This is a genomic window from Priestia sp. 53B2 (assembly GCF_056099005.1).
The window spans coordinates 1-57671 of record NZ_JBLZXA010000032.1; the positions used below are offsets into that span (position 1 = coordinate 1).

General features: G+C 34.1%; 60 protein-coding genes and 2 pseudogenes (1 of these 62 running past the window's edge). 35 read left to right on the plus strand and 27 right to left on the minus strand.

Going from position 1 to position 57671, the window contains the following annotated elements; translation table 11 throughout:
* The 4 genes from ACN6NE_RS27880 to ACN6NE_RS27895 all read left to right on the plus strand — a co-directional run.
* Positions 1-155 (plus strand): DUF2382 domain-containing protein (locus ACN6NE_RS27880; protein WP_474328616.1); only part of this gene is annotated, 155 nt, incomplete at its 5' end.
* A 287-nt stretch (positions 156-442) separates the two neighbouring features.
* Positions 443-1279 carry an STAS domain-containing protein gene (locus tag ACN6NE_RS27885; protein WP_129707973.1) on the plus strand — a complete coding sequence of 279 codons (837 nt, stop codon included), beginning with the start codon at positions 443-445 and terminating at the stop codon, positions 1277-1279.
* Positions 1280-1534: 255 nt separating this feature from the next.
* Complete coding sequence (locus ACN6NE_RS27890; RefSeq protein ID WP_474328527.1) at positions 1535-2209, plus strand: SOS response-associated peptidase; 675 nt, start codon at positions 1535-1537, stop codon at positions 2207-2209.
* A 229-nt stretch (positions 2210-2438) separates the two neighbouring features.
* Positions 2439-2681: a hypothetical protein gene (locus ACN6NE_RS27895; protein ID WP_129707979.1), complete on the plus strand. Its 243-nt coding sequence runs from the start codon at positions 2439-2441 to the stop codon at positions 2679-2681.
* Positions 2682-2936: 255 nt separating this feature from the next.
* On the opposite strand, the gene ACN6NE_RS27900 is transcribed toward ACN6NE_RS27895, so the two are convergent.
* On the minus strand, positions 2937-3248 hold the full coding sequence (locus ACN6NE_RS27900) for a hypothetical protein (RefSeq protein ID WP_129707982.1): 312 nt from the start codon (positions 3246-3248) through the stop codon (positions 2937-2939).
* A gap of 326 nt (positions 3249-3574) precedes the next feature.
* Between ACN6NE_RS27900 and ACN6NE_RS27905 the strand changes: the two genes are divergently transcribed.
* The 5 genes from ACN6NE_RS27905 (at position 3575) to ACN6NE_RS27925 (ending at position 10345) form a co-directional block, all read left to right on the plus strand.
* Positions 3575-4666, plus strand: coding sequence for a YsnF/AvaK domain-containing protein (locus ACN6NE_RS27905; protein WP_474328529.1), 1092 nt, complete (start codon positions 3575-3577; stop codon positions 4664-4666).
* Positions 4667-4981: 315 nt separating this feature from the next.
* A complete protein-coding gene (locus ACN6NE_RS27910) occupies positions 4982-5152 on the plus strand; it encodes a hypothetical protein (RefSeq protein WP_474328531.1) in 171 nt (56 codons plus the stop codon).
* Positions 5153-6221: 1069 nt separating this feature from the next.
* Positions 6222-7787: an L-glutamate gamma-semialdehyde dehydrogenase gene (gene pruA, locus ACN6NE_RS27915; RefSeq protein ID WP_474328533.1), complete on the plus strand. Its 1566-nt coding sequence runs from the start codon at positions 6222-6224 to the stop codon at positions 7785-7787.
* 73 nt (positions 7788-7860) lie between these two features.
* Positions 7861-8781 carry a proline dehydrogenase family protein gene (locus ACN6NE_RS27920; RefSeq protein ID WP_129707990.1) on the plus strand — a complete coding sequence of 307 codons (921 nt, stop codon included), beginning with the start codon at positions 7861-7863 and terminating at the stop codon, positions 8779-8781.
* 175 nt (positions 8782-8956) lie between these two features.
* On the plus strand, positions 8957-10345 hold the full coding sequence (locus ACN6NE_RS27925; protein ID WP_474328535.1) for an amino acid permease: 1389 nt from the start codon (positions 8957-8959) through the stop codon (positions 10343-10345).
* 284 nt (positions 10346-10629) lie between these two features.
* On the opposite strand, the pseudogene ACN6NE_RS27930 reads toward ACN6NE_RS27925, so the two are convergent.
* A pseudogene (locus ACN6NE_RS27930) lies at positions 10630-11256 on the minus strand (recombinase family protein).
* 260 nt (positions 11257-11516) lie between these two features.
* Between ACN6NE_RS27930 and ACN6NE_RS27935 the strand changes: the two are divergent.
* The gene (locus ACN6NE_RS27935) at positions 11517-11873 is read left to right on the plus strand and encodes an aspartate/glutamate racemase family protein (RefSeq protein WP_474328537.1); all 357 of its coding nucleotides are present in this window, start codon (positions 11517-11519) and stop codon (positions 11871-11873) included.
* Positions 11874-12011: 138 nt separating this feature from the next.
* Here ACN6NE_RS27935 and ACN6NE_RS27940 read toward each other — a convergent pair whose 3' ends face one another.
* Complete coding sequence (locus ACN6NE_RS27940; RefSeq protein WP_474328539.1) at positions 12012-12593, minus strand: LOG family protein; 582 nt, start codon at positions 12591-12593, stop codon at positions 12012-12014.
* Positions 12594-12692: 99 nt separating this feature from the next.
* Here ACN6NE_RS27940 and ACN6NE_RS27945 point away from each other — a divergent pair, with 99 nt between their 5' ends.
* Both ACN6NE_RS27945 and ACN6NE_RS27950 read left to right on the plus strand, forming a co-directional pair.
* Entirely contained in the window at positions 12693-13013 is a 321-nt protein-coding gene (locus tag ACN6NE_RS27945; protein WP_047751205.1) for a MazG nucleotide pyrophosphohydrolase domain-containing protein, read from the plus strand.
* A 39-nt stretch (positions 13014-13052) separates the two neighbouring features.
* Positions 13053-14024 carry an HD domain-containing protein gene (locus ACN6NE_RS27950; protein WP_474328541.1) on the plus strand — a complete coding sequence of 324 codons (972 nt, stop codon included), beginning with the start codon at positions 13053-13055 and terminating at the stop codon, positions 14022-14024.
* 81 nt (positions 14025-14105) lie between these two features.
* Here the strand turns inward: ACN6NE_RS27950 and ACN6NE_RS27955 are convergent, their stop codons facing one another.
* Genes ACN6NE_RS27955 through ACN6NE_RS27965 form a run of 3 tightly spaced genes read right to left on the minus strand, consistent with a single transcriptional unit; the run spans position 14106 to position 18007 of the window.
* Entirely contained in the window at positions 14106-15317 is a 1212-nt protein-coding gene (locus ACN6NE_RS27955) for a Ger(x)C family spore germination protein (RefSeq protein ID WP_474328543.1), read from the minus strand.
* Positions 15314-16405: a spore germination protein gene (locus ACN6NE_RS27960; RefSeq protein ID WP_474328618.1), complete on the minus strand. Its 1092-nt coding sequence runs from the start codon at positions 16403-16405 to the stop codon at positions 15314-15316. The genes ACN6NE_RS27955 and ACN6NE_RS27960 overlap by 4 nt, the downstream gene beginning before the upstream one ends.
* Positions 16406-16429: 24 nt before the next feature.
* Positions 16430-18007, minus strand: a complete 1578-nt coding sequence (locus ACN6NE_RS27965; protein ID WP_474328545.1) for a spore germination protein — start codon at positions 18005-18007, stop codon at positions 16430-16432.
* 296 nt (positions 18008-18303) lie between these two features.
* Here ACN6NE_RS27965 and ACN6NE_RS27970 point away from each other — a divergent pair, with 296 nt between their 5' ends.
* Positions 18304-18519 (plus strand): DUF4046 domain-containing protein, encoded by a 216-nt coding sequence (locus tag ACN6NE_RS27970; RefSeq protein ID WP_474328547.1) that lies wholly within the window; start codon positions 18304-18306, stop codon positions 18517-18519.
* Positions 18520-19034: 515 nt separating this feature from the next.
* Here the strand turns inward: ACN6NE_RS27970 and nhaC are convergent.
* Positions 19035-20441 (minus strand): Na+/H+ antiporter NhaC, encoded by a 1407-nt coding sequence (gene nhaC / locus ACN6NE_RS27975; protein WP_474328549.1) that lies wholly within the window; start codon positions 20439-20441, stop codon positions 19035-19037.
* 610 nt (positions 20442-21051) lie between these two features.
* On the opposite strand from nhaC, the gene ACN6NE_RS27980 reads away from it, so the two are divergent.
* The 4 genes from ACN6NE_RS27980 to ACN6NE_RS27995 all read left to right on the plus strand — a co-directional run bounded on the left by ACN6NE_RS27980 (position 21052) and on the right by ACN6NE_RS27995 (position 24662).
* Positions 21052-21540 carry a class I SAM-dependent methyltransferase gene (locus ACN6NE_RS27980; protein WP_474328551.1) on the plus strand — a complete coding sequence of 163 codons (489 nt, stop codon included), beginning with the start codon at positions 21052-21054 and terminating at the stop codon, positions 21538-21540.
* 120 nt (positions 21541-21660) lie between these two features.
* Positions 21661-21873 carry a hypothetical protein gene (locus tag ACN6NE_RS27985; RefSeq protein WP_474328553.1) on the plus strand — a complete coding sequence of 71 codons (213 nt, stop codon included), beginning with the start codon at positions 21661-21663 and terminating at the stop codon, positions 21871-21873.
* Complete coding sequence (locus ACN6NE_RS27990) at positions 21873-22292, plus strand: NUDIX hydrolase (RefSeq protein ID WP_474328555.1); 420 nt, start codon at positions 21873-21875, stop codon at positions 22290-22292. The genes ACN6NE_RS27985 and ACN6NE_RS27990 overlap by 1 nt, the downstream gene beginning before the upstream one ends.
* Positions 22293-24254: 1962 nt before the next feature.
* Positions 24255-24662, plus strand: coding sequence for a hypothetical protein (locus ACN6NE_RS27995; protein WP_474328557.1), 408 nt, complete (start codon positions 24255-24257; stop codon positions 24660-24662).
* Positions 24663-24769: 107 nt separating this feature from the next.
* Here the strand turns inward: ACN6NE_RS27995 and ACN6NE_RS28000 are convergent, their stop codons facing one another.
* Positions 24770-25159, minus strand: coding sequence for a carboxymuconolactone decarboxylase family protein (locus tag ACN6NE_RS28000; RefSeq protein WP_474328620.1), 390 nt, complete (start codon positions 25157-25159; stop codon positions 24770-24772).
* Positions 25160-25267: 108 nt separating this feature from the next.
* Here ACN6NE_RS28000 and ACN6NE_RS28005 point away from each other — a divergent pair, with 108 nt between their 5' ends.
* The 3 genes and pseudogenes from ACN6NE_RS28005 (at position 25268) to ACN6NE_RS28015 (ending at position 27068) form a co-directional block, all read left to right on the plus strand.
* Complete coding sequence (locus tag ACN6NE_RS28005) at positions 25268-25651, plus strand: MerR family transcriptional regulator (protein WP_474328559.1); 384 nt, start codon at positions 25268-25270, stop codon at positions 25649-25651.
* 117 nt (positions 25652-25768) lie between these two features.
* Positions 25769-26167, plus strand: coding sequence for a MerR family transcriptional regulator (locus tag ACN6NE_RS28010; RefSeq protein ID WP_192998906.1), 399 nt, complete (start codon positions 25769-25771; stop codon positions 26165-26167).
* Positions 26157-27068, plus strand: a pseudogene (locus ACN6NE_RS28015) (DMT family transporter). Before ACN6NE_RS28010 ends, ACN6NE_RS28015 begins: the two are co-directional and overlap by 11 nt.
* A gap of 72 nt (positions 27069-27140) precedes the next feature.
* Here ACN6NE_RS28015 and ACN6NE_RS28020 read toward each other — a convergent pair.
* Positions 27141-27611 (minus strand): DinB family protein, encoded by a 471-nt coding sequence (locus tag ACN6NE_RS28020; protein WP_474328622.1) that lies wholly within the window; start codon positions 27609-27611, stop codon positions 27141-27143.
* A gap of 298 nt (positions 27612-27909) precedes the next feature.
* Here ACN6NE_RS28020 and ACN6NE_RS28025 point away from each other — a divergent pair, with 298 nt between their 5' ends.
* Together ACN6NE_RS28025 and ACN6NE_RS28030 are read left to right on the plus strand one after the other, a co-directional pair.
* Positions 27910-28836 (plus strand): bifunctional helix-turn-helix transcriptional regulator/GNAT family N-acetyltransferase, encoded by a 927-nt coding sequence (locus ACN6NE_RS28025; protein WP_474328561.1) that lies wholly within the window; start codon positions 27910-27912, stop codon positions 28834-28836.
* 23 nt (positions 28837-28859) lie between these two features.
* Entirely contained in the window at positions 28860-30131 is a 1272-nt protein-coding gene (locus ACN6NE_RS28030) for an MFS transporter (protein WP_474328563.1), read from the plus strand.
* 251 nt (positions 30132-30382) lie between these two features.
* Here the strand turns inward: ACN6NE_RS28030 and ACN6NE_RS28035 are convergent, their stop codons facing one another.
* The 3 genes from ACN6NE_RS28035 to ACN6NE_RS28045 are packed head-to-tail and all read right to left on the minus strand — an operon-like array spanning position 30383 to position 31425.
* A complete protein-coding gene (locus tag ACN6NE_RS28035; RefSeq protein WP_474328565.1) occupies positions 30383-30817 on the minus strand; it encodes an ArsI/CadI family heavy metal resistance metalloenzyme in 435 nt (144 codons plus the stop codon).
* A gap of 50 nt (positions 30818-30867) precedes the next feature.
* Positions 30868-31197 carry an ArsR/SmtB family transcription factor gene (locus ACN6NE_RS28040; protein ID WP_129708070.1) on the minus strand — a complete coding sequence of 110 codons (330 nt, stop codon included), beginning with the start codon at positions 31195-31197 and terminating at the stop codon, positions 30868-30870.
* A gap of 30 nt (positions 31198-31227) precedes the next feature.
* A complete protein-coding gene (locus tag ACN6NE_RS28045; RefSeq protein WP_474328567.1) occupies positions 31228-31425 on the minus strand; it encodes a hypothetical protein in 198 nt (65 codons plus the stop codon).
* A gap of 180 nt (positions 31426-31605) precedes the next feature.
* On the opposite strand from ACN6NE_RS28045, the gene ACN6NE_RS28050 reads away from it, so the two are divergent.
* From ACN6NE_RS28050 to ACN6NE_RS28070, 5 genes are all read left to right on the plus strand, one after another.
* Positions 31606-31953, plus strand: coding sequence for an ArsR/SmtB family transcription factor (locus ACN6NE_RS28050; protein WP_474328569.1), 348 nt, complete (start codon positions 31606-31608; stop codon positions 31951-31953).
* A gap of 18 nt (positions 31954-31971) precedes the next feature.
* Positions 31972-33270, plus strand: a complete 1299-nt coding sequence (locus ACN6NE_RS28055) for an arsenic transporter (protein WP_474328571.1) — start codon at positions 31972-31974, stop codon at positions 33268-33270.
* Positions 33271-33294: 24 nt separating this feature from the next.
* On the plus strand, positions 33295-33717 hold the full coding sequence (gene arsC, locus ACN6NE_RS28060) for an arsenate reductase (thioredoxin) (protein ID WP_474328573.1): 423 nt from the start codon (positions 33295-33297) through the stop codon (positions 33715-33717).
* Between the two features lie 243 nt (positions 33718-33960).
* Positions 33961-34269 (plus strand): PadR family transcriptional regulator, encoded by a 309-nt coding sequence (locus tag ACN6NE_RS28065; RefSeq protein ID WP_474328575.1) that lies wholly within the window; start codon positions 33961-33963, stop codon positions 34267-34269.
* Between the two features lie 17 nt (positions 34270-34286).
* Positions 34287-35480 carry a chromate transporter gene (locus tag ACN6NE_RS28070; protein ID WP_129708084.1) on the plus strand — a complete coding sequence of 398 codons (1194 nt, stop codon included), beginning with the start codon at positions 34287-34289 and terminating at the stop codon, positions 35478-35480.
* Between the two features lie 348 nt (positions 35481-35828).
* Here ACN6NE_RS28070 and ACN6NE_RS28075 read toward each other — a convergent pair whose 3' ends face one another.
* Positions 35829-37028 carry a GTP-binding protein gene (locus ACN6NE_RS28075; RefSeq protein ID WP_129708087.1) on the minus strand — a complete coding sequence of 400 codons (1200 nt, stop codon included), beginning with the start codon at positions 37026-37028 and terminating at the stop codon, positions 35829-35831.
* Positions 37029-37423: 395 nt separating this feature from the next.
* Here ACN6NE_RS28075 and ACN6NE_RS28080 point away from each other — a divergent pair, with 395 nt between their 5' ends.
* The 3 genes from ACN6NE_RS28080 (at position 37424) to tatC (ending at position 40066) form a co-directional block, all read left to right on the plus strand.
* A complete protein-coding gene (locus ACN6NE_RS28080; protein ID WP_474328578.1) occupies positions 37424-39058 on the plus strand; it encodes a PhoX family protein in 1635 nt (544 codons plus the stop codon).
* A 12-nt stretch (positions 39059-39070) separates the two neighbouring features.
* The gene (tatA, locus tag ACN6NE_RS28085) at positions 39071-39253 is read left to right on the plus strand and encodes a twin-arginine translocase TatA/TatE family subunit (protein ID WP_412999988.1); all 183 of its coding nucleotides are present in this window, start codon (positions 39071-39073) and stop codon (positions 39251-39253) included.
* Between the two features lie 66 nt (positions 39254-39319).
* The gene (gene tatC / locus ACN6NE_RS28090; protein ID WP_474328580.1) at positions 39320-40066 is read left to right on the plus strand and encodes a twin-arginine translocase subunit TatC; all 747 of its coding nucleotides are present in this window, start codon (positions 39320-39322) and stop codon (positions 40064-40066) included.
* A 176-nt stretch (positions 40067-40242) separates the two neighbouring features.
* Here tatC and ACN6NE_RS28095 read toward each other — a convergent pair whose 3' ends face one another.
* Positions 40243-40440 carry an IDEAL domain-containing protein gene (locus ACN6NE_RS28095; RefSeq protein ID WP_474328582.1) on the minus strand — a complete coding sequence of 66 codons (198 nt, stop codon included), beginning with the start codon at positions 40438-40440 and terminating at the stop codon, positions 40243-40245.
* A 700-nt stretch (positions 40441-41140) separates the two neighbouring features.
* On the opposite strand from ACN6NE_RS28095, the gene ACN6NE_RS28100 reads away from it, so the two are divergent.
* Entirely contained in the window at positions 41141-41563 is a 423-nt protein-coding gene (locus ACN6NE_RS28100; RefSeq protein ID WP_205664415.1) for a hypothetical protein, read from the plus strand.
* Between the two features lie 106 nt (positions 41564-41669).
* Here the strand turns inward: ACN6NE_RS28100 and ACN6NE_RS28105 are convergent, their stop codons facing one another.
* A complete protein-coding gene (locus ACN6NE_RS28105) occupies positions 41670-42137 on the minus strand; it encodes a hypothetical protein (RefSeq protein ID WP_474328584.1) in 468 nt (155 codons plus the stop codon).
* A 655-nt stretch (positions 42138-42792) separates the two neighbouring features.
* On the opposite strand from ACN6NE_RS28105, the gene ACN6NE_RS28110 reads away from it, so the two are divergent.
* Together ACN6NE_RS28110 and ACN6NE_RS28115 are read left to right on the plus strand one after the other, a co-directional pair.
* Entirely contained in the window at positions 42793-43314 is a 522-nt protein-coding gene (locus ACN6NE_RS28110) for a PadR family transcriptional regulator (RefSeq protein ID WP_474328586.1), read from the plus strand.
* A gap of 3 nt (positions 43315-43317) precedes the next feature.
* A complete protein-coding gene (locus ACN6NE_RS28115) occupies positions 43318-45027 on the plus strand; it encodes an MFS transporter (RefSeq protein ID WP_474328624.1) in 1710 nt (569 codons plus the stop codon).
* A gap of 424 nt (positions 45028-45451) precedes the next feature.
* On the opposite strand, the gene ACN6NE_RS28120 is transcribed toward ACN6NE_RS28115, so the two are convergent.
* Complete coding sequence (locus ACN6NE_RS28120) at positions 45452-46438, minus strand: beta-ketoacyl-ACP synthase 3 (protein ID WP_474328588.1); 987 nt, start codon at positions 46436-46438, stop codon at positions 45452-45454.
* A gap of 199 nt (positions 46439-46637) precedes the next feature.
* Here ACN6NE_RS28120 and ACN6NE_RS28125 point away from each other — a divergent pair, with 199 nt between their 5' ends.
* Positions 46638-47339, plus strand: a complete 702-nt coding sequence (locus ACN6NE_RS28125; protein WP_474328590.1) for a phosphopantothenoylcysteine decarboxylase domain-containing protein — start codon at positions 46638-46640, stop codon at positions 47337-47339.
* Between the two features lie 99 nt (positions 47340-47438).
* Here the strand turns inward: ACN6NE_RS28125 and ACN6NE_RS28130 are convergent, their stop codons facing one another.
* The 10 genes from ACN6NE_RS28130 to ACN6NE_RS28175 form a co-directional block, all read right to left on the minus strand.
* Entirely contained in the window at positions 47439-47768 is a 330-nt protein-coding gene (locus ACN6NE_RS28130; RefSeq protein ID WP_129708005.1) for a nucleoside triphosphate pyrophosphohydrolase, read from the minus strand.
* 155 nt (positions 47769-47923) lie between these two features.
* Complete coding sequence (locus tag ACN6NE_RS28135) at positions 47924-48394, minus strand: DinB family protein (protein ID WP_474328592.1); 471 nt, start codon at positions 48392-48394, stop codon at positions 47924-47926.
* 44 nt (positions 48395-48438) lie between these two features.
* Positions 48439-49608, minus strand: a complete 1170-nt coding sequence (locus tag ACN6NE_RS28140) for a cysteine desulfurase family protein (RefSeq protein ID WP_474328594.1) — start codon at positions 49606-49608, stop codon at positions 48439-48441.
* A gap of 2 nt (positions 49609-49610) precedes the next feature.
* Positions 49611-50015, minus strand: a complete 405-nt coding sequence (locus tag ACN6NE_RS28145) for an iron-sulfur cluster assembly scaffold protein (RefSeq protein ID WP_097813557.1) — start codon at positions 50013-50015, stop codon at positions 49611-49613.
* Position 50016: 1 nt separating this feature from the next.
* A complete protein-coding gene (locus tag ACN6NE_RS28150) occupies positions 50017-51186 on the minus strand; it encodes a LuxE/PaaK family acyltransferase (RefSeq protein ID WP_474328596.1) in 1170 nt (389 codons plus the stop codon).
* Entirely contained in the window at positions 51183-51449 is a 267-nt protein-coding gene (locus ACN6NE_RS28155; protein WP_097813555.1) for an acyl carrier protein, read from the minus strand. The genes ACN6NE_RS28150 and ACN6NE_RS28155 overlap by 4 nt, the downstream gene beginning before the upstream one ends.
* A gap of 33 nt (positions 51450-51482) precedes the next feature.
* Entirely contained in the window at positions 51483-52520 is a 1038-nt protein-coding gene (locus ACN6NE_RS28160; protein ID WP_474328599.1) for a flavin-containing monooxygenase, read from the minus strand.
* A gap of 81 nt (positions 52521-52601) precedes the next feature.
* Positions 52602-54371: a fatty acyl-AMP ligase gene (locus ACN6NE_RS28165; protein ID WP_129708021.1), complete on the minus strand. Its 1770-nt coding sequence runs from the start codon at positions 54369-54371 to the stop codon at positions 52602-52604.
* Positions 54372-54420: 49 nt separating this feature from the next.
* Positions 54421-54753 (minus strand): carboxymuconolactone decarboxylase family protein, encoded by a 333-nt coding sequence (locus ACN6NE_RS28170; protein ID WP_043980830.1) that lies wholly within the window; start codon positions 54751-54753, stop codon positions 54421-54423.
* Positions 54754-55538: 785 nt separating this feature from the next.
* Complete coding sequence (locus ACN6NE_RS28175) at positions 55539-56147, minus strand: TetR/AcrR family transcriptional regulator (RefSeq protein WP_129708024.1); 609 nt, start codon at positions 56145-56147, stop codon at positions 55539-55541.
* A gap of 189 nt (positions 56148-56336) precedes the next feature.
* On the opposite strand from ACN6NE_RS28175, the gene ACN6NE_RS28180 reads away from it, so the two are divergent.
* Positions 56337-57518, plus strand: a complete 1182-nt coding sequence (locus tag ACN6NE_RS28180) for a YhgE/Pip domain-containing protein (protein WP_474328602.1) — start codon at positions 56337-56339, stop codon at positions 57516-57518.
* Between the two features lie 130 nt (positions 57519-57648).
* Here ACN6NE_RS28180 and ACN6NE_RS28185 read toward each other — a convergent pair whose 3' ends face one another.
* Positions 57649-57671 carry the end of a PCYCGC motif-containing (lipo)protein gene (locus ACN6NE_RS28185; protein ID WP_474328604.1) on the minus strand. The gene runs 502 nt beyond the window's last position, so only the last 23 of its 525 coding nucleotides appear in the window; its start codon lies off the right edge, out of view; its stop codon occupies positions 57649-57651.

Sequence of the window (57671 nt, forward strand, 5' to 3'; positions counted from 1 at the left end):
CAAAGGAACCAGTCGTAACAGAAGAAGTAGTTGTAGGTAAACGACGAAAAGAGAAAAATGAAAAAGTATCGGAGACTTTAAAGAAAGAAGAAGTAAATATTAAAAATCAAGAGAGGCCTCTGACATCACATCATAACGAAAAGTTTAATAAATAGAATAAGAAGAATAAAACTCAAGTTTTTGAGCATACTAAGATAATAGGAACCCCAATTCCTTATATTCCCTTAAGTATGTATTTTTAGAAAAGCTACTCATTTGAGTAGCTCTTTTTTTTACAAAGCAAAAATGAAGATCAAGTAGCTTACTTAAACCCATTTTATTCTTTAACTCAAATACTTCACCATACATTAAAGAGAACATCAGTGTGTTGACTAGTAGTTAGGTTTTTTGTGCTCATTAAAAGGGAAAGTTAAAGTTATCTATCATTAAAGGGGAACACACTATGGATAAAATGACTCAAGAATTACATGATTTTTTATTACAACATGTGAATGAAATGGCTCAAGAGTGGCTAGATTCTCGAGAGATAGAAGAGAATTCTGTTTACACAGCTGATGCTTCTTCAGAGGTAACTGAATACCTTCGAGAACAAAATCACTATTTTACTCGTACGATAGTTCATGTCCTAAAGGATGGATCATTTAAAAATCTTAGTGGTTGGGCTCAAGAAATTGCGACCAAACGAGCTCGCTTAGGGAATCCTCTGTATCAGAGTATCCGCCATTTTAAAACGTTTCGTTTTATTTTTCTTAAAAGGGTGGAAGCATTTATAGATCTCCATCAGTCTACTATTACACAAAGGGATATTCTTTTATGGACCAAAACTTTAAACGAAGCGTTTGATAGGATGATTGAACTCTTTACCATGTATTATGGGCAAGTGGCAGAGGCGCAATTATATGCTCAAAAGATGCTAATTTCAGAACTTAGTACCCCAGTTATCAGTATTTCAGATACAGTTGGCGTCCTTCCTTTAATTGGTCAGATTGATGATTATAAGAGCAACGACTTTGTAGAGAGAATTATGGTGCAGGCAAAAGACCTCGAATTGTCTTGCCTAGTCATTGATTTATCAGGCGTACCTTCCATTGATACAATGATGACCAATGAATTGTTTCAAGTGGTAAACATGTTAGACTTGCTAGGAATCGATACAACAATCACAGGTATCCGCCCAGAGATCGCTTTAACAGCCGTTCAATTGGGTATAGATTTCAGTAAAATAAAAACATATGGAAAACTAAAAGACGCAGTAAGTGACCTTTTGTATGAAAGGTAAAAAAATGATAAAAGCAGGAAGACTACCAATGGAAGGTAGTCTTCTTGTCGTAGGTAAGCTTGCGATTGAATGCGATGGAAAACAGTATCATTCCTTAAAAGAAAAAAAAGCAACTAATTGAAAGAAAAGTGTTTTTTTGAGGAAACAATAATACCAATTAATACGAATCAGTGGCAGCAGCATTGTAAATCTTACACCTTAAGTTCTAAAAAGAGTTAGAAAAACATTAAATAAAAAAAGAGAAGGTGAGAATATGTGTGGAAGATTTTCTTTAGCAACAGATATATATATATGTTTCAAGAGCAGTTTAACTTTGAATTTAACGATGAAGTAACAATTAATCCAAGGTTTAATGTGGCTCCTTCCCAACAAATTCTAACAATAGGATCTAACGGTGGAAAAAGAATTGGAATAACGATGAAATGGGGACTAGTACCTTTTTGGTCTAAGGATAGTAAAATTGGATATAAAATGATAAATGCACGCGCTGAAGGTATTGATCAAAAGCCAAGTTTTAAGACACCTTTTAAACGCAAGAGATGTTTAATTGTATGCGATGGATTTTATGAATGGAAAAAAGAAGGAACAAACAAGCAGCCTTTTCGATTTGTTATGGAAGATGGTCGGCCATTCGCATTTGCTGGACTCTGGGATGAATGGGATAAAAATGGTGAGCCTCTTTATTCGTGTACAATTATAACCACAACCCCAAATGAAATTACAAAAGAAGTTCATAATAGAATGCCTGTAATTCTTGAAGAAGACGCATATGATTTATGGATGGACTCTAAAATGAATGATACAGAGTATCTTAAATCACTGCTCATTCCTTTTCCATCGAAAAAGATGAAATCATATCCTGTATCTACAATTGTTAATTCACCGAAAAATGATGTTGCGGATTGTCTATCTCCGGTTAATAGTCTATAAAGTAACATATTCCAATTCTCAATGTTGGTGATGTATAATTTCTGTACTTCTAAGGGTTGAATTATTATATAAAGCCATGCGAATCATTGAGTATAAATTGTATACCTTAAGTTTTAAGAATACACCTTTGCAATAAATATAATCTCTCAGCCTGTGCTAGTTGCAAACCTGGTGCCAATTCATTTATAGATTCACTAACATAAAACATGAATTTTTAAGGAGAGAGAAAATGGAAATATTATTTAATCAAACAACCCGAAAAGATTATTTTGATAATGATGCTGTTAAATTTCTTGATACAGTAAAAACTCTTGCAAGAGATCATGGCCTTACAGTTGAGGAAACCTGTCGTATTTTAGAACTATCTATGAAAATTGATGATTATGCTCGCAAAGATGAACAATTAGCAGGATTGGGACGATTAATAAAGGATCTAATTAATGAAATTTCTATGTTAAGAGAAAAGTTATAACATGATAAAATAGAAAAAACACCTAGAGAGTAAGGTGTTTTTTTGTAATTAAGATGCTTAAAACACAGTTAAACTAAAAAAGATAAGGTTTTGAATTAAAGACCTTCTCTTCTATATAGTAAGAAAGCAGTCCTTGAATAGTTAAAGGACTGCTTTTTTACTTTATTCTATAACGAAGCTAACTCTTTCTTCTTCGTTCTCATACGAAAAATAATTTCAAATCTCTATAGCAGAAAGGAATTTATAGAAAAGCTGTTAGGATTTATTTCCTTTAAATATGATTTTTCTTTTCTCCTGTTTAATCCGTTTTAACCGTAGTTCTATCTTTTTATCTAACGCTCTATACAGTATTTCGCTAGTTGCGCATATTAAAAATAAGATTAGAGTAATAATTGCGGCTTTTGGTACATGAAAATAGAAACAAAGTACGACTACAAGTAGGGACATAGCGTAAATGGAGTTGGTTACCCATCTTCTACTTCTATGAGCTTCTAGGTTTCTCTCAAGTAATTCTTTTTGCCCTTCTTCTTTTTTTGTATCTTTTAAATGATGGTATGTAGGATTCATCGCTTTTTCTCCCCCATGAAAGCTAATTGTAAATTATCTCTGTATTAAATATCCTATATGTTTCAATTAAGGAAAAATATGCGGTTTTTCCTTCCTCATATTATATACGAACAAATGTTCTTTTTCAATAAAAATTCTAAAGTTTTCCCGATTATTGCTATTGCCTATACTTTATCTTGCTACATTTTATAATTTAGTTGCTATTTACATAGTCCTACGTTTCACGTTTTAAATACAAATACACTGGGTACATGATATACACAATGAGGATGGAATTAAATGTGAAAATAAGATTTCGTTTAATTAAAATTTAAGGAGATGGGAAAATGGGAACGAGAAAACGAGTTGCAGGAACTTTTTATTCGGAACAAGAAGCGATACATGCAATTAAGGGGTTAAAACGTCAAGGATATCGTGAAACAGATATATTGGTAGTAGCAAAGGATAGAAGTAACACTTTACAGTTAGGGGCCGAAACGAATGTAATGATAGAAGCTGGAACGCCAGCTGTAAGTTCATTGGCAGGTGTGATGATGGATAGCTTTCTTACCATGATGACAGGTGGAATGGCTACTACTACACAAGCTAGTGGTCTAACTTCAAAACTTGTTAGAATGGGCATTCAAAGTTTTACTGCAAAACAGTGTGAAATGGATGTAAAGGAAGGGAAAATTCTTGTCTTAATTGATGTGGATGAAACTCAAACAATTCCTTCGTATACTACGGTTGGGGGAGTTTCAAACGAGACAGAGGAGCATAGGTCAGTGCAACTTCGCGAAGAGAAACTCGATGTAAGGAAAGAACGTGTTCAGACTGGGGAAGTACAACTTCGTAAGGAAATTGTAGAAGAATTACGAACTATCCAGGTTCCGGTTATGCGTGAGGAAGTCTACGTAGAACGTCGCTCGGTTATAGACGGCCAGTATGATGGTAGCCCATTGACAGAGAACGAGATCATTCGTATTCCTATTATGGAGGAGCGAATTGAGGTAACCAAAAGACCTGTGGTTGTGGAAGAAGTAATCATTGGTAAGCGTAAACTTCAAGAGATTAAAGAGATGACGGATACTGTCCGAAAAGAAGAAGCACAAATTGAACAGTCAGAGCTTCCCGCAGTTCCTGAACTTGCTGACTCTGAAATCTATCAAAACATGGATAATCACGTAGATCAAAGTTATCAAGAAGTTGCTGCCGCAATTGCCTCTGATGCTCCAAAAGAGGTAAAAGTTAAACTTTCACCCAACAAGAAACAAGAAGCTCAACTTAAAGTGATAACTTCTCCTGTTATTAAAGAGATTGAAGAGGTTACAGCCTCAGTAAACAATCAGAAACCAGAAAGTCAAATTAAAGACACGGATATTACGACTTCTGAAAAAGGGAAAAACAATGAGAAATCAACAAACAAGCAAAAGAAATAAGTATCTCTCCTCTATAGTTTATAATAGAGGGAATAATTGAGAAGATTTAAGGAAGGGCTGCCTAGCTGTATTGGCAGCTTTTTTTATTTCCCTTTAAATGTTCCTAAAATCAAAAAAGAACCAAAATAACTCATTAAAATGAGCGTAAACAGGCAATAAAATAAATGACTTTCATTACTAGGGGTCATTTCTTTTATTCCTAAAAGTCCTGGAGATTATATCAAATTCCAACAGGTATTCTCACTAAATTCTAGAAATATTACTTATCAAAATAACGTATAAATATTTCCAATTATGATAAAAGAAGGTGATTAAATGGAACGAAAGAAGTTTATTGAACACATTGATAAGTTAATAGAACAATCTGATGCGTGGGGAAAGGATGCGGAGAAAAGAGAAGACTGGAACAGTGCATGTTTTTACCAAGGCGAGGTCAAAGCTTATGAGAGAGTAAAGAGATTGGTTAATCAGCAGTTACATGCATAAATAAAAATTACAACCCTAACTCAGAAATGAGTAGGGTTGTAATTTTTATTTTTCTAGTTTCCATAAGTTTGATTTCAGGAACCAATTAAAATCTTTTCTATAAAAAATAAATGTATTTATTCTAAGATTAATTCTCTTTAAAAAACTATGGTCTTTAAGGTATAGTTATCATTCCTTATTTTTCATAACAATCATTTTATTAGAATAATATTGAGGGTGACTGAATCTTTCTATAACTCTTATTCCAAATTACTTGATTAGAAAAGGACTTTATAGGCGCGGGCATTTTTAGGGGAATTTAGAAACTGTAAATCACTGTATACTTAAATAATTGGATAAAAATCACCAAATTAAAGGCATATCTATAATAATGATGCTAGTGACTATAGTGTCATCATTATTATGGTTTTAGCAACTGACCTTACAAAGACCCTAAATCTCTGTAGTTTTTAATCTTGTGGAATATTTCGTATCCTCTAGTAGAGTTTCATCTGCATTTCAAGAGCATTTTCTGCTGTAGTCTAATTTATTAAGAGCTATGGGAACAAGGATATTACATAATTTTATTCATAGTTTCTTATTTGTAATCATATTTGAAAATAGTTTTGTAACAGTTTCAAATGAATGTAAGGGTGAACTTTATCAAAATAAAGTTTTAATTTAATTAGACAGCGTTTTTTTAAGTGATAGCTAATTAGGAAAACTATTAGCTCATTTTGGAGTACCTGAATATTAAATATAAAAAATATGTCAGATTATCTAACCATATATTTGCATAAAACCTTAAAAGTAATATAATCATTCTATCATATGAACAAAAGTGTTCAAAAATAAAAAATTGAACACTTTCGTAAAAAAAGTATGTACAAAACCCATTAAAGGTGTTTATAATACATTCTTATAAAGAGTAAATGTTCTAAAAATTATAAATTTATTTATGATTTTAAATTTTTAGAACCTATTATCTAATAAGTATTGATAATTTGAAGATGGTATTGGCCAGTACTACGAAACACATCGATTTTAAAATCAGAAATCTATTAAAACTTTTAAGGGAGAGAATAGTACGATGACAACAACTCTTACAGAAATCAAAGCATATAAACACGAGCCTTTTACAGACTTCACGCTTGAAGAAAATAAAAAAGAATTCAAAAAAGCTTTAGAAACTGTACAATCTCAACTAGGAAAAGATTATCCCCTAGTTATTGGTGAGGAGTTAATTACAACAGATGAAAAAATTATATCGATTAACCCAGCAAATAAAGTAGAGATTATTGGGCGAGTGTCTAAAACGAATCAAGAATTAGCTGAAAAAGCTATGCAAACAGCTCTTTCTACATTCAATACATGGAAAAAAGAAAATCCAGAAGTACGGGCAAACATTTTATTCCGTGCAGCTGACATTATCCGTTATCGTAAACATGAATTCTCAAGCTACTTAGTTAAGGAAGCTGGTAAGCCTTGGAATGAGGCTGATGCAGATACAGCAGAAGCTATTGATTTTCTAGAGTTTTATGCACGCCAAATGTTGAAATTAAAAGACGGAGTACCTGTACAAAGTCGTGAAGGAGAAGAAAATAAATTTAATTATATCCCACTTGGTGTAGGAATCATTATTTCTCCATTTAATTTTCCGTTAGCTATTATGGCAGGAACTGCAGCTGCAGCAATCGTTACAGGAAACACAATCTTATTAAAACCTGCGGATGCAACTCCTGTCGTAGCAGCGAAATTTGTAGAAGTAATGGAGGAAGCAGGGCTTCCTAAAGGAGTACTAAACTTTATTCCGGGCGTTACACCTGAGATTGGCGACTATTTAGTTCAACACCCTAAAACACGTTTTGTTTCATTCACAGGTTCTCGTGAAGTTGGTTGCCGTATTTATGAAAAAGCATCAAAAGTACAACCAGGGCAAAAATGGTTAAAACGTGTTATTGCTGAAATGGGTGGAAAAGATACAGTAGTTGTTGATAAAGATGCAGATTTAGATTTAGCAGCATCTTCTATCGTGTACTCTGCATTCGGCTTCTCAGGACAAAAATGTTCAGCTGGTTCTCGTGCTGTGGTTCATCAAGATGTGTATGATATTGTACTTGAAAAAGCAGTTGCATTAACAAAAACATTAAAAGTAGGAAATCCAGAAGATGTATCTACTTATATGGGACCTGTTAGTCACGAGGCTTCTTATAACAAAGTATTATCTTATATTGAAATTGGTAAGGAAGAGGGGCGCTTGATGACAGGCGGAGAAGCAGATGACTCTAAGGGTTTCTTCATCCAGCCAACAATCTTCGCAGATGTCGATGAAAAAGCACGCCTAATGCAAGAAGAGATTTTTGGTCCAGTAGTAGCTTTCTGTAAAGCACGCGATTTCGATCATATGATGGAGATTGCAAATAATACTGACTATGCTTTGACAGGTGCATTGCTTTCTAGTACACCTGCTCATATTGAAAGAGCAAAAGAGGAATTTCATGTAGGTAATCTTTATTTCAACCGTGGTTGTACAGGTGCAATTGTAGGGTATCATCCGTTTGGTGGATTTAACATGTCTGGAACTGATTCAAAAGCAGGAGGACCGGATTACTTAATCCTGCACATGCAAGCAAAAACAACAAGTACAGCACTTTAAAAACAATGGGACAGCTTTTCGAGGCTGTCCCGGTTTTTAAAAAAAGGTGTACATATATTTAGGGGGGATTTTCATGTTAGCAGAGGTTTCAAAAAATGTTTTTCTTCATGTTTCTCAAAATAGAGTACTAAATAAGGCTGCAAAAAAATGGGGTCTTAAATTTGGAGCTTCTCAAGTTGTGGCGGGGGACACAATTGAGAGTGCCATCAGAAAAGTAAATCAATTAAATCAAAAGGGATTAGTTTGCACTCTCGATCATTTAGGAGAATTTGTATCCAGTAGAGAAGAAGCTGTAGAAGCAACACAATATAACGTGCGGACATTAGAAGCTATGGGGGAATCAGGTGTAAAGTGTAATCTATCCGTTAAGATGACCCAGCTTGGTTTAGATATTGATTCAAATTTCTGTCTGGAAAACATGCGTCGAATCCTTGAAACGGCAAAAAAGTATAATAATTTTGTACGAATTGATATGGAAGACTATGCACATTGCCAAATTACATTAGATATCTTAAAAGAATTACGTCAAATATATGGTTATGATAACGTAGGTACAGTTATTCAAGCATATTTGTTTCGAGCTGAGCAAGATGTAAAAGACTTAAAAGGCATTTCTCTTAGGTTAGTTAAAGGGGCTTATCAAGAATCTCCTACCGTAGCTTATCAAGAAAAGAAGGAAATAGATAATAATTACATGAGAATTATTGAAGAACATCTATTAAGTGGAAGCTATACAGCCATTGCCTCTCATGATCATACTATTATCGAAAAAGTAAAAGAATTTGCTAAAAAACATCAAATTAATCGTAATCAATTTGAGTTTCAAATGCTATACGGATTTAGAACCGATATGCAGTTGAGTTTAGCCAAAGAAGGTTATAAAATGCGTGTGTATGTCCCTTTTGGAAATGACTGGTTTGGATATTTTATGCGTCGTATGGCAGAAAGACCACAAAATGTTGCATTTGCACTAAAAGGCTTTTTTTCTAAATAAAAATCTAAATTTTCATAATATTTAGATTTTATTAAAGTTCTGTCAAAAAACTAAAGAGCCTTTGTTATGTGAGCAAAGGCTTTTTCTGATGACTTTCTTCTCTTCTCAACTCAACTATTAAACTTTCTTACTTTATGTATAGGAATATTAATTTATACAAAGGAGGTTATAAGATATGCATGATCAACAGCCTGAGCTCAAAAAAGAATTAAAAACGCGTCATATCACCATGATTTCTCTTGGTGGTGTCATTGGTGCTGGACTATTTATTGGAAGTGGAACATTAATTAATACTGCAGGACCTGGTTCGATTATCTCGTACGCATTTGCTGGTTTATTAGTCATTTTAGTAATGCGGATGCTAGGGGAAATGTCCACAGTCAATCCATCCAGTGGGTCGTTTGCTACTTACGCTAGAGAAGCAATTGGACCATGGGCTGGATATACTATTGGTTGGTTGTACTGGTTCTTTTGGGTTATTGTTATTGCGGTGGAAGCAATAGCAGGTTCAACAATTATTCAATATTGGTTTCCTTCTTTGCCATCCTGGTCAGTGAGCCTAATTCTTACCTTTCTGTTAACCTTAACTAACATATTTTCTGTTAAATCTTTTGGTGAATTTGAATATTGGTTTTCTTTAATTAAAGTGGTAAGTTTAGGTCTATTTTTAATCCTTGGAGGAGCTATTATATGTGGTTTTATACCAGGAGTAGAATCACCTGGTACATCAAACCTTCTCGACAGAGGTGGATTCCTTCCTAATGGAATAAGTTCGATCTTCTTAGGAGTAACTGTTGTAATGTTCTCATTTATGGGAACAGAGATTGTAGCCACAGCCGCAGGAGAATCGCCTCATCCAGAAAAAGCAATTATATCCGCAACAAATACCGTCATCTACAGAATTTTACTTTTCTATCTTGGCTCTATCCTGATTCTTGTAACAGTTCTTCCTTGGGATTCTTCTAGTTTGATGAAAAGCCCTTTTGTATCGCTCTTAGAAATTGTCAATATTCCAGCAGCAGCTCAAGTAATGAATTTTATCTTGTTAACAGCTGTACTTTCTTGCTTAAATTCAGGTCTTTATACAAGTTCTCGTATGTTATTTTCTATGGCTCAGAAAGGAGATGCTCCTAAACTGTTTTTAAAGGTAAATAGAAAAGGAATTCCCTTTAATGCAATTATAGGCTGTACCATTATTTCTTATATCAGCGTAGGTTTTAATTATCTTTCTCCTGATAAGATTTTTTTGTTTCTAGTCAACGCTTCTGGGGGAGTCGCTCTTCTTGTATATTTGGTAATCGCTTTCTCTCAATTACGTATGCGTAAAAATTATGAAAAGGAGCAGCCTGAGAAACTCAAAATAAGAATGTGGCTGTTTCCTTACTTAACATACGGCACGATTGTTGGTATTACTAGTATTTTTATCGCAATGCCTTTTATTGATTCTTTACGTACACAGTTCTTTTTAACTTTACTAATAGCTTTATTCATTGTAGGATCTTTCTTTCTTACAAAAAACAGAAGGAATATAACAAAAGTAGAAGTAGAGAAAAATATTTCTTAAATTTAAAGTCAATACAAATAAAGGAGCTATTTTTATGTGGATAATCACTACTTATTCAAATCTAAACAATACTACGATGTTTGAATATGAAAACGAAATAGAAGCAAGAAAAGCCTTTAGAGAGATCCAAGGTTGTAAAATCCTTTCGGAGGTTATTTATTTTAGTGATTCTAAATTAGATTTGGATGTATACTAATCTCTTTTATTGTATGATTCATTATAAAAAGCTCGTCTAAAATAAGCTTATCTCTAAGAGTAAGCAATTTTCAGACGAGCTTCTCCTATTATATAGTAGTCACATCAAGGGTATTTTCAGGTTGCTTCACTAACTTATAAAACGTTGTCTTTTTTAAATTTGCTTCCTCCATTGCCTGTACGGCTGTAATTTCTGTTTGCTTCCATCGATTATAAACTTCAATAAACTCCTTACTGACTTGAGCTTTAGGTCGCCCAAAAGATACTCCCTTATTCAGCGCAGCATCAATTCCCTCACGTTGACGCTTGCGAATACGATCTCGTTCTTCTTGAGCCATCCAAGACAGAATTTGCAGGACTAAATCCGCAATAAATGTTCCCAGACTTTCCTTATACTGAGTTGTATCTAGCAACGGCATATCCAAGACCACAATGTCAGCCTCAATCTCTTTTGTGAGCGCATTCCACTCCTGTAAGATTTCTTCTTTATTAGGACCGAAACGATCTAACGGATGAATATAAAGAATATCCCTTTTACGAATCATTCGTTTTAATAATTGATACTATTCTCGATTGAAGTTTTTTCCACTTTGTTTATCAATGAAAATATCACGAGGAGAAATACCCACTTCTTGCATGAATTGAAGTTGAAGACCTTCATTTTGATCTCGACTGCTCACACGTATGTATCCAAATTTTTCATTTTTATCCTCAATTTCTAGCTAGCTTCCTCTTATTCTACTCCAAACGTTCGTAGAAGTGTATGAGTTTTAGAGAACGTTCGTAATTTATTTTTAGACTTAAACGAACGTTAAAAAGGATAGATTTTCTATCCGAAAGAAAAGTTTGTAAAAGTATACTTTTACGGACTTTTATTGATTCTTGTAATACTTATTATGGTAACTACGATTACATATGATGTTCACGCTGATAAAATCTTAACTTGTGGTAATATTTCTCATAAGGGGGGAGTAAATTGAAAACAATAGGTTTATTAGGTGGAATGAGTTGGGAATCATCAAGCGAGTATTACAGAATTATCAATCAAACAGTAAATAGAAAGTTAGGAGGACATCACTCTGCTAAAAGTGTGATGTATTCTGTAGACTTTGAAGAAATAAAGAAATTACAACATAGTGATAGATGGGATGAAGCAACAGAGTTAATGATTAAAGGAGCTCAATATATCGAAAAAGGTGGAATAGAAGGAGCTATATTAGGTTGTACTGAAATCTCCTTACTAGTTAATCAGAATGATATCTTGATACCTATATTCGATACCACCGAAATACATGCACAAACAGCAGTTGATTGGGCATTGGGGATCTCCTAAGAAAATAAGTAGATGAAAAAGAGACTAAGTACCATATTCTTCAGAACAAAGGCTTCCTAGAAAATCATATTATGGTAAGGTACATTAAAAATAAACAAAAAAGAACAGGATTAGATAGTAGCTAATCCTGTTCTTTTGTTAGCTTTGAGCTTTTGTGATATATGTTTTAACTGAAGGAGGTTCATATGTATTAAATTGATCTAATAAACCTTGTGGTTCTGTATCTACAAGAGCCATAGAACGATATTTTTCCTGTAGAAATTGCTCTTCTGTCATGTGATTAAATAAAGAAATAAGTGGTGTATAATAATCATTAATATTCAATAATCCGCAAGGCTTCTGATGTAAACCTAACTGAGCCCATGTGAAAATCTCAAAGAATTCCTCTAATGTACCTGGACCGCCTGGTAATGTAATGAATCCATCTACAAGTTCAGCCATCTTGGCTTTTCTCTCATGCATAGATTCAACAACAATAAGCTCTGACAGATTTTTATGAGAAATTTCTCTTTCCTCAAGGAAAGTAGGCATGACGCCAATGACATATCCGCCAGCTTCTAACACAGCATCAGCCACAGCACCCATTACTCCAACACTTGCTCCACCATATACAAGCGCAATATTACGTTTAGCAAGCTCTTTTCCCAGAGCTTTTGCCCCTTGAATATAAAGTTCAGATGCTCCATTACTTGATCCACAAAATACAGCTATTCTTTTCATATATATCCCCTCCTATGTAATCACCGTTATTGATTATACATAATAATAGATGATTTGGTAAACTTAGTTGAAGTTAAAAAAGGAAGGTGGAACCATTCAATGAACGTAACAGAATTTCAACAGTGGGTAAAGGACTACTACAAAATGAGAGGTTGGTCAGATTTAGATATCTTTATTCGAATTGGTTTTCTTGCTGAAGAAACAGGTGAAGTAGCACGAGCTATTAGGGCTTTAGAAATTGGAAGGGATCGACCTGATGAAGTAACTGGAACTTTGGAAGAAAATAAGAAAGAATTAACGGAAGAACTAGGAGATGTGTTAGGTAACTTGATTGTTATTGCTAACAAATATGACATTTCTTTAGAAGAAATATTTAGCTCACATAAAGAGAAGCTTGCAGAGCGTTATTCTACTAGATGAATATGGATGTAATAAAAGAAGGGAATGTGAAGTCATTTTATGAAAATTCATGATTTCATTTATGGATCTTTTCACTTAGAACCAGTCCTAGCAGAATTAATACATACTGAGCCCCTTCAGAGGCTGAAAAAAATCCACCAAGGTGGCGCAAGTTATTTAGTGAACCCAAAGTGGAATGTAACACGATTTGAACATTCTATAGGTGTCATGCTATTGATTAAAAAACTAGGTGGTTCTATAGAAGAACAAATAGCTGGCTTACTACATGACGTTTCTCATACGGCTTTTTCTCAGGTGATAGATTTCGTTTTAGATAATCCAGAACAGGATTTTCACGATCAAATATTTGAAAAAACAATTCAATCGTCAGAAATACCTTCTGTTTTACAAAAGTATGGAGTTAATCTCTCATCTATATTACCTATTGAGAAATGGTCTTTATTAGAACAACCTCTTCCTTTTCTGTGTGCAGACCGCATTGATTACACGCTTCGTGATTTATCTACCTATAATATGATTTCTTTAGACGATGCTTGTAGATTTGTAGATGAATTAAAAGTGATTGATAGTAAGGTTTGTTTAAAAACAGTAGAGGCAGCAGAATGGTTTGTTAAAGCCTATTATACAGAGGTAATTGACTTCTTTCTTCATCCATCAAATGTATATGGGTATGTCATACTAACGGGTATATTAAAGATAGCAATGGCCAAGCAGATTATTCATTTTGATGACTTATTATCAGATGATGAAACAGTTTGGAAGAAGTTAATTGACAGTAAAGACTATGAAGTACTACAAAAAATGAAAGATATAAGTAAAAAGGTAATAAATGATGAGGAAGATTACGACATACACCAAAAGAAAAAGGTTCGGATTATCGATCCCTTTGTGTTGGTAGGGAACGTCCGAATGAAGAAAGCAACAGAGCTCTCCACCAAAATAAGAGAATTAAATCAGTATGCTCTAGAAAAGTCCTTAAAAGGAACATTCGTTAGAGTTCTTAATACTTAGTAAAAAGAAAAGAGGCTGGGACATAACTAGCCTCTTTCTTTCATTTTTGATATTAAAACAAGCGAAGTTAAACTTGGAGGCTTACTTCTTTGATCCTGATGTTCCATAATCTTTAATCGTTAATTCTACATCATAGTTAATGGGAACTTCACTAAATGTTTGATCCCAATTCTCTTTGACCCTCCTCCATACTCTAGGATGCTTAATTCTCAATCGATTTCCGAAGCCCGCAACATCGGCTTTATATTCTTTTTGCATTTTTTCTACTACATTCTTCACTAAGTACTCTACTTCTTTTTCTGAAGCTTTTTGTGCCTTCTTTAAAAATTGATTTTCAAAAGGATTTCCTGAGACCATCCCATTTTCAGATAGCCTTCCCTCTGATTCAATCTGTACATCAAAAGAGATGTTATTTCCTTTAACATGGGGTTGTATATGGCTTTTCATAGACTCTATTTCATATACAATCAGCTGACCGGTCTTTTTATCAAAGCTTTTCACTAGGCCACCTTTCCCTTTCCCTGTGATCCAGGTCACACCTTCTAGTTCTTCTTCATTCAAAAAACCAATCATTTTGCCTGTCTTCCCTTTAATCACGGCAGCTCCAGCAAATTTGATTTCTCCATTTGCTGATAATACATTTTGCAACAGAAAACTAGACCCTGATCGAATCTTGCTCGCTAATTTAATAAGAGACATAGGAGGTAAAATTCTTGTTGTTCGATAGGTATTGTCTACCATTCCATACAGATGAAAAGCTGGGACTTCTCCTGCTGTTTTGGATTCGAGTGTGTCGCTCGCTCTCCCTTTACTAATAAGCACAAGACAACTTGGCCGTAAATCATTGTCACGAAGGTTTTGATCCAATAATTGTTCCAAACTATACGATCGTGCAAGAGCCCCACTAATCACTATCACTTTCATATGGGAACTGTTTAAAGGCGTATCACTTCTTAAAGATAGTTCCCGAACCATTTGAAAAGCAGAATCTCCTGTTTCAGACACATTTACATAAGGCTTCTGTTGGGGCCCTCCTTGTTTAGTGGTTGAACTTGCCACTTGCGGGGTGATAAGTTGATAAGTTGAAGTAATCGAGTTCTTTCTCTCATATCCCTCTCCTTGTGCATCAAATTCTTTTTCAATCATGGACTCATTCCCTTTATCAAATGCCACACCTACCCCTAAACTTTGCTCTTCAATTTCATGACTACTCCAACAGCCCGCCAGAGGCAAGAGCAGAAGAACAGAAAGCAAAACCAGTAAGAACTGTACATGATCATAGGTTTGTTTCATACTTTCTCCCCCTTTACTTTTGAAATGACGAGAAGAAGCAGCGGCAAAAAGCCAAATAAAATCAAAGCGATGTTACCAACCGTATCTCCTAACTTAAATACATCATTGATATTTTTAGGGATCATGGAAATAAGATACATAACCGGAAGTAAGCCATATATAAATGGATGGATGCTTTTTTTGAAAAGTTGAGCCATCCCTAGAGCAGCAGCGTAATGAGCTATAGTAAAGGTAGTAAACATTTGCATAATCCATACCACCAGCAACAAGGAATCAAATCGTTCAAAGACCAAACCAGTCAGCTCATAACTTCGTATCAAATCAAGCGTAGGCCATGTTCTTGTAACTACCCCATCAACCGATAACCCTCCGATAACCATCACGACGGTAATGATATAAAGGAACAAAGGAATGGTAATTCCAACTAGCACAGCTTTTCCTGCTTTATTTGGCTCTTTCATAAAAGCCAAAATTAACAGCATGATTTCAGGACCTGTGAAGGCAAGAGCAGTTGTCTTTATCCCTTTTAGCACCGGTGTGATACCTGAACCTAGTACTGGGCGCAGATTATCTAATTCAAACATTTTGTTACTCATAAAAGCAACTATCAAAAAAAGAATAACGGTAATAGGTAATATAATTTCAAACAGACGGGCGATTGGATTTATGCCCCCTCTGATTAGGTAGGGACTTGCCCACATAAATGGCATGATAATGGCCCAGGTAGGAGTGCCTTCTAGTAATAAATACTTTGTTACTTCTGTTAGTGAACGAATTTGAAACCCAGAATTTGTTAGAAAATAGCCGACAATAAGTAAACTAAGTAAACTCCCAATCCACTTTCCTACAATTTCTGGGCTGTATTGATAAAAGGTTTTCTCAGGAAACTGTAGACTTAGCTTTACCATGATTATCCCAGCCATCATCGCGATTAGCCCACCTAAAATAACAGTTAACCATACATCTGATGTGTGTCCCTTCTCAACAGATGTTCTGGGTAGGGTGAGAATTCCTGTACCAAGGATAAAGTTGATGACAATAACAGCTGTTTGAGGAGTTGTTATTTTGTCTTTTGGACTAAGAATCATTTTTCCTCTTCCTTTCATGATAGGTTATCCTTTACGTAGAGGATCTTTGGTATGCATCATCTTTGGACGTCGTTTCATCATCATCAGAGGCATACGGACCATCAAGTCTTTCCATTCACTTAAACGATAAGGAACGGCTGGACTCATATAAGATACGCCAAAACTTTTTAGTTTCACTAAATGGCTTGTCATGAAAAGGAAAAATAAAACGACCCCATATAATCCAAGGATGGCAGCACAAAGCATGGCTGCGAAGCGAAGAATCCGCAATGTAATCCCTACACTATATTGCGGAATGGCAAACGATGAAATCGCAGTTAGCGCTACTACAATCACCAAAATGGGGCTAACAATCCCTGCCTGCACAGCAGCTTCCCCAATAATTAACCCCCCGACAATTCCCATTGCTGGACCAATTGGCTTCGGTAACCGGAGTCCGGCTTCCCTCAAAATTTCGATAGCTATTTCCATAAATAAGGCTTCGATAAGGGCTGGAAACGGAACACCAGATCTCGTTCCTATAATAGAAATAGCTAACTTAGTTGGAATTAACCCTGGATGAAACGAAATAAAAGCAATATACAAAGCCGGTGTAAAAAGAGAAAGAACCACTGCGATATAACGAAGGAAACGAATAAATGTACCAGGGATCCACCTTTCATAATAATCTTCTGGTGACTGTAACATCATGCTGAATGTAACCGGAGCAATCAAAGCAAAAGGCGTCCCGTCTAATAAAATGGCTACCCGACCTTCCATTAAGGCAGCAATTACGCGGTCAGGTCGCTCGGTATTCTGTACCTGTGGAAAGGGGCTAAGGTAATTATCTTCAATGAGTTGTTCGACATAACCTGACTCTGGCACATTATCAAGATCAATTTTCTTAATTCTCTTTTCTACCTCTTTTACTAATTCTGGATCAACGATCTCGTTTATATAAGCAACAACTAGGTCCTTTTTCGAGCGCTTTCCTACTTGAAATTTTACTAGCGATAAATTCTCAATGTCCCCGTTCCCTCTTAAAAGAGATGTATTATCACTTAAAGATTCAGTAAAGCCTACCCGTGGGCCTCTCACTAATGCTTCTGATACTGGCTCTTCAATCGTCCTTGTTTTTAATTTGGTTGTACCAAGAATGAATGCATGTGATAATCCGTCAATTAAAAGCGCAGTAGAACCTGTTAAGACTTTTGATGTTAATTCTTTAATAGATTGAACCTCTTCCACATCACTGATTGATAACACTTGTTTTTTTATAAATTGATTTGAAAAGCTCTCTTTTACATCAGGCTGTTCCTGTTGATATTGTGCTGAAAAATCAGCCATCAATGATGTCATAATATGTTTATCAATGAGATCTTTATCGGATAGTCCCTCCACAAAAATAATACATGCCTGAATACCGGTACGTCCTATAATAAAATCCCGAAAATGAACGTCCCAGTTATGACCAAGTTCTTTTCTAACTACTTCTAGATTTAAAGCCAACTCATCTGTAAACTGATTAGTTGAATCTTGAGACACAGATTCCTGTTTCTTTTCATTTTCGTTAGCATGGTTTCCTATTTTTCTAATTTTTAATTTAGATTTTTTCATTTTCATCCCTCTTCCTCTGAGTTACGAATCCCACTAAATAATTTGTAGATTATATACGGGATGACAAACACCATAAACGCTTGTATAAAAGCTGGCCATTCTGGAAGATAGGAAACAATTGATTTCCACATACTAATCACCCTATTTATGTCTATATCAAAGCAGTTCTAGAAATAAACAGCCGTAAAATAGCCGTATTTACTCCATAGAAAACCCCTTTATTTACCAAGTAGTATTATTCGCTTTTTTATTTCTTATACAACGGAAATTTAATCTGATCTGCATATTGATTTACAAATAACATGGAGCTACATGGATACTGGAAAGGAGAAGAGGGAAGCAATAGAGCAATTCAAGCAGTTCAATATGTCATTGAAGTTGATGCTGGAATCATCCTTGATAAAATCCCTTCTACTATTAATCATCACTTCTTTAAGAACTATCGTTTAGGAGGTATTTTTGATATTTTTGCTCAATCCCCATTCAATGTTATCGATTTAGAAAAAGTTAAACAGTAGCTCTCAATAGGGGGGATAAAGAGGAAATCACTAGACGTCAATTAAAACAACATACGATCAATCTAACTAGAGATGGTACTTTAAAAAGTCAAATACACTATAAGTGGCTTCTAATGTAAAAAGATTGAAGTAGTCAAATAACCCATTTATCATTATAAAGAAAAAATTCTAAAACACAGGTAGTCAAAAGGTCGTCTGTTCTTCAAAAATGACATGTGCGCTAAAACTAAAAAGTAAACTTATTATGATATTCTATAAAATCACTATAAATTAATTTTTCACATACCAACAAAAAAGACACCCTCTATGGAGTGTCTTCTAAATATAAATTTATTAGTTTAGATGCGAAATCCCATATAAATAAAAAGATTATATGTTTAATCTTAGATAAATCTTTATAAAATTCTTTGAACAGCTTACGTATTAATTCCACCTACAACTCAAAAAAATTTTGCTAGAATATTGGCGCTAGCTCATGAAGCTAGCGTTTTAAATGGAACAAAATGTCTAGGTTTCTAAGAAATTTTTTTAGCATCAGAACCGTTACTTTTAATATACCAAATAAATTTTCCTGTATAGCCATAAATAATAGCAAGTGCTATGGAAACAAAGCTTAACCACATGAACGGAACATAGGAGAAGGTAGAGATACCTAAAATCCCAGCCATAAAAATTCCATTATCAGACCAAGGAATCATCCCAGATGTTAACGTCCCCCCAACTTCAGAGTTTCTAGCCAACACTCTTCGATCAATGTGCAATTTATCATAGCTCTCTGCCATAATTTTAGGGGTTAAAATTAATGAAACGTACATAGCACAACCAAATACATTTGCTAAAAAAGCAACGATTAAAGTAGATAAGGTCACGTTCCCTGCTGATGTTAGGCGATGCTGGAACTTAGAAACAATTACTTTTAATACTCCTAAATGCTCCAACAACCCTCCAAATCCTAATCCAAAAATAATTACGACTACTGACCCCAACATTCCTTCGATTCCTCCCCGATTTAGAAGAGTATCTATGAAGTCGATTCCAGTATTAATTGAGAAACCTTCATAAGCAGTACCAAGAGCATCGGAAATATTCATACCTTGGAATACAAAAGCCCAAATCACTCCAAGGAAGGCACCCATAACAATCGTAGGCATAGAAGGTTTTTTTAATGCAAGCATAAGAATTACAAATACGGCGGGTATCAGCATCCAAACATGAATATCAAAGGTCTTAAGTAATGAATTTTTTAGAAACTCTACTTTTTCTAAGTCTGTATTTTTACCTCCATACATAAACCCTGTGACAGTAAAAAGAATAGCAGTAATAACGTATGCAGGGATATCTAAATATAACATGGCACGTACGTGTGCAATTACATCCACTTTCGACATTGATGCTGCAAGCACAGTACTGTCAGACAGTGGAGATAACTTATCTCCAAAGTATGCACCAGAAAGAACAGCACCAGCTACGATTGGAAGAGGGATACCAAGGCCCTCTCCAATTGCTATCATAGCAATTCCAGCAGTTCCAACAGTTCCCCATGATGTGCCTGTAGCTAAAGATGTAAGTGAGCAAATAACGAGTGTGGCTAATAAAAAAATACTTGGATGGATAAACTCTAATCCATAATAAATAAGTGTTGGTACAACTCCTCCTGCAATCCAAGTACCAATAAGGGCGCCAACCGAAACGAGAATCAATATAGCTTCAAGGCCATTCGAGATGCCACTTGTAATAGCTCCTTGTAATTCTTGGTATCGGTGTCCTAAACGTAATCCAAGTAAAATGACAAGAAACCATGAAATAAACAACGCTAACTGTATAGGTAAGTCAAAAATTGTAGTAAAAGAAAAGACGATACCTAAAAATAATCCCAATGTGCAAATAATCTCTAACATAGACGGTAATCGTACATTTTTCATAGTAGTTCCCCCTCAAATAAAGCGTTTTCATAAATTTGTTGTAAAAGATATACTCATTTGAATAAACATGAGATAGTAATGACAATAGATAACTCTATATTTTTGAAAATAATTAATTATTTCACCATGTTCTTCCTTTGAAATAAAATGATATCGCTTTCAAAAAAGTTTTAATTAAAAACTTTCTACATATATTCCCTAGACATTTAAAAAATTCAGGCTCTATTTCAAGATGTAACTTCATTATAGTGAATCTCCTTTTTTTGTATAGAGGAAATATATTGAATATAATCAAAGAAAAATAGAAAATTATATTTCTAGGTTTTAGTGTGCTCCTTTCGCGTACTTAAGCTATATTATATTTATAATTAAAAGATAAATCAAGTAGTTTATTATTCAATTCGCGTACAATCTATATGACTTTGACATAGAGCTAATTTATACAAATGGGAAATCTGCTGAGAAAGTTGTTCAACAAATAATTGATTTCCGATAAGGAACATTATGTTAATTAACCTTATATATCATATCTATCAATATTTTACAAATTCTACAAAACGAATAATACTTATATTGGAAGTTGTATAAGACATAGAAGGGGATTTTGTTTATGAATAAAGTAATGGATTATTACTCAACATTTGATGAGTGGGGTCGTCTAGATAGAGAACCATTAGAGTTTCAAATTAACTGGCATTATATAAAAAAGTACTTACCAGAAAACGGAAGTGTGTTAGACAATGGAGCTGGTCCTGGTAAATATGCAATGAAACTAGCAGAGAAAGGATTTCAGGTAACGCTAACTGACCTTACGCCTAGATTAGTAAATATAGCTGAAGATAAAGCAAAAGAGCTTCAGCTTTTTAATCAATTTAATGGATTTCATATTATGGATGCAAAGGATTTAAAATTATTAAAAGACAACGAATTCGATGCTACCTTAATGATGGGGCCAATGTATCATCTACAGAATGAACATGATCGTAATGCAGCTGTTAAAGAACTGTACCGTGTAACAAAAAATGAGGGAGTTGTATTTGTTGCCTTTATGTCTAGAATTAGACATACTCTTTCTTCATTGTTACATCCAGAAGTGTAGAAGCCTAATAATACAATTGATAATATCGAAGAATTTATTGCTACTGGCGACTTTAATCATCAAGATGAAGGAAGATTTACAGGAGCTTATTACTTTGATATACAAGAAATAAATCCCTTCATGGAATCTAATGGATTTGAAACCCTAAGTTTAGTGGGATCATCTAGTATTGGTTCCCTGTTATCTAAAGAACAATGGGATTACTGGACAAGCAAGGGCCAAGCCGAAGTTGATCGATTAATTGAATTATTAAAGAAAACAGCAACGGATCCTTATACTTTAGGCGTTTCATCACATTTACTTTATATCGGTAGAAAAAAGGATGTGGTCTAATGACTAATTGGAGAGGCGCTGCTGCAATTTGTATAAACGATAAAAACGAACTATTAATGGTAGCTCAGGAGAAGCCAAATGAGCCAGAACTATGGTCAGTACCTTCAGGTGGCATAGAAAGATCTGAGACATATGAAGAATGCTGTATAAGAGAAGTTTGGGAAGAAACAGGATACAAGATTTCGGTCATTGATAAAATTTGTGAACGTGATACAGTAACATATGATGTAAATGTCCATATTAAGTATTTCGAAGTGAAGTTGTTAGGTGGAGAAAGGAAAATTCAAGATCCTGATGAGTTAATATTAGATATTTGCTGGAAGCCTTTATCGGAGATTAGTAACTTAAAAATGTTATTTGAGGACGAACGTCAAATACTGATAGATTACATACAGGAAAGAAAAAGGCAACAGATATAACTCTTTAAATATATACAATGAAAAGACCTTAAACTTTAAGACCTCTCTCTGACATCGATAAAATCAGTTACGTTTAGTAAATAATAAAGTATCTCGTTAAAATTATTGGTTTTATTATTTACTCTTATTGACGACACATATAAGAAAAGCCCTCAAAATTAATTGAGGGCTTTTCTTACATGTGTGGTTGGTCATAGCTGCTTTTTATAGTTGATAAAAGTGAAATATATACATGTACATATCTAAAATATAGTATTAGGTTATAACTTGTCCAGTCAAAAGGTAAGCAAAATAAAAAGTCACCTAGTGTAGTAGGACAGGTGGCTTTTCATTGAATAAAACTATAAGATTCATGTGCAGATACAGAATAACATACGTTTGTAAAGATAGTATTTCAGAGAGGTTACAGCATATGTATAAAACATGCGCTTTTTATACATTTTTTTCTCGTTCGTCTCCTACTAAAGCGTTGGTATGTCAAAGGTGTATAAAAAGCTGCATATCCGAGAAGAATCATCCTACTCCGAACCCTTGTCCTGTATGGGTTCATTTTTTTGCTTGGTTCCTTGAAGAGACATTATGGTGCGACAAGAAGTCGCTTTTATATAGTGTGGCTTATGCCACTGGTTTAGACGCAAAAACTATTCCCGTCCAAAACTGCGGGCCTGGTAACAGGCTCGTGGGTTGCATGCGGAAATGCGGAAACAGAGAGTCAGTGCACGACTCGGAACACTGCTAGGGGAAGATGAGTATGGTGAACATTAGTGAAGGTTTGTAAGCTTCGTAAGTGTTAGCTCAGGATAGTGCAACAGCTTTGCCTGGGTATTGGCAAGAGGAAAAGCAGATTCATAAAGCTGCTGTGACGCGTCCCGTATCTTGCCCGGAGTAAAGAACCCACCTAACCTCGTCGTATCTATACGATGCGGAACTTGGTAAGCCCTTTGTCATCTGTGTAAACAGTAGGATGACTGCAAAGTCAAACGATGTGACAGAGGGTAAAGGATACGAGAGAAAGCAAATGCCATTATCTCGAAAGAGAACAGGAAAGCAGGAAACTGTATAACTGGATGGATACTATCGTCCTTACGGACAAGCCCATGATAGGCCCGAAAGGGAGCTGACTTCTCGTTGGTCTCTCGTAGGAACATAAGGTTGTGGCTATCTTCTGACGAAAGAAACGTACCGTTATGTATACCTCCATTTGGAGCGTCGGCGTACGTTTTACTTACCGTTATGGTGTGTGATGAGGATACGACAGCAAATGGACCTGCAATGGGAGGCTTGAGCCGATGTGTCTTGAAAGGGACTCGCACGGTTCTTAGGGGAGGAAGGGGCAGTGATGCCCCTAACTTACCCGACTTAACTAAACATGTATACGATATACAGGTTGAAAATAGAAAAACTCCCTATTTCCGTAGGAAGTTTTTTAGTGTGTACATTATTCCGTTTTATTTGATACTTTGAAGCATCTTCGATAGTTTGCTCAAACTATCAGTAACTTATGTATTAAAAAGAAAAAAACGCTGAACAGGGATCAGTGGTTTTTCTTGATACATGTTGTCAACTCAAAAGACGAGGATTTCCAAGGTGATGCTTCCCAGCATCTTGTGTAGTTTGTCCCAATATTACAAGACCTATGCAACCTTTACACAGTAAATTTGCAATATTCTATTGCATGAGTAGATTTGTTCCTGAAAAATGTTTTATGTTAACTAAACATAATATATAATGCTTTTAAATCCAATTTTTTGTAAAATAGTAATAAATGGTATTTTGCAGAGAGGAGTTATGATTTTGGAGTTAAATGTATGGGTTCCTATAGGTATAGCAGTATTTGCAGCAATTGCTTTGATTTTATTTAAGAAACCTAATAAGGAAGATTTAAATACATAAAAGCCCTTGGTTCAAATCAAAGTTGTTCGAAATATAGAGATCGTTGCTATTTATATGGGGGGAGTGAAGTTGAGTCTCTTTAACCTAACAATTAATGATTTATATCTACTAATTTTCGGGTTATTTTTATTGTGGAATAATCTAGAGGCATTATTTGAATTCAAAAAGGTTAGAAAAAACCTTCAAGCTATTGAAGTAAGGGATGTTATTCAGTTAAGTAAATGGCGTTTATTTATGTTAAGGATAGTTGGAGTCTTTATATTTAAATGGCTCATTTACCTCATTGCAATAGCTATTACTGAAAATCTTTTTATCATTATTATTGCTGTTACGCTAGGAGGTTTACGCCTTTATATTTCATATTTTAGTTTAGAAAAAATTCAAAAGTCTCAAAAGTTGGATTTCATTGTACTTGTTGGAGAATTATTATTTGTAATTGTCTTTTTGGGATACTATTTTGGAATTAATCTAAGTTAAAAAAGGTATAAGTACATAAAGGCTCTTGGAATTTTATCCAAGAGCCTTTTTATTTCCGATAAACATACATTATGTTACCTAACTTTTTATTTCATATACTTGCAATTTTATTTAGTATTTACCTTTAAATCTCTTTCTTTGAAAACTTGTTTAGCAACAAAAACTGCATTTAAAACCCTAGGGAAACCGGTGTATGGAATACAGTGTATAATGGCCTCCACTATTGCATTTGGAGTAAGTCCCACGTTAAGAGCTGCATTAATATGGACATTTAATTGCGGATCACATCCCCCCTGTGTCGTTAGTGAGGCTATGGTTACCAATTGTTTTTGCTGTAGACTAATTCCTTGTCTTTTATAGATATCCCCAAAGGCAAACTCGATGACATATCTTCCAAGATCAGGAGCGATGTCTTTTAATGATTCAATTACTCGTTTTCCCCCTTCTCCATCTACTTCCATTAGCTTTTTCCATCCATTTTCGTAGCGTTCGTTTATCAATTGAATCTCTCCTTAACATATAATGATTTTATCTATAAATTAGATAGTAATCTTTAGAGCGCGCTCTAAAGCAAGACTTATATTTATCGTGTTATAATTGCTTATATGGAAAATTTATTCAGTATTCAAGAAGTAGCAAAAATGACCGGTCTTTCTGCACATACATTGCGTTATTATGAAAAAATTGGATTAATCATGAATGTACAAAGAGATACAACTGGATATCGACAGTACACAGATTCTGATATTGCATGGATTCATTTTTTAATTCGATTACGCGTTACAGGTATGCCAATGCTTAAAATGAAGCAGTTTTCTGATTTACGACAAGAAGGAGATTCTACTATTGTTTCGAGAAGGGAGTTATTAGAGGAACATCATCAAGATGTCTCAAGCAAGATAGAAGAATTAACGCTGAATCTCCATAAAATCCAGGAAAAGGTAGAATACTATAAATCCCTAGAGACAACGAAGAAACTGTACTCTTAATGATTTTCTTTAAGAAGGCTCGGAAAAGATTCCGAGTCTTTTTTTATTATTTACAAATTAATTATTGACTTAGATCTAAGTCTAAGTTGTAGCATGTAAAGAAAGGAGGAAATGGAAATGTATAGTATATCTGAAGTTGCTACGAAAACGGGGTTCACAGCTCATACATTACGTTATTACGAAAAGATTGGGTTATTATCTTCACCGTTAAGAAAAGGTGGAAAGAGAAGATATACGGAAGGTGAAATTCGCCTACTCAAATTTATGAAAATGTTAAAACAAACAGGAATGTCTCTCGAAGATATTCAAGAATTTTTAAAGGATGGATGTCTTCTAGAAAATATCGATTCTGCTGCCATTCAATTAAAAAAGATTCAAACGAGGGCTGATATCTTAAACAAACACTTACTTCTTCTAGAAAAGCAAAAACAAGAGATTGAAACTGTTATGAATGTGACAAAAGAGAAATTAGAGACGTACGAAACAATGATTGGAGACTTGAAAGATGAAAAGTAGAATATCCCTTATGTTAATAGGTTTCGCTATATTTACAGGTGCTACGTTCAACTTAGCTAAGTATGCTGTTCACTATTTCTCTCCTGCAAGTGCTGCAGCATGGCGATTTGGTATTGCTGCACTCGTTATGGTTCTTATATTAGGATTACAGAAACAAGTGAAGTTAAAAACCATTAAAGTTCATTGGAAAATGTATATCTTACTTGGTATCGTAGGAATTTTTGGATTCAATGCTTTTTTCTTTTTAGGAATGCAATACACGTCCCCTTTAAATGGGGCCCTCATTATGGGAACTAATCCTTTGGTAACTGCACTTTTTGCTTATTTTATTTTAAAGAACCCCATTAAAAAACAGCAGATGCTGGGTATATCTTTTGCCTTAGTTGGTGTTATCCTTGTCCTTACGCAAGGTTCGTTAGAAATTATTCAAACACTATCCATTTCTAAAGGTGATTTACTGGTCTTAGCAGGGAACCTATGTTGGGCTTTATATGGTGTATTAGGAAGAAAATATTTGAATGGTAGTTCTTCCATGGAGACAACTACTTATACAATGATTATTGGTTCTCTTTGTCTTGTAATTTTAACAGCTTTTTCACCAAGCTCTCAGCCCTTGTCTCACGTTACATGGTCAGCTTGGGGAGCTATTCTCTTTATGGCTCTCTTTACAAGTGTATTAGGCTATCTGTGGTGGAATAAGGGAATGGCTACGATTGGCGCAAGTAATACATCTTTATTTTTTAATTTAGTTCCAGTCGTCACCATGATTCTTTCTATTTTAACTGGATCCCTTATTACATTACCTTAAGTAATAGGTACATGTTTAGTTATTTTAGGTGTATTAACAGCTTCTGGCTTCTTAAACTTGAGAAGAAAACAAAAAGTTTCAGCTTCAATATAACAATGAAGTACTAAAGCCTATATAAAGGATATATAGGCTTTAGTACTTCATTGTTATATCATTTTGTCAAATTCAATTTTTCACACCCACATGTTCAATTATTCGCTTCATTGCCTGAATCTGGCCCATATGAGTTGCTTCATGCATCAGTGTAACACCCGCCAGCTCTCCAAAGGTTTTACATCCCAAAAATGGCTTTTCCAAGGTATTGTTTAGCTGTTCAGCAGGAATTTGCTGAATACGAGCCAATTGATCTTTTAGCTGTATCTTAAGCTCATCCATAGTAGGTACATCCCCCGTCCAATCGGTTGGTTTCGTACCATTTCCGAACAATTCCATATAGTTTGCTGGAAGATGGGTTGTTGCATGAGGAAAACCAAACATAGTTTGTTCAGTAACTGTCAAAACGTGACCTGTATGCCAATGAATTGTGTTGTTAAAACCATCTGGCTGCACATCAGTTTGGTCCTCAGACACAGCCCCTATAATTTTGAGGAAGTACTCTCTTCCGATTTCAAATTGCTTGAATACAAGTTTGTTCATCTCTTTCTCCCCTTTCACTGATACAATCATCCATATTATACCACCTTTGAAGGGGGGAGCAATATAATTAAGGTTCCTCTAGTGCTTCATAATATTTGTAACCAGTTAACATAACTTATCTATTCTTGTCGCTTATACTTTATTAATGGATTACCTTTTTCCACTTAAGTTGGGTAAGTTTGTATATCGTATTCTTTTTTTAAAAGGATAAAATCTAAGAATAATAGTTGACTTAGGCAAGTGTTAAGGTTAGAATTGGTAAATAATTACGTTTATATTATTTGAAAGAGGTGTAAAAATGATTGATGTACAGAGTAAGTGTGGCCTTGAATTTAGGAAATTTAACCGATTTTACACAGATGTTTTGGGCTTTTTAAATGAACATATCTATGACAGTCCGTTTTCTTTAACAGAAACCCGTATTTTATTTGAAATTTATAACACTAGTAATTGTACGGCTAAAAACGTTCAAGAGAGATTAGACTTAGATGGCGGTTATGTAAGTAGAATTATCAAAAAATTCGAAAAAGAAAAGATGATTTATAAGCAAAAGTGTAAAGACGATGGACGTAACCATCTTTTATATGTAACCAGTCATGGGGAATTGATTTACAAAGAGCTGGAGAAAAAAGCTAATCAGCAAGTAGAATATATTCTTGGAAGCTTGGACCATGATCAACAACAAAAACTTGTATCCTCAATGAATACCATACAAGAAATTCTTTCTACCTCATTTAAAGAAAAAGACAAAGAAGCTGTTTCTGTTAGAAGCTATTATACTTTTGATGATATTAACAACATGATTGAACAACAATGGTTATTTTATAATCAAGTACATAAATGGGATAACAGCTTTTTAGCATATCTTCAGGAGACCTTTAATGCCCCTATAGAAAGAATCTGGATAGCAGAAATAAATCGCGAGTTTGCAGGCTGTATTGGCTTAGTGAATGATGGCAATAAGGTAGGACAGTTAAGGTGGTTCTTGGTAAATCCGTCATTTCACAAAAAAGGAATAGGGACTCAACTTATTAACTCTCTTGTCCAATACTGTAAAGAACTTGATTATGAACGCATCTTTCTTTGGACCGTTAGTGATATGGTGACAGCTAGACCACTATATAAAAAATTCGGGTTTGAAATAGTAGAAGTGCAAGAGAAAAAAACTTTGTGGGGAGCTACTTTGATAGAAGAACGTTGGGATTTAGAGCTAAGAAAAAAATAATCACTTTTGGTTGAGGGGAATATATGAAAAGAACATTTCATTACGCTTGGATTATTGTTTTTGTTACATTTTTGACCTTTTTAGCCGTTCAAGGTGTTCGGCTTTCATTTGGAGCTTTTGTTGAGCCTTGGGAAACAGACTTCTCAATGGATAGAGGAACAATTTCTCTTATCTCAACATTGAGTTTTATTATCTATGGGCTGTCCCAACCACTCATTGGAAGACTGGTAGATAAATTGGGTGCTCGTCTCATTTTATCCTTTAGCACTTTTCTAGTAGGTATAAGTATTTTTCTCACATCTTTTGTAACTCATCCCTGGCAATTATTCTTTCTTTACGGAATTATGGTTTCTCTTGGCGTGGGAGGAGCCTCCAATGTAGCCGCAACAGTGGTTGTAACCAATTGGTTTAACGAAAAACGTGGACTTGCGTTTGGGATTATGGAGGCTGGATTTGGTGCTGGACAAATGCTTCTTGTTCCGGGCTCTCTCATGTTAATTCATTGGCTTAATTGGAAAATGACAGTTGTGATATTAGGCGCCTTTTTAGTACTTATTGTCTTTCCTATCGTCTTTTTATTTTTACGGAATCATCCTAAAGAGAAGGGTTTAGTTCCTATTGGGGGTGAAACCGTAGAAGAGAGTACAGTCGAAAAAAAAGCTTTAAACACAAACTCTTCAATATGGAATGTCTTTCTAAAAAGAGAGTTTTGGTTTTTAATCTTTCCTTTTGCTATTTGTGGTTTCACTACTACAGGATTAATGGATACGCACCTTATTCCTTTCTCACATGATCACGGATTTTCAACAAGTGTTACTAGTGCTGCAGTAAGTATACTTGCTGGGTTTAATATTATAGGTATCTTACTATCTGGTGTTGTGGCTGATCGCTGGAGTAGTCGCAAAATGTTATTCCTTTTATATGGAATGAGGGCGATATCTATTTGTATTCTCTTGTACAGTCATAATTCTGCATTATTGCTTATTTTTGCAGTATTATTTGGGTTAGTTGACTTTGCAACTGTAGCTCCAACTCAATTACTAGCTACTCAATATTTTAAACAATACTCCATTGGTTTTATTTTAGGGTGGTTATTCCTTAGCCATCAAATAGGCTCGGCATTGGGCGCTTATTTACCAGGTTTATTTTATAACGAAACAGGTAGTTATAATATTTCTTTTTATCTTTCAATTATGATCTTAGCAGGAGCAGCCATTTTAAATTTGTTACTTCCTGAACCTCATAAGGTTACACAAAAGGAGAAAATAGATACTCACGAACAACTACAAGGTTAATAAAAAGGTAAGGCCTTAATTAACGCCTTACCTTTTCTATTTATTATGACTACCTAGAATTTTGATTATGTTAACTAAAGAGGTATAACATATACAGTCTAAAAACAGAAAAAACTCCTGCAGGTTGGTCAGGAGTTTTTTCTGTTACACATCTTTTATCAAAGGAAGAATGCCTTACGGCATCTTGAGTAGTTTGCTCAAAAATAGAATTTATAATTCTCTCAAATAAGAGGTGTATTCTTTAATTAAGATTAACAACATGAAATACTCGAAGGTGATTTTTCATTTGGTCCCACGTTATCCTCAATCTTATGAACTTCGCTATCTGATTTTGTATAGAAGAATTCCCATTCGTTTCCGTCAGGATCTGTTACCCAGAATTTATCTTGCACAGCGTAGCAGCAAGTCGTATCCATTTCTTCACGCGCAAAGAATCCTTCTTTTTCTAATCGTGCTTTATGAGAAGCTATTTCTTCCTGTGTACCTACTTGGAATCCAAAATGGTTAACTTGGTTTCCCTTTACCTCGTCACGTACATTTAATGTGAAGTTTAAGCCTGGTTCGTCTAATAAGAATTTTGCATAATCCTCTTTAAACTTTACAGGGCTAGCACAAAATACTTTTTGATAAAATTCAATGGATTGCTCTAAATTCGTTACATTAATTCCTACGTGAACATATTTCATTTAAATTTCCTCCTTGGTCTTATAGACCATATTATTTTGAATTCATTAAATTAAGAGCATGAACAGCTTTTACTCGTATCTTTTCTAAATAAACAGCAAAGTTCTTCAGACAGAATATGATTAACTTCTTTATCATTTAGATCGTAATAGCTCCATGTTCCTTTTGTTTCTTTAACAACGAGATTTGCATCTAATAAAATTTTCAAGTGGTATGAGAGCTTAGATTGAGACATTCCAAAGAACTCAGTTAAATCACATACGCATGTCTGCCCTCGTTGACAAAGCTCATACATAATTTCTAATCTTTTTTGATCGGCAAGAGCTTTAAATTTTTGTTCGTACTGTTTAAATGGGTGATTTCCTTCGTTGATTTTTTCCATTGTCATCCTCCTTCATCAATTTTTTTTGATTTAAAGTTCAAAGCTTTCGGCAGCTTTTTTAAAGTTACTATATGTGGCTTCCCCTCTTAACATAGGATCTTGATGAAAAAAGCGCTGAAAAATAAGGTTTCTTGCTTCCTTATGGTTCATACCTTGAGTATTCATAACTAAATGAAAATACGATTGAAAGTACGTAACAGATAAGTTTCCAGAGTTGTTAACTCTCACTGTTATAACCCTCATTTCTTATTAATCAATTTTTTTTGATGTATTCATCATATCTGGAAAAATTATATAAATCAAGAGATTAATCAATTTTTTTTGATTAATACTAAAAGCGTATATTTGTGTTGAATATATAACGAAATACTTATATAATTATGTCTGAAAACAAGGAGGCGAGTCAGAATGGATGTAAAAGCGCAAGTGGAAGTAGAGAAAGCAGCACAGATACTGAAGTTACTTGGAGATAAGAAAAGATTGTCTATAATGAAGTTATTACAGAACAACGAGTGCTGCGTTTGTGAGCTAGTTGAAATTTATAAGACTAGTCAACCATCTATTAGCCAACACTTACGTAAATTAAAAGACATCGAACTTGTAATGGAAAAACGAAAAGGACAATGGATTTTCTATTCATTAAATAAAGAAAACAAATATTATCAGTTTGTCCTTGATATCCTTGAATCTTTACCAAGTGAAGATGAACGTTTAAAGGAACTCGAAAAGCAAGGATTACGTGTTAGTTGTTGCTAATAATAGGAGGTTTATAAAGTGGTATCAGTTATAGTAGCCTCCTTCATCTTCTTAGTGACGTTGATTTTTGTCATTTGGCAACCTAAGAACTTGTCTATTGGTTGGTCAGCATGTGGAGGTGCAGTTCTAGCTCTTTTAGCAGGTGTTGTTGATTTTCATGATGTTCTTGATGTAACAGGAATCGTTTGGAATGCAACATTAACGTTTATTGCAGTTATTATTATTTCCTTAATTTTAGATGAAATCGGATTTTTTGAGTGGGCAGCTTTACATATGGCGCGAGCTGCAGGAGGAAATGGCATTCGAATGTTTGTCTATGTTTCCCTTTTAGGTGCAGTTGTAGCAGCATTGTTTGCCAACGATGGAGCAGCCTTGATTTTAACACCTATCGTACTTGCAATGGTACGAGCACTGAAATTTGACGATAAAATGGTCTTTCCATTTATTATCGCAAGTGGATTTATTGCCGATACAACGTCTCTTCCACTTGTGGTAAGTAACTTAGTGAATATTGTATCAGCTGATTTCTTTGGTATTCGTTTTTCTGAGTTTGCTTCACGTATGATCATTCCAGATTTATTTTCACTGTTAGCAAGTATTATCGTCTTATATCTATACTTCCGTAAAAATATCCCTAAGAAATACAATCTGGACGATTTACAGAAACCAATTGATGCCATTAAAGATGAGAAAACGTTCCGTTTATCAGGAATTGTCTTAATCGTTTTAGTTCTTGGTTACTTTATTGGTGAATTCTTTGACATTCCAGTGTCTATTATCGCAGGAATTATAGCTATTTTCTTCTTAGGAATAGCAAGACAAAGCTCTGTAGTTCAAACGAAAAAAGTCTTGCAAGGAGCTCCATGGGCTATTGTTTTCTTTTCCATTGGTATGTATGTCGTTGTCTACGGATTACGTAATGTTGGGCTAACCGAAGTATTAGCAAGCCTTATTCAAGCGACTGCTGACCACGGATTGTTTGCTGCAACCATTGGTATGGGATTCATTGCAGCCATTCTTTCATCGATTATGAACAACATGCCAACCGTTATGATTGATGCGCTAGCTATTGACGCAACTCATGCAACAGGAACAATAAAAGAAGCTTTGATTTATGCAAATGTCATTGGTTCAGATTTAGGGCCAAAGATTACACCTATTGGCTCTCTAGCGACGCTCTTATGGCTTCATGTTCTCTCGACAAAAGGAGTTAAGATTTCTTGGGGAACTTATTTTAAAACAGGTATTATCTTAACCATCCCAACATTGTTTATTACGCTTGTTGGTTTATATATTTGGTTACTCATTATTTCATAACACATCATGAAGGAGATTTTACACATGTCTAAAAAAACACTTTATTTCTTATGTACAGGTAACTCTTGCCGTAGTCAAATGGCAGAAGGATGGGCAAAAAAATATCTAAACAATGATGAGTGGGATGTACGTAGTGCAGGACTAGAAGCTCACGGATTAAATCCTAACGCTGTAAAAGCAATGAAAGAAGCCGGCGTTGATATTTCAAATCAAACATCTGATGTCATTGATCCTGAGATTCTAAATAATGCGGATTTGGTTGTTACATTATGTGGCCATGCAGCAGATCACTGTCCTGTAACGCCTCCTCATGTGAAACGTGAACACTGGGGATTTGATGATCCAGCAAAGGCTGAAGGAACAGATGAAGAAAAATGGGCGTTTTTCCAGCGTGTACGTGATGAAATCGCTGAACGTATTCAACGTTTTGCTGAAATAGGTAAATAAGTAATCAAGAAGCAGTCTATTAATATTTAGACTGCTTTATTTCTGCCTACAATGTGTTTTATGTTAACTACGGATGTATGGAATAAACATAATATATATCTTGGATTATTAATTAGACTGCACATGATATATTGTAAAGTTTAAGTAAATTTTCTCTAATGAATTGAAAGATTAAATGATACTATGGTATTTTAATTACGAATTTCGATATCGAAGTCCGATTTTTATATGGAGATGATATTTTTGGAAGATAAAGTACTACGAAAGTTGTTTTTAGGGTTTATTCAAATTCATATCTTACACCATGCTAAAGAACATCCTGTTTTTGGATCATGGATGTTGGAAGAATTAAAAGAACATGGTTATACCATAAGTCCTGGCACCTTATATCCTATTCTCCATTCAATGGAAGATGATGGTCTGTTGAACAAAGAAGAACGTAATGTATCGGGAAAAATTAGAAAATATTATTGCACGACTGAAAAAGGAGCTGAAGTACTTGTCGAAGCAAGGAAAAAAGCATATAAACTTTTTAAAGAAATCAAAGACTAGTAGAAAGGAAGTTCAGGATGAACAAAGGTACAAATAAAATAAATTTTAAATCTTTGTTGGAAATACTATTTGTTTCGACCCGTCTTGGGCTTACATCATTTGGGGGGCCCATTGCACATCTGGGTTATTTTCACGAAGAGTATGTTCGTAAAAGAAAATGGATGGATGAAAAAAGTTACGCTGATTTAGTAGCTTTGTGTCAATTCCTTCCCGGACCTGCTAGTAGTCAAGTTGGGATAGGTATTGGAGTGATGCGTGCTGGATTGTTAGGTGGAATCTTAGCCTTTATAGGATTTACTCTTCCCTCTGTCATTGCCTTGATTTTATTTGCCCTACTCATACAAGGCTCGAATGTTACGGATGCTAGCTGGATTCATGGTTTGAAAATAGTAGCTGTAGTTATAGTCGCACATGCGATTTTAGGAATGGCTGGAAAATTGACTCCGGACTTGCCAAGAAAATCAATTGCTCTCTTTGCATTAGTGGGAACTCTCTTATGGCAAACAGCTTTTATACAAATAGGTGTGATTATCTTAGCAGGAGTTGTTGGGTATATCATCTATAAAAATCAAGCAGATAATAATCAATCTCAGCTCATTTTTCCTGTATCTAAAAAAATAGGGGCAATCTGTTTATTATTGTTCTTTGGTCTCCTTATCTTTTTACCAATCCTAAGAGAAATAACTTCACTAAGTTGGGTAGCACTGTTCGATAGCTTTTACCGATCAGGTTCGTTAGTTTTTGGAGGAGGACATGTTGTTTTACCATTACTTCAAAAAGAATTTGTTCCTACAGGATGGTTAAGTCAGGATTCCTTTTTAGCTGGTTATGGTGCTACACAAGCTGTGCCGGGTCCATTGTTTACATTTGCAGCTTATATTGGAGCAGTAATTAACGGTTGGAAAGGCGGGCTAATAGCAACGATAGCCATTTTCCTACCTGCTTTCCTACTTATTCTAGGGACATTACCTTTCTGGGATCAATTAAGACGTAATCCCAAAGTTAAAGGTGCTTTGATTGGAGTAAACGCAGCTGTAGTAGGTATTTTAATTTCAGCTTTTTATGATCCCATTTGGACAAGTGCTATTTTAAAACCAGTTGATTTTGCTTTTTCTGCTGTACTATTCAGCATGTTAGTCTACTGGAAGTTACCGCCTTGGATTGTTGTTGTAACCGGAGCATTTGGAGGTATACTTTTATCTTTTATCTAAATAAATGATTTGGATTTTAAAAACCACTTTAAATTGAGGTGGTTTTATTTTATATATAAATTCTAATATTTTGTTCTGGTTCACTCTTGATGTATATGATACACAGTCTAAAAACAGCAAAACCACTGGTCCTCATCAGTGGTTTTGCTGTTGCATAATTAAATTTTGCTAATCGGTGCTCGGTTACATCTTGAGTAGTTTGCTCAAGTTGCTATTTATTATTCTTTTTATACTCTTAAATAAAAAAAGAAACAGATCTAAAAAGACTGTTTCTTGTAAAATTCCAATCCATCATGGTACTTTACCCCTTTTATCATTAAAATAAGAAAGCGTTATGCGAGATATTTTCTATTGTGCCTGTTGCAAACTCCAAGTAAATGAATCTTTAAGCTTACTCCAATCTTCTCCAAACTCTTCATCTGTTAGAAGACATTGATCTAATTCCCTTTCTATTTTATCTTGCTCTAAATCCACGCCAATAAATACTAATTTGGTGTAACGATCTCCAAATTGATCATCCCATTCGTCTAATAAATATGGATTTTGTTTAATGATTTGCTCTTGTTGATTTGCTGGTAAGGAGGCCACCCAATAAGAAATAGGCTCAATACTTACTGATGGCCCAGCTTGAGACATTAAAAGTGCTAAATTATTTCTGCTTGCACACCACGCGATACCTTTAGCTCTCACTATTTGTTTTGGCATTGAATAAACCCATTTAGTAAAACGTTCTGAATGAAAAGGCTTCTTTATATCATATACAAAAGAACTGATTCCATATTCCTCTGTTTCCGGTGTATGCTCATGGTGTCCTTCATTGAGTTCCTTTATCCAACCAGCTGAAGCACTAGCTTTATCAAAATCAAACAAGTCTGTGTTTAAAATTTCTTGAGGTTCAACTTTTGCATTAATAGTACGAATAATTTTAGCACTAGGTTGTAATGTTCTTAATACATTTTCTAATTTCATCAGTTCATCATTTGATACTAAATCACATTTGTTTAAGATTAAAACATCACAAAATTCAATTTGGTCAATTAATAAATCTGCTATTTCTCTTGTGTCTTCTTCTCCTAAAGCTTCTTTACGATCAAGCAAAGAATCTCCTGACTGGAAATCTTTCCAGAAACGATTTGCATCTACGACTGTCACCATCGTATCAAGTTTACAGAATTGAGTTAAATCAATTCCTAATTCCTCGTCGATATATGAAAAAGTTTGTGCCACAGGAACCGGTTCACTTATTCCTGTAGATTCAATTACGATATAATCAATGTTTCCTCTTTTAGCTAATTTCTCTACTTCAACGAGAAGATCTTCTCTTAATGTACAACAAATACATCCATTTGACATTTCAACAAGCTTTTCTTCAGTTCGAGATAAATCTGCACCTTGCTTTACTAATTCAGCATCGATGTTGACTTCGCTCATATCATTTACAATCACTGCTACTCTTAATCCTTGTCGATTCTTTAGAATATGATTTAATAACGTGGTTTTTCCAGATCCTAAATAACCACTTAAAACTGTAACTGGTATTTTCTCCATAAAAATACCCCCTTATTTTTATTATTGATTTCTTAATTAAAAAGATATCACAAAATAAATCGTAATCATTACGTTTTTTATTTTATAAATGAATTATATCATGGTGTTTCTTTATGTAAATGTTTGGATTTATTATTGTTTTATTCCTTCGTTTGATAGATTTTTAAAATTTTAAATTTACAATCTTTAATAAAATATTTAAAAAAACTTAACGACTACTTTACTCTAGTTTTCTATGCTAATAAATGAACGAACGATATCTCTTTCATAGATTAGTAGATGTGAATAGATGAGCTCTATTTATACTTTGAAAGACATTCACATAATTACATAAAAAATGAGGAATTCCTGAAAACAATTAAATACATGTTGAAGGAATATAGGAGGATAATTTGATGGAGAGTAAACCATTAAATCGACGTATTTTTTTATCACGCATTGGAGCAGGAGCTACGGCTCTAGCAGTTGCTACTTCTGGTTTAGGTGTCCTAAGTGAGGCAGCTAATGCACAAACTGATAGCCTACTGCGGATAAAGCCAAAAAAGACAGGCTTTAGATTTACACCAATTAAAGCTACGACCAAAGATGATGTAATTCTTCCAAAAGGATTTAAATATGATGTTGTAGCTGCTTATGGAGACATCATTAACCCTAAGAAAGATACATTTGGTTATAACAATGACTTTACTCTTTACTTTCCAATTAAAGGTAGTAACCGTGGATTGCTTTGGGTAAATCACGAATATACAAACCCCCTTTACGTGGAAGGGGCAAAAGTAAATGATAAGTATACTCCTGCCCAAATTGAAAAACTTCTTTATAACCAAGGTGGTTCAATTATTGAAGTATACTATGACAAAAAAGAAGATAAATGGAAAATGGATGCTACTTCAAAATATGCACGCCGTATATCAGGATTAACACGCTTTAAGCTTACAGGTCCTGCAAAAGGAGAAAAAGCTGTAGGTGGTGCAATTAATGTTCAAGGAACCTTTGCTAACTGTTCTGGTGGAAAAACATTATGGAATACCGTACTATCTTGTGAAGAAAACTTTGAAGATACGTCAAAAAATGCCGGATTAGACCTAACCCACTATGGCTGGGTCATTGAAGTTGATCCATTTGATCCAAATTTCCAGGTCCGTAAACATACGGCTTTAGGGCGTTTCAACCATGAAAATGCTTCAATGGGACTTGCTAAAGACCAACGCGTAGTCGTCTACATGGGGGACGATAAAAAAGATGCATGTGTATATAAATTTGTAAGTAAAGACAAATATAAGCCGGAAATGGGAAAGGCAAATTCCCGCCTTCTTGATAAAGGAACTTTATACGTAGCAGATTTTAAAAAAGGAAAATGGATCCCTCTAACTATTGAGGCAGTAAAAGCTGCTGCTGACGGGAAACCAGATTTACTGGAAAAATTCCAAACTCAAGGTGATGTTGTAACCAACTGTCAAGAAGCAGCAATTCTTCTTGGCGGAACACCAACAGATCGTCCGGAAGATGTTGAAATTTCACCATTCGACAGCACGATTTATATTGCTCATACCAATAATGACAAGCACGGAAATCTACATGGACATATTACTCGTTTCATAGAAAAAAATAATGATCATGGGGAAACTGAATTCGAATATGAGATTTTTGCAGCCGGCGGGCGTCAAAGTGGATTTAGTGCACCAGACAACTTAACGTTTGATAGTAATGCGAACCTGTGGACTGTAACAGACATTTCATCGAGTAGTCTAAACAAAGATGCATGGACAAGTTTTGGTAACAATGGTGTATTTGTTATCCCAACTGTGGGTGACGATAAAGGAGTTGCTTTGCAGTTTGCCTCTGCCCCAATGGAAGCTGAATTTACAGGTCCTTGCTTCACACCAGATGAAAAGACCTTATTTTTATCTGTTCAACATCCTGGTGAAGAAACAGAAGATCTCAGTAACCCTACAAGTACATGGCCGCACCGTAAGGGTGAAAAAGTGCCACGACCAGGAGTTATTGCTATTACAGGATTTAATTTCTAAGGAGGAAATCAAGTGTTACAAAATATTGGTATACCAGGATTAATCCTAATTTTAGTCATTGCTCTTATCATATTCGGTCCATCTAAGTTGCCAGAAATCGGACGTGCTTTTGGCAGTACTTTAAGGGAATTTAAAAACTCTACTAAAGACTTAATGTCTTCAGAAGAAAAAGAGGAAAAGAAAGAAATAAAATAATGTGAAGGGGGATGTAAGCAGAATGCTTACATCTTCGCCTGTTTTTCAGAAAGGAGGAACAGTAGGTTGGATAATAAAGAAATGCTTTTTGTTGATCATCTTGAAGAATTAAGAAAACGAATTATCCTTACATTAGCCGCCTTTTTACTTTCTTTATGTGGCTCATTTGTTTATGTGCAGAACATATACGCATGGCTTATCCGTGACCTTGATCACGAATTAGCTGTGCTGGGGCCAAGTGAAATTCTCTGGGTATACTTTATGATCTCAGGCGTAGTGGCCATTGCTCTTACCATTCCAATTGCTGCACACCAAATATGGTTATTCGTAAAACCGGCACTTTCTAAAAAAGAACGAAAAATAACGTTATCGTATATCCCCGGCCTATTTATCCTTTTTATTACAGGTTTATCTTTTGGTTACTTTGTTGTATACCCAACGGTACTTAGCTTTTTATTATCTCTATCTGAAGGACAGTTTCAAACCATGTTTACGTCTGAAAAGTATTTTAAATTCATAATTAATTTGACGTTACCATTTGGCTTTCTATTTGAAATTCCACTTGGTGTTATGTTTTTAACATCCCTTGGTGTTATTAACCCTATGTTTCTTTCAAAAGCTCGAAAGTTATCTTATTTTCTGCTTGTTGTTGTATCGATTTTAATTACTCCACCTGATTTTATGTCAGATATACTAGTTACTGTACCACTTTTAATTTTGTATGAATGCAGCGTAACCTTATCAAAAATTGTTTATCGGAAAAAGCTTAAACAGTCATCGGATAATGTCATTAAAATGAAGAAAACTTCTTAAAAAAACAAACTTCTTTTCTTAAGAAGTTTGTTTTTTGTTCAAATATGGGGTTATTCTAACTAGAATTTTAATTACCTATAAAATATGAATTATAATGTAAAAAGAAAAAAAAGCCTTTGCTCTTACATACTAAGGTTGCTTTTTGATGAGTTTCTTCTATAAAATAGGTTCTTATATCAAGAAACAAACTTAAGTTCCTCTGTTAAACGTAAAAAAGTTTCTTTGTCTTTATTTTTTAGTGATTGATTAATTTCCTTAAGTATCTTACTTTTTTTAAAATCCTTCATAACTTGATCCAAAAACAATTCAGTCAACACTTCATCAGATATGCTTGGTTCAACTCGGTTCATTTCATTGGACACATTATTTTCCATAAAAGGTCAACTCCTTTATCTTTTCTCTTTTACAAACAGTATTTCCCTTTTTCGCTATTTTAATACGAGATTGATAGATAAATTGGGACATTTAATAATATTCGACATGTGTGTTTATAATGCCATTACCTTGTTGACCTTTGCTTTATATCTATAATTAGATAAGAAAACTCAAAACTATTTTATTGGTTAGTATTCCATTAAAAATAGGTTACATATAATTTATATTGCAAATGTATTTTATTCATTTGAGAAAAATCAAAAACTAACTTATAAAAATCATAGTTTTATCATTTACTTTACTTGACGACAAATTGTGGGTTTTTCTACAAGGTGTGTAACAGTTAATACTACTTTTAATAAAATACGTTAATCGTTACCTTTTTTAATAACAATAAAACACCTTTATATAGAAATTATTATATCTTTTAGATTTACATCATTTTTTTGAAAACTATATAATCTGTATATTACAATCAGAAAAAGGTTCTATTTGTCGTCAGGTAGAGTAAATGATAAAACTTATATTATTTAATAAATATTTTCATATTTACTCATAAGACTGAGTTGATTTTATAAAGGTTAAGCTTTAATATGTAACCAGTACATAAAATTAAAACAAAAAAACTATGATATAATTACCCAGGATTAAACATAAGATCTTGGAACCGCAGGAAGTAATAATGAGGAGTTAATGAAAATGAGTATGGCAACCTACATTGGTTTAAATTTTGCAGTAAAACTTAATGAATATTATACGGAAGATGAGGTTGAAATTGACTATGTTTTCTCAGATGAAGAAAATCGTAAGGTAGTTCAGCAGAAGTATTTTACTACACCGTATCTTTATGAGATTGCTGAAAAAGGGCATCCAATTTGGGAAATGAACAAATATCATAAGATTCATTCTCCACATAACTACGAAAAATCAAAAAAAACTTTCCTCTATTTATGTGACCTTCTAAAAAAGTTACTTCCAAAAGGTGATTATTGCGAAGTCTATATATGCTGGCTGGGAGAAGAAGAGGAAGAGCTTGAGAATAATTTGAAAATTGATTTAAACAATCTACAAATAGATACTATAGAAATTTATGAGAAATGTTTCATCAGAATAGAAAACTAGGGGGCTATTATCATTTATTCGCCCTTTGAAATATCATAAAAAAATAGAGCCCTAAAAGTGTTCAACACTCTCAGGGTTCTATTTCTTATACCTGTTATGTATGTAACTAATGTTTCTGTTGACTTTGACTAGACAGATATTCAGATACATCATTTGGAACTTTAAGCTTTAAATTAAGATTTTTAATTTCAACGTCAATATAAGGAATACCTTTGTAAGTAATAATTGTAGCAACTTGTTTAAGTTCTTTTTTACCCTTATTTGATGTCTCTCCCAATTTAGCAGTTTCTTCTTGATACATTTTATAGACATTCTCTTTCTTAGCATCGGCAGGGAGATCTGCAACATTCCATTTATCCACTTTTATTTTATTGATAAATGTATTTATATCTTGCTGCTTATCAATAGTATTTAATACTACGTCTGGATGATTTACAGATGATACTTCTACTTTTTTAGCTTGGTCAAACCCTAAGTTTACGTCTTCCTTCATATCTTTTTCCTTTGAGCTACAACCAAACAAGAGTATAGATATACTCAAAGCTGCTATGACCCCAATATAAACTTTTTTCATAAATATCCTCCATGTAATATCCATTAATTTACATAGAAAATTTTAACACTAATTCTTTGCTATTACTATACATCTAGAGACGTAGATTGCTATAAATCTCCTGTACAGATTTAGTTACCATAAAACGCGTTCTAGGCACCAAAAAAAGCACCTAATCATTAGATGCTTTTCTCCTCTTATACAAGAGTTTTACTAGAATTCAATCTATACTAGTCATAACAACTTGAGCTCCAATATAGAGTAATATTAAGACCATAATAATTCCAATCAGTATCTTTTTAAAACTGCTCATTTAATATCCATATCTCCTTCTTAGTACTTACAAATGTATAATCTAAATAATAACATTTATGGATAAATAAAGTGTTTTAATTTACATAATCACTCTTTCCGGAACACATCACAAAAACGAGCCCTTGTCTTCCAAGGGCTTTTTACTTTTTTGTTTTTCTTATCTATACAGGATTATATACATCGTTAATTTAGTGGCTTTTATGCCTTTCTAAAAAGACACACAAATGCATAAAAAGGAAGCTACTTATACATCAATTCCTTTTACTAACTGTGGTGAAAAACAATCCATTGACGTTTATATTAACATTGTTTATATTAATATTATACATATAAACAATGTTAATATAAAGGTGGAATAAAAATGAATATTCAAAATGTTATTTTAGGTTTTCTAGTTGAAAAACCAATGAGTGGCTATGATATTAAACAAATGATGGAAAATTCGGTTTCATACTTTTTTGACGCTTCTTATGGAGCAATTTATCCAGCACTTCGAAGAATGGAAAAAGATGAGCTTATAGAAAAGGAAGTTATTCAACAAGATGGAAAACCTAATAAGAATCTATATGTCATTACTTTAAAAGGAGAGAAAGAATTTCAGGACTATATGAATAGTCCCTTAAATCCTACGTTAATTCGATCAGATTTGCTAATACGTATATTTTTCGGACAATATACAAACTTCGATAAAATTAAAGAATGGTTGAACACAGAGAAACAAAAAGCTCAAGCACAATTAGACAATTTGACATCTCTTAATGAGAAGTACCCTAATATGGAACGTCATAAGAAAATTACACTTCTTTATGGAATTGATGAGGCAAAGTTTACCTTAGGTTGGATAGAAAGAGAATTACAGCAGTTAATGAATGAAGGTAATTAAATGATGAGGAAGAAAAGCCATACAAAAATTTTATTATTAATGTGTTTAGGAATCTTTATATGTATGATTGATTCTACAATAATGAATATTACCTTGCCTGCTATCCAAGAAGACTTACATACTACGTTAGAAACGAGCTCTTGGATGCTTAATGTCTATACAATGACTATTGCAGTCCTTGCCATACCCATGGCTAGGTTTGCAGATATGTTTGGAAGAAATAGGTTTTATTTACTAGGATTAATAGTATTTGGTTTAGGATCTTTATTATGTGGCTTATCCATGTCTGCAAATTTTCTACTCATAGCTAGATTTACTCAAAGTGTGGGGGCAGCTATCCTTATTCCACTTAGTATGGTTATAGGGGTAGGAATAATGCCTACAGAGAAAAGAATGATTTCGCTAACTTTATTAGGCGCAACACAAGGTTTATCTACGGCATTAGGTCCAACAATTGGGGGAATTATTACAGAAAAATTAGACTGGCATTGGGTCTTTTATGTGAATATCCCCATTTGTATTATTGGAATTATCGCTTGTGTATTCTTACTTCCTTTAAAACAGGAAAAGACAGTTGAAGCTAGGATTGATTGGGGAGGATTAATTCTTTCAACGATTGCCTTATTCACCGCAACCTTAATATTAATTAAAGGAAACTCTTGGGGCTGGACTAGTAAAGGGGCTCTAATTTGCTATCTAACTAGTATGATCTCGCTCGTTTTATTTATTGTAATAGAAAAAAGAGTACAAGATCCTATGATTAATTTGTCCCTTTTCAAAGACCGCCAGTTTCTAGGATCTGTATTAACTGTATCGGCAGGGTATGTCTTTTTAATCGGAGTGATGGTATTACTACCACAATTTTTGACAAGGTTTCAAGGAAAAACGGAATTAGAGGCAGCTCTTCTTGTTACACCTGTATCAGCAGCAATCTTCTTTTTTTCACAGTTAGCAGGGTTATTGGTTAATAAAGTTGGCTTTATTGTTCCTGTTATTCTAGGTTTTCTTATTATGGGAAGTGCTTACTACCTTCTAGAGAATTTAAGCATTAATAGTACAACAACGGAAATTATTACATTATGTACACTATTAGGGGTTGGATTTAGCTTTATAATTGCTACTGCTACAATAGCAAGCACCTCTTCATTTGAAGGTGAATTATTAACAGCTTCACAAGGGGTATTTTCCATGCTTCGACAAGTTGGTGTTGTTTTAGCAGTCGCCATTTTTGTTGGAGGATTAACCAATAAAATCGATCAAAATCAAGACAAAGTAATGAGATATGCTCAAACACAAATGAATCAACTCAATATAGAGAAAGCTGAACAAACTAGGATATTACGACATACAAAGAACGTTCTTTATTCCGATAAAGAACATGTTGAAGAAGATAGTCAACTTTCTAAAAAGCAAATAGATAGAATGATTAACCAGAATGCAGAAGATATATTAAAGGACATGCCTTTAAACAAGAGGGAGGTAGCTAAGCCGTTAATATATAAACAAGTATCTGAAAAGATAGAAAAAAAACAAACAGAAATAGATAAATATTCGAAAAAAGTCAATGAGTATGGAACAGATAAAATTGCGAGTAGCTTTAGTAACCTTTATAAATCTACCGTTCCCTTTGTGTTTGTTTGTGCCTTTTTAGGATTTACGTTCAGAAAGAACAATCAGAAAAAAATAGTTACAGATCAACTGAAAATAAATTAACGTGATAATTGTCTATTAATAGCTAATAATAACTTATATGCAAAAGCCCTAAATAAAGGGCTTTTTTGTGATGTTTTTAGTAGTGTAACTACTTTAAATAGCAAAGAATTAAATGCTTATGAAACGTTGAAGCTTACATCGAATAATTTATTATACATAAAACAAAAGTTAATTTCCTCAGAGATTATATCTCTGTGTATTAATTACAGCTACTTGGGGTTTTTCTCCCTTAATTCAATATCTTTAATGAACATATAGCCACTTATGTAGATACCTTTTAATAAATTGATTAAAGTTCGTAAAAGTATACTTTTACGGACGAGATATTTAAATCTATGACAAGATGTTGAAGTAGTTATTATCGTTAACAAAATAAAAATCTGCCTCGGAGCGTCAGAAGAGGCAGATTTTTTATAAATTCCTACTACTTTGTTAAATCCCATTTAATAATGTGTCCTGCGTGAGTAAGACCTCCTCCGAATCCGTAAAGCAAGAGAATATCTCCATTCATTAACTTTCCATCATTTATCCCTATTTGTAATGCTAATGGAATCGAAACAGATGAGGTATTTCCCATATACTCGACACTAGTCAACGTTTTATCTAACGAAAAGTCTGATCTTTCACATATGGATTCAATCATTCGTAAGTTGGCACTGTGTGGAACAAACCAATTTACGTCATCCCTTTGAAGATTCGCTTGTTCTAGCAACTCCGATATTCCTAAAGGGATTGTTCGAGAAGCCCACTTATAAACTTCCCTTCCGTTTTGAACCATCTTGCCACTAGAACTTAAAGGTTGTCCATGCATAGTGGTAGATAAATTTGTACGGTATACATGTTTACCTCCTTTTCCGTTCGTCCCAATATGAGTGGCTATAAAACTTGGGTTCTCTGCGTCTTTTTCCACTAAAACAGCAGCTGCTCCATCACCAAATAAAACACAAGTAGTACGATCTGTATAATCTGTAACCTTGGACAAAGTTTCTGCTGTAATAACTAAAACTTTCTGATGAAGTCCAGATGTAATAAATCCATTTGCCATATGTAATCCATATGTAAAGCCAGCACAAGTAGCATTGAAATCTAAAGCGCCTGTCTGAGGGATATCGAAGTAATCTTGTACTTGACTGGCTACACTTGGGAATGCATAGTCAGGTGTTGTTGTTGAAACAACAATACAATCTACATCATTTAATTCTTTCTGATATTGCGCCACTAAGTTTTCAACTGCTTTAATAGCTAAGTTAGAAGAATATTCGTTTTCATCAGCAATCCTTCTTTCTCTCATACCAGTTCGCTGTACAATCCATTCATCATTTGTATCAACGATTCTTTCTAAATCATCATTTGTAAGTTTTTTTTCTGGTACGTATGTACCTATTGCTGTAATACGTGCAGTTGATTTCATCGAATTCACCTTTCTTTAACACCAAGATATATAAAATGATATTAGTACTAGGTACCAATAAAGTCAATAACTTCATATGAAAAAATTGTAAATAAACTTTAAAGTTTCTTAGAAGATACATATGTATTGCTATTTAGACTGCGGTTTATTTAAGATTTATTTATGTAATAAAATAGAATTATAAAAAGGGGCAAAAGTAATGTTAGGAAAAAATATACTTATTACCAGTGGTGGATGTATAGAAAAGTGGGATGAGGTTAGGGGACACACTAATTTAGCTAAAGGGAAAATAGGGAAAATGATTGCAGAGGAAGCATTAGCAGAAGGAGCAACAGTTACATATTTACACGGCTATTTTGCAGAAAAGCCCTGTGATAAGGATTCAGAGAATTTAAACTTAGAAAGTTTTGAAGGAATAGTAGATCTTCAAGAGAAAATGAAAGCCATTATCTTAAGTGAAAAGATAGATGCTGTTATCATGACAGCTGCAGGGTCGGATTGGATAGTAGAGAAGATGTTGGACAAAGACGGGAACCTTATTCCTCAGAATGGAAAAATATCTAGCGACAATCCTCCGGTTATTCACTTTAAGAAAGCACCTAAAGTTTTAAAGCAAATTAAAGAATGGAACCCTAATCTCATGCTTGTAGGTTTTAAGTTAGAAAGTAACGTAGATAAAGAAACCCTAATAGAGAGAGCTAAAATAAGAATGGGTACTTCTAAGGCTAATTTAATGGTGGCAAATACTTCTGATTCCTTACATGTTAATTCAGCTACACATTATATAATTAATCAAGATAATGACATATACCAGTGTGCCAATAAAAAAGAAACAGCAAGTATGATTATACAAGCCCTTAATCAGTTATTTTTACAAGAAACAACAGCTGTTTCAAGATAGGTTTCTTAAAAAGCTAGCACTTGCTAGCCTTTTTACTCCCTAGAAAATCCATTATGTTAACTAAGAGTGTAATATACTAAAGTTGTTTGAGATTCATTTTTAATCTTTCTTACGCACTTCTATTAGAAATAATCTTTTATCAAAGGCTCCTCTTTTATTTTTTTTATATTGTCTAACTTTTTCTAACTCTTCGATAGAAAGCCCATGACAATGCGTTAGGCCGTATATTACTTCTAATAAATCTGCAAGCTCTTCTATAACCTCCTCGGGGTTAGAAGCAGCTAAATACTCATTTAATTCTTCCTGACCTTTCCTTTGAAGTTCTTTTAAATAATCCTGTTCTGTTAAAACTTCAACCACACACTCGCCTCCGGATTCTTGGATAATTTCGGGTATGCGGTCTCTAATTAGTTTATTGTAAATGGTCATTTATCTTATCTCCTTTATAATTACAATGTTTACTATACAGACGCAGCAGAACTATCTCAACAAAAAAACAAGCCTTTGAAAACAAATGCTTGTTTTTGTTTAGAGCTTAGTAATATAAACTGTTAGAGGGTATTTTTCATCTGTATCTACATTGATTAGTTTTTTACATTTTCATATTCGACAACACGTTTCATTGCTTGAATGTGGCCCAAATGATTGGATTCATGTAATACGGCCAAACCTGCTAATTCTTCATAAGTTTCAAATCCCATAAATGGTTTTTGAAGTGTTTCCTTTAATTGTTCATTTGGAATTTGCTGAAGACGAATAAACTGATCCTTGAGCTGAATAACCAATTCGTCTAAGCTAGGCACCTCATCCTTCCAATCAGCTGGTTTTGTACCATTACCAAACAATTCGATATAATTTGCTGGAAGGTAAGTCGTTTTTTCTGGAAAGCCAAACATTAATTGCTCAGTGAATGTTAATACATGACCAACATGCCAATGAATTGTATTGTTAAAACCATCTGGCTGAACACTCGCTACTTCTTTAGAAATAGATTCTACATTTCTTATAAAGTAATCCTTTGCCAATTTAAACTGCTTAAATACTAATTCATTCATATAGTCTCACTACCTTACAATCATTATTTTCCACTCTAATATTCCTATACAGGTATTTGATACTTAGGTGAGAAAGAACGTAATCTCATAACGGCATGCTTTAAATGTCTAACTAGCTGATATATTTCATCTTCAGTGGTTAGTGCTCCTATACTTATACGAATTGAGCTTCTAATCTCGTCATCTGTCTTTCCAATTGCTTTTAATACATGTGAAAGTTTTGATGACGTAGAGCTACATGCGGAAGCAATAGATACACAAATTCCTAATTCATTTAACATACTGGCTAAGGATTCTCCTCTAATCCCAGAAAATTGAATGTTTATCGTGGAGGGAACATTAGCATGTATGTCTCCGTTTATTAAACAATCCTCAATTTCTGCGTGGAGATTAGTTAAGAATAAGTCACGTAGGTACTCTGTCTTTGTAAAATTTAAGTATAGATCTTCTTGAACTATTTTTGCAGCAATCCCAAAACCGACAATACCTGCTACATTTTCTGTTCCAGAACGCATACCAAATTCTTGAGATCCTCCAAGGATAAGAGGAGGAATATTCACACCTTCACGTAAATATAAACACCCTACTCCCTTAGGTCCATAAATTTTATGTGCTGACATGGATAAACTATCAATTGGAAGTTCCTTTAAATTAACTTGTATTTTCCCAACTGCCTGCACTGCATCGCAATGGAAATGAATATTGTGCTTTTTACACAAGTTACCTATTTCTTTTATAGGCTGTATAGACCCAATTTCATTATTTACCATCATGACTGTAACAAGAACGGTTTGGCTAGTTATAGCTCTTTCGATATCATTAACATCCACAATACCAGCCGAATTGACAGGTATTGTGGTAATTTGAAATCCATGATGCTTTCTTAAGTAATCACACGTTTTTAAGATAGCTGGATGTTCAATTGAACTTGTAATAATATGCTTCTTCTTTGAATTTTTAGCTGCTATGCCTTTTAATATAGTGGAATTTGCCTCAGATCCACCACTTGTAAAAAATATATTACCATCCTCAACACCAATAAGATTAGCTATATCTTTACGTGCTATTTCAATGGCCTCTTTAGCACGATACCCTATAGAATAAGTACTCGACGGATTTCCAAAATGATTTTGAAGATACGGTAACATACCTTCTAACACTCTTGGATCAATAGGAGTAGTGGCATTATAGTCAAAATAAATAGGTGTATGCATTGTTAAAATGCACCTTCCCCTTCAACCAGAAATTCTTTCTGTTCAAATTTCTTTTTTGTTGGATTTGCGCACTGATTTAGAATATTTAAAGCGATATCCACACAGTGAAGCTGTGAAGGTTCTAACTCACCTAACCATTCAACAACATCATCGCGTGTAATAGACGAAATTTCAGCTTTAGACATACTAACTATTTTTTCTGAAACAATACTTGCTGTAGCAATAGACGTAGAGCATCCATAAGCTCTATAGGCCACATCGGAGATAACCTCTTGGTTTAACTTTAAATACATGTGTACTGTATCACCACAAATAGGATTACTGATCTCAATCACATAGTCCGCATCTGTAAGTTCACCAATATTCCTAGGATTCATAAAATGATCACAGATTATATCATTGAACATTTTAAATTCCCCCTTTGATAGCCATGCCTTTTTCTTTTTCTTCGATAAACTTTTCAAGGTTAATTGCACAACAACCTACTTCTACTCCTGGCATCCTTGAAATATATACTAACGTCTGTCCATTACGACCACATTCGCAAGATGTATCTTTTCTTAAATAGCCAACATCTTCTGTCAGAATGAAGCCTGGATAAGAAATAGAAGTTGGATCATAAATAGCAATAACGCCTCTTTCTCCATATTCAACTTCTTCTAAGACATTGTGTGGGTTACGCATAGAAACGTGTACCCATGGTGGAATATGTTTTTCTTGTTTATGGCATTCTACTGCAAGCATATTAGCTTCTACTAATCCATACATATCCCTTACATTGTATGACTGAACACCTAAGTATTCATGACAAAGCTCATTAAATTCTGCTCGTGGAATTTCTTCACCAGTGAACCTTTTCCATCCTCCAAGCGTAATAATAAAGCTATTCTTTTCTAAATTAAGTTTAATATTGCGATCCATACAATATTTAATTAATCTATATACTAAAAATGGAGGACCTACTATATGTCTAGTATGCTTTCCATCCCAACTTTGTAAGACTTCTACAGCTTTTTCGGGGTTGAATGTTATTTTCTTTACTAAATTAACGCTACCATCTAATAAACCAGCAAAAACGTTCAGTGCTTTTACCATTCCCATTTCAGGCATTTCTTCAGTTGGTGGGAAAAGGAATAATCCCATCCCTCTGGAGAACTTAAAGAACTCTCTATAGGTGGTTACAACACTATCAAATGCACTATCCATCGTTAAGCGATCACGACGAGATACACTAGGAATACCACTTGTTCCTGTACTTCTCATTTCAAATTCAACTTCGTTTAATTTCGATGTCATAAGAAGATGAGAATCGCATTGTTTAAATGTTTGAACTGGAATTAAAGGGATTTTTGCTAAATCATTAAAACCCTTTATATCCTGAGGACTAATGTTTTTCTTCTTACATAAATCACGATAAAATTCGTTGTTTTCATAATGATAGTTAAAGTTATCTGCGATAACGCTACCTTTATATTCATTTACTGTATCAAAAGGCATTTTATAAAGGTTATGAGCACTGCCGACTAATGTATTTAACGGGGATAATCCTAGTTCTTTTAACTGAGTAGATAAGTTCATTTAATAGCCTCCTTAGTGTTCTGAGCTTGTATTTGTTTTACTAACAACACAACGTCCTCAATCGTTTTGCACCAGCCATAGTCCTCAGTTGGAATGCTAATATCTAACTTTTGCTCTAAATCTAGAACAAGTTCTAGACGATCAGTTGAATCCAGTGATAAATCTCCGGACAAATTGCTATCTATTTTAATATCTGTTTCTTTTAAAGGTGAAAAAACTAAAATAGACTCTCTTATCATCATAAAAATCTTATCGTTTTCCATAGTTAGGACCCCCACTAAAACTTTTCATATGAATTAAGTTATATGATTTGCTAAGAACTTAGCGTCTTCTCCAACCCCTAATAATAAGGCGGAACCTCGTCGGTATTGCCATGATAACCCTAGAAAGTAAAGACCCTTTTCTTTTGTTATGCCTCGATCATGAATTACATTATTGTTTTGATCAATTATGTTAGGGACCTCAATCCATTCGTAATCATTGTGGTAACCAGTGGCCCAGATGATATTCTCTGGTTGGACCTTCTCGCCATTTTGACAAATTAAACTCTTACCATCTGCCTTTGAAACTTTTGAAACCTTTTTAACAGCTCCTCTACTGAGCAGTGGTTTTAACTCTTTCCCTATAATTGGATCATTTTTTTTCATAAACTGTCCCAATTTTGAATGGATAGTTGCTTTTGATACTCCAAGCACTTGGAACCACCAAAAAATACTCCTATTCAGTAATGTATAGGGTAGGAATTTCATTCGTTTACCTACAGATAGGTAAACTTCTCTGCTTTCAGCTAACTCCGTTGCAATCTGTACCCCTGAATTACCAGCACCCACTACTAAAGTCGTTCCTTCCTTTAATTGAGTCGGGTTTTTATAATGAGCTGCATGAATCTGAAAAATGTCTTTTGAGATATCTTTCTCAATATCTGGTACAAAGGGTTTTTGAAAGGGACCAGTCGCAACTACTATATTTTTCGCTACGTAATTTCCCTTATTAGTAACGAGGTGGAACTGTTCATTCTCTTTAAATAAATTAATAACGGCTGTATTCAGTTGAACTGGAAGATTATAATGATGACTATAATTCTCTAAATAATCGGCAATCTCATCTTTGTTAGGGTAACCATGTGGCGATCCTTCTACGTTCATGCCCGGTAGTGCACTATGAGATCTAGGTGTAAACAAGGTTAAAGAATCGTAACGATGACGCCAAGAGTCTCCGACCCTACTATTAGAATCTATAATTAAAAATGAAAGAGATTTTTGTTTTAAATAATAGCCAATAGCTAGTCCTGCTTGCCCAGCACCGATTACAATTGTGTTATATGAATTTCCCATTTAACATCCCTCCTTTAACAATAGTAAGTACATTATGCGTAGTAGGATGAATTTATTAGGAAAAGAGGGAAAAGAATGAATTTAATTATGCCAAACCTCTAAACCATTATTTAAATACGCGTTTTTACAAGCACGTCTTTGGATTTTTCCACTAGATGTTTTTGGTATACTGCTAGTCTTTAAAAGGTAAATAGCGTATGGCTGAACTTCATGTTCCTCCATTACTTGCTGACGGATGTTTCTTAAAACATTGTCTAAATAACCTTTTAACTCTTTTTCTGTATGTGATCTAGGCCTATATTTACGTTCAATTTCAGCAACTATAATCAACTTCTCTTCCCCATTGATATCAACAGAGAAAGCAGCGCTGGCTCCTGAAATAATGGCTTGATCTGCTTTTTCCACAGTTAATTCAATATCTTGTGGGTAATGGTTTTTCCCTCTCATTACAATGACATCTTTCAGTCTACCTGTTATAAAAAGCTGGCCTTCATGAAAGAACCCTAAATCTCCCGTTCTTAAAAAGCCATTTTCGTTTGTGTCTTTCACTGTATTATTAAATGCATAATTTGTTTCTTGTTCTCGTCCAAAATATCCTTTTGTGATACTGTCCCCTTTAACCCAAATTTCACCTATTTCATTTGATGCACACGTAGATAAGGAGTCAGTGTTAACAATTTCTACTTTCTGATCAAGCCAAGGAATACCGCAAGCAACTAATTTAACTGAATCTTCAGAATTTATAGGTCGCTCTATAGCTTTATTTTCTAGAAGACTTTCTTTGCAAAAGCCTTTGGAGACAGGCTTTGTTAATTTTTCATTACCTGTTATAAATAAAGTTGCCTCAGCCATACCGTAGCACGGAAAAAATTGATTTAGTTTAAAACCACAATCTTTAAAAGCCTGGGCGAACTTTTGAATAGTTTCATAACGCACGGGTTCAGCCCCATTAAAAGCAACTTCCCAACTACTTAAATCAAGCTGCTTCTTTTGTTCATCTGTAATCTTTTTTAGACATAAGTCATAAGCAAAATTAGGTCCACCACTAATAGTTGCTTTGTACTTTGAAATAGCACTTAGCCATCGAAAAGGCTTTTGTAAAAAATCCATTGGCGACATAAATACACATTTAGCCCCAAGATATAGTGGTTGTAGAATGTTACCTATTAACCCCATATCATGATACATTGGTAGCCATCCGAGCATGACTGTATCCTCATTATGCTGACAAGCTGCTTTGATCATGGCTTCATTATGCAAAATATTACCGTGAGTGACCATCACTCCTTTAGGGGAAGATGTAGATCCTGAAGTATATTGTAAAAAAGCTAAAGAATCTTTATCTATCTTTGGTTGCGACCACTGATCTTGATAATCATGAGATATATCGTCAATCGGAATCCACTTTAGATTCATGTTTGTAAGTTCATCTGAGAAATGAAAGCTTATTTTTGAATGCAGTTGCGTAGTTGTCAAAATAATATTAGTAGCTGCATCGTCCATGATCGCTTTTAAACGTAACATATTTCTACTCAACCCAGGAGGATACACAGGGACCGGTATTACATTCGCATAGATACAACCTAGAAAAGCTTTAATGTAGTCTATTCCAGATGGATACATTAAAAGAGCTCGTTGCCCTTCTAAACCTAAATGTTGTAGGTAAGCAGCGATTTGCTTAGCACACGTATGAAGTTCTTGATAAGTAATATTAATTTCATCCTTGTTGTCATTATATAAAAATGTGTAGACCACCTTTTCAGGATGAATCCTCGCTTTATGAGATAACAAGTCAATCATTGAAGAATAACTACTATTTGGAATAGTAGGATTGTCTATCAATTTTTCCACGCCGCCTACACCTCATCTTATATGTTCTAAAATCAACAAACTAAAAAATTCACTCTCTTTCGAAGGCATTGATGGCATTTACACTATGACTAATTGCAGCTCCAGCTTTAAGTGCAGCTGCTACAGTTACTGCTTCTAAAATTTCATCCATAGTTCCACCTAGTTTTTTATACTTAGCTACATGAGCTTCAATGCAATATGGACATCCTGTTGTATGTGCTACAGCAATAGCGATCAACTCTTTTGTTTTAGGAGGAATCGTACCTGTATTAAAGACTTCATGTTCAAACTGCATAAATTTTGCTGCAACCTTTGGTGATCTTTCCTTTAATTCACCTAATCTATTTAAATATGATTTTTTATATAAAGTATCGTCTGACATTTTTTATTTCTCCCCTCATTGTTTAAATATAAGTAACTATCATAAAGAGTAAAACAAACTACTTTAAAATAATAAAAACTTATTTAATTATCGGACGATTTTTCCACCTCTTTTTCATAATGGTAATATTTTACTACACGGAAATAGAAGAAAATTAACCTATAATTACCTCTATTTGTAAAAAAGGTAGCTACAAATGGATTCTACAAACAATATTTTGGGTTGTCAATCACTTTATTTCAAATTTAAGAATAATTTAATAACTATTTTACAAGACTTTTAGGAGGTGAAATAAAGACTATTTATCCACTAGGATAAGTACAGTATTATGCTTAAAATTATATTGATAAAATCAAAGTGAAACTCATTTCAACGAGTATTTTTGGGGAGTTTCATAAAAATAAAAGGACTATAAGATATAAGAAAGTTTAGATGTTTTTTTAGAGCAGATGAATCTTTATTTAAAAGTGAGATATTCACTACGTATAATATGTTTCTATAACACTCAAACATTTTTTTGAATGTTAAAACATATGACAACGTTACCATTTTTGCCAAATAAGAATGATACAAAAAATTTTTAAAAAAAGAATGAAATTTACATTTGGAAATGAAGGTAAAAGATGATGAGGATAGAGTGAGGGATTATATCTATCTACATTCAAGATCTCTTCTGGAAGTTATCCTAGATATAATCCCATTTTTATAAAAACCTAGGTGATGCTGATCTTTTCGAAATTGATTATTGAAGTAAGTTTAGAACTCTTTACAAGCTTAATTTTATCTTATGCTTCAATTTCAAAACCTGAAGACTGTAATGGACCAATTGTTATTAACTTAACTAACTGTACAGCCATATGTTTAGGAGAGTAGACTAAGTCATTATTAACCCACCATTCTACTGTACCAATCAATGCTGAAGAAATGAAGTGTATTAATAATTCTGGAGGAGTTGAAAACTTTTGTTCTTGTAAATTTATTGTGGCGAATTCTTTTCTAAATTTCTCTTGAAGAACTCCTTGCATCTTGCGATTAAATCCATGCACCCCTTTTTCACTTAACATGATTTGATAAAACGTAGCATGATGAAAAATATTTGTAAATATAGCCTCAATCATTGATTGAAATTGAGATATTTTCACTTCTCTCTTTTGGATATATACACACGGGTTAATAATATCCGTTAGTTCACTAAAGACTTCATCAATTAGTTTGTCTACTAAATCCTGTTTATCTACATAGTGAAGGTAAAAAGTTGCTCTGTTGATTAGCGCATGATCTGCAATATCCCTAATAGTAATAGATTGATAACCTTTCTCTTGAATTAAATCAATAAACGATTCTTTAATCATTTTTCGTGTTCGAATAACACGCAAATCTGTTTTTTTTAACATTTTCTCATCACCTGTCTATGATTTCAGATTTAATTAACACTCAGGGTTCATTTGTTGTATATATAACAAAAAGCACAATATTGATTATTGAGTATGTGAGAATAAGGAATATAATTACATTGTATATAATAAGGCGTTCCTTATGCAACGCCTTGTCAATGAAAACAAGATGTTCAGGAGGGAGATTACGTGTGCGTATTTAAGAGTTTTTTTTCACAAAAGAGATTTTGGGGGAGCTTACTAGGAATTATTATAGTGGTGATGATTTTTAGTATTGCTTTCATAGGATCAATTGTTAATCCCACTCCGAAGGACTTGCCAGTTGCATTAGTAGTAAATGATAAAGGTGCTGAGCTGCCTAACAAGACAAAACTGAATGCTGGTGAACAATACAAAGAAGCGTTACTAGATAATAAAGATATTCCCTTTAAATGGTCAGTGATTGACGCGAGAGAAGACGCTATCAGTGCAATGAACGAAAAGAAATACTATGCAACGATTGTGATTCCAGAGAATATGTCTCAACAAATTTTGTCACTTCAATCTCCTTCACCACAAAAGCCAGAAGTAGAGGTAATTATTAATCAAGGAATGCATTACACGGCTGCTAATACAACAAAGCAGGTTATCGATCAATTGCTTTCTAAAATAAATGGTCAAATTCAGGATACTGTTTTTACCCAGTTAGAGACTAATAAAGCTACTATTACTCCTTCGCAAGCGAAACTTTTGAGCAGTCCTTTACTTGTGAAGAATGAAACAGTTAACGAAGTTGGAGATCATACAGCCAATGGAAATGCCCCTGTATTATTTACACAAATAATATGGATCGCAGTCATTATTAGTTCTGTTATTCATTTTGTTATTATGAAGAAGGTTACAAATGGCCGTATAAGTATCCGGTCTGTTTTAGCTCAATTAGTTGCAGGACTACTATTTGCAACCGCCATTGCTTCTACAGTCCTTTTATTTACCGATAATGTATTAAACGTTAACATATCTGACTTCCAGGCAACATTCTTATTTTTACTCTTTACTGCATTTATGTTTTATTTACTTCAAAACGCTATTTTAAATTGGTTAGGATTAGTAGGAGTTCCATTATTCATCTTACTTTTTCTCTTCTCAATTCCGGTATTAAATTTACCTCCAGAGTTTCTACCTACAGTAACTCAAGATTGGTTTTATTCATGGGTTCCTTTTAAATATAGTGTAGAAGGTCTACGTAATATCTTCTACTTTGGAGGGCATGATATTGAAAGCTATTTATTTGTTCTAGGAATGATAGGTGTGGCTTCATTTATAATCATGTCGCTTTCTATACTCAAAACAGCAAGTAAAGAAAAAACAATGGTAGCTGTAGAAAAGTAATTTTTATTTATTAATAAAAAAGACCTTGAGAAGAGCAAGATATATTACTTACTCTTCTTAAGGTCCTATTTGTTTTAATCAATCTTTTGATATCTTCAATTACATGTAAGCTATAAGCCTATACTTGACCTTAAACTTCAGGAGTTGGTGTTG

Excerpts from the sequence above, each read along its gene's own strand:
- ACN6NE_RS27885 (WP_129707973.1), top strand. The coding sequence starts at position 443 with ATGGATAAAATGACTCAAGAATTACATGATTTTTTATTACAACATGTG.
- ACN6NE_RS27895 (WP_129707979.1), top strand. The coding sequence starts at position 2,439 with ATGGAAATATTATTTAATCAAACAACCCGAAAAGATTATTTTGATAAT.
- ACN6NE_RS27900 (WP_129707982.1), bottom strand. The coding sequence starts at position 3,248 with ATGAATCCTACATACCATCATTTAAAAGATACAAAAAAAGAAGAAGGG.
- ACN6NE_RS27905 (WP_474328529.1), top strand. The coding sequence starts at position 3,575 with ATGGGAACGAGAAAACGAGTTGCAGGAACTTTTTATTCGGAACAAGAA.
- ACN6NE_RS27910 (WP_474328531.1), top strand. The coding sequence starts at position 4,982 with ATGGAACGAAAGAAGTTTATTGAACACATTGATAAGTTAATAGAACAA.
- pruA (WP_474328533.1), top strand. The coding sequence starts at position 6,222 with ATGACAACAACTCTTACAGAAATCAAAGCATATAAACACGAGCCTTTT.
- ACN6NE_RS27920 (WP_129707990.1), top strand. The coding sequence starts at position 7,861 with ATGTTAGCAGAGGTTTCAAAAAATGTTTTTCTTCATGTTTCTCAAAAT.
- ACN6NE_RS27925 (WP_474328535.1), top strand. The coding sequence starts at position 8,957 with ATGCATGATCAACAGCCTGAGCTCAAAAAAGAATTAAAAACGCGTCAT.
- ACN6NE_RS27940 (WP_474328539.1), bottom strand. The coding sequence starts at position 12,593 with ATGAAAAGAATAGCTGTATTTTGTGGATCAAGTAATGGAGCATCTGAA.
- ACN6NE_RS27945 (WP_047751205.1), top strand. The coding sequence starts at position 12,693 with ATGAACGTAACAGAATTTCAACAGTGGGTAAAGGACTACTACAAAATG.
- ACN6NE_RS27950 (WP_474328541.1), top strand. The coding sequence starts at position 13,053 with ATGAAAATTCATGATTTCATTTATGGATCTTTTCACTTAGAACCAGTC.
- ACN6NE_RS27955 (WP_474328543.1), bottom strand. The coding sequence starts at position 15,317 with ATGAAACAAACCTATGATCATGTACAGTTCTTACTGGTTTTGCTTTCT.
- ACN6NE_RS27960 (WP_474328618.1), bottom strand. The coding sequence starts at position 16,405 with ATGATTCTTAGTCCAAAAGACAAAATAACAACTCCTCAAACAGCTGTT.
- ACN6NE_RS27965 (WP_474328545.1), bottom strand. The coding sequence starts at position 18,007 with ATGAAAATGAAAAAATCTAAATTAAAAATTAGAAAAATAGGAAACCAT.
- ACN6NE_RS27970 (WP_474328547.1), top strand. The coding sequence starts at position 18,304 with ATGGAGCTACATGGATACTGGAAAGGAGAAGAGGGAAGCAATAGAGCA.
- nhaC (WP_474328549.1), bottom strand. The coding sequence starts at position 20,441 with ATGAAAAATGTACGATTACCGTCTATGTTAGAGATTATTTGCACATTG.
- ACN6NE_RS27980 (WP_474328551.1), top strand. The coding sequence starts at position 21,052 with ATGAATAAAGTAATGGATTATTACTCAACATTTGATGAGTGGGGTCGT.
- ACN6NE_RS27985 (WP_474328553.1), top strand. The coding sequence starts at position 21,661 with ATGGAATCTAATGGATTTGAAACCCTAAGTTTAGTGGGATCATCTAGT.
- ACN6NE_RS27990 (WP_474328555.1), top strand. The coding sequence starts at position 21,873 with ATGACTAATTGGAGAGGCGCTGCTGCAATTTGTATAAACGATAAAAAC.
- ACN6NE_RS28005 (WP_474328559.1), top strand. The coding sequence starts at position 25,268 with ATGGAAAATTTATTCAGTATTCAAGAAGTAGCAAAAATGACCGGTCTT.
- ACN6NE_RS28010 (WP_192998906.1), top strand. The coding sequence starts at position 25,769 with ATGTATAGTATATCTGAAGTTGCTACGAAAACGGGGTTCACAGCTCAT.
- ACN6NE_RS28020 (WP_474328622.1), bottom strand. The coding sequence starts at position 27,611 with ATGAACAAACTTGTATTCAAGCAATTTGAAATCGGAAGAGAGTACTTC.
- ACN6NE_RS28025 (WP_474328561.1), top strand. The coding sequence starts at position 27,910 with ATGATTGATGTACAGAGTAAGTGTGGCCTTGAATTTAGGAAATTTAAC.
- ACN6NE_RS28030 (WP_474328563.1), top strand. The coding sequence starts at position 28,860 with ATGAAAAGAACATTTCATTACGCTTGGATTATTGTTTTTGTTACATTT.
- ACN6NE_RS28035 (WP_474328565.1), bottom strand. The coding sequence starts at position 30,817 with ATGAAATATGTTCACGTAGGAATTAATGTAACGAATTTAGAGCAATCC.
- ACN6NE_RS28040 (WP_129708070.1), bottom strand. The coding sequence starts at position 31,197 with ATGGAAAAAATCAACGAAGGAAATCACCCATTTAAACAGTACGAACAA.
- ACN6NE_RS28050 (WP_474328569.1), top strand. The coding sequence starts at position 31,606 with ATGGATGTAAAAGCGCAAGTGGAAGTAGAGAAAGCAGCACAGATACTG.
- arsC (WP_474328573.1), top strand. The coding sequence starts at position 33,295 with ATGTCTAAAAAAACACTTTATTTCTTATGTACAGGTAACTCTTGCCGT.
- ACN6NE_RS28070 (WP_129708084.1), top strand. The coding sequence starts at position 34,287 with ATGAACAAAGGTACAAATAAAATAAATTTTAAATCTTTGTTGGAAATA.
- ACN6NE_RS28075 (WP_129708087.1), bottom strand. The coding sequence starts at position 37,028 with ATGGAGAAAATACCAGTTACAGTTTTAAGTGGTTATTTAGGATCTGGA.
- ACN6NE_RS28080 (WP_474328578.1), top strand. The coding sequence starts at position 37,424 with ATGGAGAGTAAACCATTAAATCGACGTATTTTTTTATCACGCATTGGA.
- ACN6NE_RS28095 (WP_474328582.1), bottom strand. The coding sequence starts at position 40,440 with ATGGAAAATAATGTGTCCAATGAAATGAACCGAGTTGAACCAAGCATA.
- ACN6NE_RS28100 (WP_205664415.1), top strand. The coding sequence starts at position 41,141 with ATGAGTATGGCAACCTACATTGGTTTAAATTTTGCAGTAAAACTTAAT.
- ACN6NE_RS28105 (WP_474328584.1), bottom strand. The coding sequence starts at position 42,137 with ATGAAAAAAGTTTATATTGGGGTCATAGCAGCTTTGAGTATATCTATA.
- ACN6NE_RS28110 (WP_474328586.1), top strand. The coding sequence starts at position 42,793 with ATGAATATTCAAAATGTTATTTTAGGTTTTCTAGTTGAAAAACCAATG.
- ACN6NE_RS28115 (WP_474328624.1), top strand. The coding sequence starts at position 43,318 with ATGAGGAAGAAAAGCCATACAAAAATTTTATTATTAATGTGTTTAGGA.
- ACN6NE_RS28120 (WP_474328588.1), bottom strand. The coding sequence starts at position 46,438 with ATGAAATCAACTGCACGTATTACAGCAATAGGTACATACGTACCAGAA.
- ACN6NE_RS28125 (WP_474328590.1), top strand. The coding sequence starts at position 46,638 with ATGTTAGGAAAAAATATACTTATTACCAGTGGTGGATGTATAGAAAAG.
- ACN6NE_RS28130 (WP_129708005.1), bottom strand. The coding sequence starts at position 47,768 with ATGACCATTTACAATAAACTAATTAGAGACCGCATACCCGAAATTATC.
- ACN6NE_RS28135 (WP_474328592.1), bottom strand. The coding sequence starts at position 48,394 with ATGAATGAATTAGTATTTAAGCAGTTTAAATTGGCAAAGGATTACTTT.
- ACN6NE_RS28140 (WP_474328594.1), bottom strand. The coding sequence starts at position 49,608 with ATGCATACACCTATTTATTTTGACTATAATGCCACTACTCCTATTGAT.
- ACN6NE_RS28145 (WP_097813557.1), bottom strand. The coding sequence starts at position 50,015 with ATGTTCAATGATATAATCTGTGATCATTTTATGAATCCTAGGAATATT.
- ACN6NE_RS28150 (WP_474328596.1), bottom strand. The coding sequence starts at position 51,186 with ATGAACTTATCTACTCAGTTAAAAGAACTAGGATTATCCCCGTTAAAT.
- ACN6NE_RS28155 (WP_097813555.1), bottom strand. The coding sequence starts at position 51,449 with ATGGAAAACGATAAGATTTTTATGATGATAAGAGAGTCTATTTTAGTT.
- ACN6NE_RS28160 (WP_474328599.1), bottom strand. The coding sequence starts at position 52,520 with ATGGGAAATTCATATAACACAATTGTAATCGGTGCTGGGCAAGCAGGA.
- ACN6NE_RS28170 (WP_043980830.1), bottom strand. The coding sequence starts at position 54,753 with ATGTCAGACGATACTTTATATAAAAAATCATATTTAAATAGATTAGGT.
- ACN6NE_RS28175 (WP_129708024.1), bottom strand. The coding sequence starts at position 56,147 with ATGTTAAAAAAAACAGATTTGCGTGTTATTCGAACACGAAAAATGATT.